The sequence below is a fragment of the Microbacterium trichothecenolyticum genome (assembly GCF_041938625.1).
Taxonomy (GTDB): Bacteria; Actinomycetota; Actinomycetes; order Actinomycetales; family Microbacteriaceae; genus Microbacterium; species Microbacterium trichothecenolyticum_D.
Genome location: NZ_CP169427.1, coordinates 1312956 through 1367702 on the forward strand (window position 1 = coordinate 1312956; position 54747 = coordinate 1367702).

The following is a 54747-nucleotide window of genomic DNA, read 5'->3' on the forward strand; positions in this document are numbered from 1 at the left end:
AGATCAACGCGACCGTGACCCTCACCCACACGGGCACGACCGACCTGTCGCACCACCTGCGCCAGGCGGATGTCATCGTGGCCGCGGCGGGCGTCAAGCACATCGTGCGCGCCGAGGACGTCAAGCCGGGCGCCGCCGTGCTCGACGTCGGCGTCACCCGCGAGGACGACCCCGAGTCGGGCAAGGCCCGCGTCTACGGGGATGTCGCTCCCGATGTCGCCGAGGTCGCCGGCTACCTCTCGCCGAACCCCGGCGGGGTCGGCCCGATGACGGTCGCCCTGCTCATGACGAACGTCGTCGAGGCCGCCGAGCGCTCGCTCGCCTGACCTCAGGCCGCGACGAGCTCGGACCGCTGGCGCGGACGCACGGACGCGGCATCCGTCGCCCCGAACGATGCCATCCCGCGGACCCAGCGCTCGCGGTCGGCTTCGGAGCTGTGCCGCACCTCCGCGAGGCGCGTCACCCCCCGCACCTTGACACCGCAGTACTCGAGCGTCGCGTTGCGAAGCGACCGGATGGGTGCGTTGCGGTAGACCCACGCGTTCCAGAACGCGGGGGAGTCCATCGTCATCACGATGCGGGCGCTCCGCCCGGTGAGCAGCTTGTCCCACAGCCGCCCGGTGGGCCGGTAGCGGTACGCGAATCCGCGTACGAAGACGCGGTCGATCCACGTCTTGAGCGCGCCCGGAAGCGACCCCCACCACTGTGGGAAGAAGAACACGAGGTGGTCGGCCCAGTCGACGTCGGCGACGTAGGCGGCGACCTCGGGAGTGAGCTGCACGTCGGCGTCGGTGCGCGGGAGGCGCACCTCATCGCGGATGGATGGATGCTGCGGCACGGCGTCGTTCGCGAGGTCGACGACGCGCACCTCGGCGCCGCCGGCGCGCGCCGCGTCGGCGTACGACTGGGCAAGGGCGTGGTTGAGACTGCCGGCGAGGGGCGTGCCGACGATCACGAGGATGCGGGGAGCGTTCATGCGAGGGTCTCCTGTGGGGCGGTCGGTTGCTGCTGGATGAAGGCGGTGAGGGCGACGAGCTGGGCGTTGAGGCGGGGGGCGTCGATGGGGTCGCCCGCGAGCGAGGGGTGCGTCAGCATCGCGGCGAACTCGCGCTCGAGCACCTCGCCGGCGTCGCGCACGAGGGCGGTGCCCCGGGGAGTGAGGGCGAGCAGGATGCTGCGTCCCGCGCCGGGCTGGGAGGCCGCGGTGATCCACCCGTCCTCGACGAGCGCCGGCACCCGCTTGCTGACCGCGGCCTTCGTGACGCCGAGGCAGCGGGCGAGCGTCGTCATGTCGACGGGCTCGTGGTCGTAGAGCACGGCCAGGAACTGGAAGTGGTTGAACGTCACGCCATACCCCGTCTGCAGGGCGGCGTCGGCGAACGTGTCGAGCTCGGCGATGAGCTCGTGGAGGGTGAAGGTCAGACGGTCGGACACATCAGTGAGTAAACCAGTTGACTCACCCGAAGTCAACAAGTTGACTCACTGTCGCCGTGTTGACATCACGTGATCTCGCCGAGATCACCCGTTGTGCGCGCACATGACGGGTGGGCTCGGTGAGATCACGCGATATGGACAGCGTGGCCCGGCCCCTCACTCAGGCAGTGAAACGCGCGAGGAACGCCCGGGTGCGGGCTTCCCGGGGCGCGGCGAGCACCTCGGACGGAGGTCCGTGCTCGACGATCGTGCCCGCGTCGAGGAACACCACGCGGTGGGCGACGTCGCGCGCGAACGCCATCTCGTGCGTCGCCATGAGAATCGTGGCACCGTCGGCGGCGAGTTGCCGCACCAGCTCGAGCACCTCGCCGACGAGCTCCGGGTCGAGTGCCGAGGTGATCTCGTCGAGGAACAGCACCTCGGGGTCGGTCGCGATCGCCCGCACGATCGCGGCGCGCTGCTGCTGGCCGCCGGAGAGGCGGTCGGGGTGCTCGCGGGCGAGGTCGGCGAGCCCGATGCGGCCGAGCAGTTCGAGGGCGCGCGTCTCGGCCTGGCGCCGCGGCAGCCGGTGCACGACGCGGGAGGCGAGGGTGACGTTGTCGAGCACGGTCAGGTGCGGGAACAGGTTGTAACTCTGGAACACCGCGCCGAAGCGGGCGCGCACGCGATTGGCGTCGACGCGCGGGTCGGAGATGTCCTCGTCGTCGAGGAAGATCTGCCCGTCGTCGATCGGCTCGAGCAGATTGAGGCAGCGCAGCAGCGTCGACTTGCCCGATCCGCTCGCGCCGATGAGCGCGACGACCTCGTGTGTCGCGAGGTCGAGGTCGACGCCGCGCAGCACCTCGCGTTCGCCGAAGGACTTGTGGATGCCGGTGGCCCGCAGCAGCGTCGTCACAGGATCGCCCCTGCCTGCTCGCGCTCGCGCAGCCGCGCCGTGTACCAGTCGGTGAGCCGGATCGTCGGGATCGCGAGCAGGATGAACAGCACGCCGGCCACGACGTACGGCGTGAAGTTGTAGGTCAGCGACGCCACCGATCGTGCGGCGGCGATCGCATCGACCGCGCCGAGGATCGAGATCAGCCCGACGTCTTTCTGCATCGAGATGAAGTCGTTCATCAGGGGCGGCGTGATCTTGCGGAACGCCTGGGGGAGCACGACACGGCGCAGCGTCTGCACGTAGCCCAGGCCGAGCGCCCGGGCGGCGAGGCGCTGCGACGGATGCACGGCTTCGATCCCCGCGCGGATGACCTCGGCGACGTACGCGGAGTATGTGAGCGTCACCGCGATCACCCCGAGCAGCACCACCGGCATGCGCGTGTTCGTGATCGTCGGCAGGCCGAAGCCGATCAAGTACAGCACGATGATGAACGGCAGTCCGCGGAAGAGATCGGTGTAGCCGGCGGCGAGCACGCGCGCGGGAAAGAACACCGGCCCACGGAGCGTCCGCAGCACGGCGATCAGCAGGGCGACCACCGCGACGGTCACGACCGAGTATGCGAGGACCTGCAGATTGATCAGGAAGCCGTCCCACACCTTCGGCAGCGCCTGGATCGCGACGTCGAGGTTGAAGAACGACTGCTGGACCTTCGACCAGCCCTCGGTGTTGATGACCGTCACCCAGACGATCACCGCAAACGCGAGCGACGACGCGATCGCGATGAGCACCGACTGCCGCGAGCGGCGGCGCCGGTAGGTGCGGCGGTCGAGCTCGAGCGCGCTGGGCTGGTGCAGGGTCACCGAACGACCGTAGCCGACGCGGTCACTTCAGCTGCGTCACGCCCTCGCTGAGCACCGAGAGCCACTCCTCCTCGAGGGCGTCGAGTGTGCCGTTCTCGCGGAGGGTGTCGACGGCCGCGGTGACATCGGCCGTCAGCGGGGAATCCTTCGCCAGCAGCAGGCCCCACTGATCGGGAACCCCCGCAGCCGGGAGCTCGCCCACCGTGAAGGAGTCTTCGATGTAGAAGTTCACGGCGGTGTACGCGGTGGGGGTGTCGAGCACGATGGCGTCGATCTGGCCCGCCTTGAGCGCGGCGACCGCGTCCTCGTTCGAGCTGTAGAGCTGCGGTGAGGTGGTCGGGGCGATGGCCTCCTCGATCGTCGTCGCGCTCGTGGATCCCGACATCGCGCCCAGCACCAGATCCTTGAGTCCGGCGATGTCCGTCACGCCCTCCGCCGCGCCGCCGTTCAACGCGACCACCGACTGGCTCGCCTCGTAGTACGGCGACGAGAAGTCGACGGCCTGTGTGCGCTCGTCGGTGATCGTGTACTGCTGGATGTTGAAGTCGAAGCTCTTCGGTCCTGGCGCGATCGCCGACTCGAAGCTCGTCCGCACCCACTCGACGTCCTCGGCGGCGAAGCCGAGCTCCTCGGCGACGGCGTACGCGACGGCTGCCTCGAACCCTTCGCCCGACTCCGGGTCATCGCCGATCACATACGGCTCGTACGCCGTTTCGCCGGTGGCGATGGTGAGCTTGCCGGGCGTGAGGTAGCCCGCGTCGGCGGCCGGCGACTCGCTGCTCTCCGCGGTGGAGCCCGAGGCGCAGCCGGTCAGGGCGAGGGCCGCGACGGCGACGCCGACGACGGCGATGCGGATGAGAGCGATGCGGCGCGACATGATGCCTCCAGGGGTCGGGTGTCCGCGCGTGCGTGCTGTCGCGGCGCGGATCCCTCCATCTTGGCCACGGGTTCGGCGAAGCGGTCCGTTGCGGGTCGGTTTGTTACACGTCCGATGCCGGGGAGACCGGGATCCGCAGCATCCGTTCCGCAACGTCCTCGCGCTGCGCGAATCGGCATCCGCGGCTGTTCCCGCCAGGCCGGGTGCGCTCGCGCTACCGCAATCGGCATCCGCGGCGGTTCCGAACGGCAGCGGACGCCGATTCCGACAGCGCGATGCGGAGGACGGATGCCGCGGCCCCGGCACCCGTCCACGATCACGACGCGAGCCGCGCCTCCGCCGCCGCAAGTGCCCGTCGCGCACCGTCGGTGGGCGCGATCGCGACGAGCCCGCGGTAGAGCTTCACGAGGGCCTCGACGTCGAGGGTGCCGCTGCGGGCGCGGTCGCAGTGCACCGCCTGGATCGCCGCCTCGAGCTGGAAGCGCCCGAGCGGCGACCCGAGTGCCGACGCGCGGCGCAGCAGCGCTGCGCCCTCGGCGATGAGCGAGCGATCCCACCGCGCCGGGTCCTGCTCGTCGAGCGGGGGCCAGGGCAGGTCTGCGCGCGCCGGCGCACGCGACTGCGCGTAGGTGAGCAGTGCGGCCAGCCCCCACGCCTCGGGCTCGTCGCCGAGGAGCGTGGCCGTGAGCACCGCGAGCCACCGGGCCTCGTCGGCGAGCGACTCGCGCGGTTCGTCGCCCTGGTCGAGCCAGCCGATGGCGTAGGCGCCGTAGATCGCCTCGAGCACCGCCGGCAGCCGGGCCGGCAAGTCGGTGCGCGTGGGCACGCGGAACGGGATGCCGGCATCCCGGATCCGCCGCTTGGCGCGCACCAGCCGCTGGGCCATCGCCGACGGCTCGATGCCGAACGTCCGCGCGATGTCCGCGGCCTCGAACCCCAGCACGGTCTGCAGCATCAGCGGCGTGCGCACGGCCGGGTCGATCGCGGGGTGCGCGCACGCGAAGAGCAGCTCGAGCCGGCGATCGGGGATCGCCTCGGCACGCTCCAGCGCCGTGAGCGCGTCGACCTCCCGCTCGTCGGCGCGCACCGCGGCGATGCCCTCGTCGAGCGGCACGCCCGTCCGGCGGGCCGCCGACGAGAGGGCGTCTCGCAGTCGGTTACGGGCCACGGTGACCAGCCACCCTTCGGGATGGGCGGGGATGCCGGCCGCCGGCCAGGTGCGCAGCGCCCGTTCGAACGCGTCGGCGAGGGCGTCCTCGGCGAGGGCGACATCGTGCGTCGACGCGGCGACCACGGCCAGGATGCGGCCGTACGAGTCCCGCGCGGTGCGCTCGGCGACCGCGCGGGAGTCGGAGGCCGCGGGCATCAGCTCGCGAACGGAGTCCAGGCGCCGTTCTCGAAGCGGGTGGCGCTCGGCCGCACCTCGACGGTGCCCCAGGTGATCGACGGCGCCCTGCCGGCCCAGCCGATGGCGGCGTCGAGGTCGGCGACCTCGATCACGAACGTGCCGCCGAGCTGCTCCTTGGTGTCGGCGAACGGGCCGTCCTGCACGCGCAGCGTGCCGTCGGGTGCGGTCACGGTCGTGGTCACGGCGGAGGGCTGCAGCACCTCGGCCGAGATCAGCACGCCCGCGTCGTCGAGCGCTCTGGCGTACTCGTCGAACTCGCGCATGCCCTCGGCCCAGGCGTCGTCGCCCATGTCTTCCGGAGTCATCTCGGGGTAGTGGAGGAGGAGTGCGTACCGCATGGTGTCGTCCTTTCTGGAGAGCTGTCGACACCCCTATGACGATCGGCCGGCACCCCGATCGACAGGCCGGGCGGAATCAGCCCTTGCCGAGTTCGTCGAGCATGCGTCGCTGCTCGTCGGTGAGTCCGTCGTTCCGTTCGCGTCGGCCGGCGGATGCCTCGGGCGAAGGGATCGGCGGGGTGGCAGCATCCGTCGATCCGGCCTTCGAACCGGTCGCCCTGTCGTAGAGCGTGCCCGCGTGAGACTCGACCCTGTCGTCGATGGCGCCGTAGATCGCCCAGCCGATGAGGAGGATCACGGGCGGGATGACCCAGCCCCAGAACGCGCCGAAGATGCCACCGCCGATCGAGACGCCGGTGAAGACGACGGTGACGATCCAGACGAGGAACGCGACGGCGAAGGCGAGCAGGAACTCGACGAGCTTCTCTCCAGCCTTGGTGCGCTGGTTCGCCGACTTCGCCGCCATCGAGCGGAACCACTTCTCGACGAGCGGCTTGATCCAGATGACGAGGGCCGTGAGCACGATGCCCGCCCACAGCGCCGCCCAGCCGACGCGCGCGGGCGTGAGCCAGCCGACGATCAGCAGCACGACGATGTTGAACACCAGCAGCGACGCGAACCGCACGACCCACTTCTTCATGGATTCACTGTGCCACGTCCGGATGACGAAGGGGAACGGATGCTGCGCCCCCGCGCGCGCCTGTCAGGACGAGGCGCGCTCAGGCGAGGGAGACCAACTGCGTCAGATCGTCGTCGGGCAGCACGTCGGCGGTGGCGGTGACCTGCAGGTCGACGAGGTCGGCCCGGCCGGAGACCACCGTGAGGAACGCCGTGTCGGCGGCATCGCGTCCTGTGGAGATGCGCACCAGACTCGAGCGGGGGGCGAGCGTGGTGGCGTCGACCACCCGCCACGCGCCGTCGATCCACGCCTCGGCGACGGCGTGGAAGTCCATGGGCGTGAGTCCTGGCGCGTACACCGCGACCATGCGCGCGGGGATGCCGAGCCCTCGCAGCAGCGCGATGCACAGGTGGGCGTAGTCGCGGCAGACGCCCTGGCGGGCGAGCAGGGTGCGGGTGGCCCCGTCGGTGGGAAGCGAAGAGCCGGGCACGTACGAGAGCCTCGTGCCTACCCATGACGACACGGCGCTCAGCAGCTCGACGGCCCCGTCGATGCCGCGGAACTCCGCTGCCGCGGTCGGGGCCATCGCATCGGACTCGGCATAGCGGCTCTGCCGGAGATAGACGAGCCGCTCGACGTCATCCCCGGCGGCCGGCTCGCCCGCCGCGAGTGCGGCGCTGTACTCCAGCACGAAGTCTCCGGCGGGGGCGATCACCCGGTGCAGGCGTGTGCCGTGCGCATCGAGGAGCTCTTCGCACTCGACGGCGTTCCCGTCGACGGTCGCCGTGAGGCGTTCGGATTCGGGGGAGTAGTGGCGAGAGGCCGAGACGGCGAAGACCATTTCGGCGGGCTCGGTGACGTTCATGGTGATGCGGCTGGAGACATCGCGCTTCATGGTCCCAGCGTGTCACCCCGGCGGGCGGTCGCGGTGCACCTTGACAGCGTCGCGGCGGCTCAGTACGAGGCGCGCTCGGTGGCGTGGCCCGCGGGGATGAAGCGCGCGGCGAGGTCCTCCGACCCGCGGGCCAGGAGCCCGACGTCGGCGCCGACCAGCACGAACGATGCGCCGGCATCGAGGTACGCCTGTGCCGCGGCGGGGTCGAAGGCATTGACGCCGACGGGCTTGCCGGCCGCGCGGACGGCGTCGAACGTGCGGTGGACGGCGGCGATGACGTCGGGGTGCGTCTGCTGGCCGAGCACGCCCATCGAGGCGGCCAGGTCACTGGGGCCGACGAAGACGCCGTCCACGCCGTCGACGGCTGCGATCTCGCCGGCCGCCTCCACACCGGCCGCCGTCTCGATCTGGACGAACAGCGACACGTGGGCGTCGGCGTCCTGGAGGTAGCCGTCGACGCGATTCCAGCGGGCCGACCGCGCGAGCGCGGAGCCCACGCCACGCGTGCCCCGCGGGGGGTAGCGCACGGCTGCGACGGCGGCCTCAGCATCCGTCCTCGAAGACACCATCGGCACGAGGATGTTCTGGGCTCCGAGATCGAGCACCTGCTTGATCGTCACGACGTCGCCGATCGGCACGCGCACGAGCGGGGTGACCGGGTAGGCGGCGACCGCCTGCAGCTGGGCCAGAACGGACTCGAGGCCGTTGGGGGAGTGCTCCATGTCGATGAGCACCCAGTCCAGGCCCGCGCCGGCGCAGATCTCGGCGACGAGCGGCGAGCCCGTGCATACCCACATCCCCGCGAGCGAGCGGTCGGCGTGCGCGAGGGCGTCGCGAAAGGTCGGGTTCAGACGAAGCGGCATTCGATCACTCCCAGTGGTCCGTAGTCGCACCTGACGGTATCGCCCCGCGACACCCACATGGGGCGCGTGAACGAGCCGGCGAGGATGATCTCGCCCGCCTCGAGCCGCGCGCCGTGCTGGTGGAACTTGTTCGCAAGCCAGGCGACGCCGGTCGCGGGGTGCCCGAGCACGCCGGCGGCGACGCCGGTCTCCTCGATCTCGCCGTTGCGGCTCAGCACACCGGGAATCCAGCGCAGGTCGATCTCGTCGGGACGCTTGTGGATGTCGCCGAGCACCATCGCGCCGTAGGCCGCGTTGTCGCTGATGGTGTCGACGATGGTGCGACCCTCGAGCTCGATGTGCGAGTTCAGCACCTCGAGGGCCGGCACGGCGTAGTCGATCGCCGCGAGGGCGTCGTCGAGCGTGCAGTCGGGGCCCTCGAGCGGTGTCTTCAGCACGAACGCGAGCTCGACCTCGATGCGCACGTTCGAGAACTTCTCGACGGGGATCTCGGCGCCCGATTCGTAGACGGTGTCGTCGAACATCACGCCGTAGTCCGGCTCGGTGATGCCCGTCGCCTGCTGCATCGCCTTCGAGGTGAGCCCGATCTTGCGGCCCACGAGCGTGCGTCCGGCGGCGATGTTCTGGTCGCGCCACACCCCCTGGATCGCGTACGAGTCCTCGACCGTCGCGTCGGGGTAGCGCGCCGTGATGCGCGGGATCACGCTGTGCGTGCGGTCGGCCTCGGCCAGCTCGGCCGCGATCGCGGCGATGTCGTCGGGGTGCAGCATCCGTCTCTCCTTCTGAGGTCGAGGTCTTCCTGCTCGCCTGTCACGAAGCGTCGCCCTCGCCGGCACAACGTGACAGGTGAGCAGTGATGGTGGGGGTCTGCGGCTCGAGACCTCCTGCTCACCTGTCGCGATGTGTCGCATGGCCGGGCATTTCGCGACAGGCGAGCAGAGGAGGGCGGATGCCTCGGCCGCGGCTAGAGCTGGTGGCCGAGCTTGTACTCGCCCTGCTTCCAACTGGGCATCTCTTCGGCCTGGTCGTCGGGGCGCGTGTACGAGAAGCCGTCGGCGCCGATCGTGACCGCCATCTCGGACGAATCCGTGCGGGCGACCACGGGCTGCGGGTTGCCGTCGAGGTCGAGCACGAGAGAGGCCTCGGTGTACCAGGACGGCACGACGGGGTTGCCCCACCAGTCGCGGCGCTGGTTGTCGTGCACGTCCCACGTGACCACGGGGTTGTCGGGGTCGCCGGTGTAGTAGTCCTGCGTGTAGATCTCGACGCGGTGCCCGTCGGGGTCGCGCAGGTAGAGGTAGAAGGCGTTGCTCACGCCGTGGCGTCCCGGCCCGCGCTCGATCGCGTCGGAGCGACGGAGCGCGCCGAGCTTGTCGCAGATCGCCAGGATGTTGTGCTTCTCGTGGGTGGCGAAGGCGACGTGGTGCATGCGCGGTCCGTCACCGCCGGTCATCGCGGTGTCGTGCACCGTGGGCTTCCGGCGCATCCAGGCCGCGTAGACGGTGCCCTCCTCGTCCTGGATGTCCTCGGTGACGCGGAAGCCCAGCGACTGCATGAAGTTGACCGCTCGGGGGACGTCGGGCGTGACCTGGTTGAAGTGGTCCAGGCGCACGAGCTCGCCGGGAGTATGCAGGTCGTACCGCCACGAGAGACGCTCGACGTGCTCGGTCGCGTAGAAGAACTCGTACGGGAAGCCGAGCGGGTCGGTCACGCGCACCGAGTCGCCGATGCCCTTGGTGAACCCGTCGGGCCGGCGCTCGATGCGGCAGCCGAGCTCGTCGTAGAAGGCGACCGCCTTGTCGAGGTCCTCGGGGGTGCGGACGCGGTACGAGAACGCGGCGACCGCGGCCACCGGCCCCTGGCGGAGCACCAGGTTGTGGTGGATGAACTCCTCCGTGGAACGGAGGTAGATCGTGTTCTCGTCCTCCTCAGTGACGTAGAGGCCGAGCACGTCGACGTAGAACTCGCGCGACGCGAGCAGGTCGGTGACGACGAGCTCCATGTACGCGCAGCGCAGGATGTCGGGCGGGCTCGCGTGCGGCGTGGGGATCGGGTTGTCGGAGAGGATCGGCGCCTCCTGGCTCACGTAGAAGCCGGAGGAAGTGCGGGTCATCTGGTCACGGTGGGTCATGTCGCGTCCTTGCGTCGAGTCTGGGGAAACGGATGCTGCGGCCCTCAGTGGCCGGCGGCATCCGCCTTTCCGAAGGTGGGGTTGTGGGCGGGGCCGAGCGTGATGTGCACGGCCTGCTGGTCGGTGTAGAAGTCGATGGAGCGGTAGCCGCCCTCGTGGCCGAGGCCCGAGGCCTTGACGCCGCCGAACGGGGTGCGGAGGTCCCGCACGTTGTTCGAGTTGAGCCACACCATGCCGGCCTCGATCGCCTGCGAGAAGTTGTGGGCGCGCTTGAGGTCGTTGGTCCAGACGTACGCGGCGAGGCCGTAGCGCACGCCGTTGGCGAGCTCGAGGGCCTCCTCGTCGGTGTCGAACGGGGTGATCGCGACGACCGGGCCGAAGATCTCCTCTTGGAAGATCCGCGCGTCCGGGGCGACGTCGGCGAACACCGTGGGACGCACGAAGTTGCCGCTGTCGAACCCGTCGGGGCGGTCGCCGCCGGCGACCAGGCGCGCCTCGGATTTGCCGATCTCGATGTACGAGACGACCTTGTCGTAGTGCTCCGGGTGCACCAGAGCCCCGACCTCGGTCTTCGGGTCGTGCGGGTAGCCGACGACGACGCGGTCGGCCTGCGCGGCGTAGCGCTTGACGAACTCGTCGTAGATCGGGCGCTCCACAAGGATGCGCGAGCCCGCGGTGCAGCGCTCGCCGTTCAGCGAGAACACGCCGAAGATCGTGGCGTCGATGGCGGCCTCGAGGTCGGCGTCGGCGAACACCACGGCCGGGCTCTTGCCGCCGAGCTCCATCGACAGGCCCTTGAGGAAGGGAGCTGCGTTGCCGAAGATGATCTGCCCGGTGCGGGACTCGCCCGTGAACGAGATCAGCGGCACGTCCGGATGCTTCACCAGCGCGTCGCCGGCGTCCTCGCCGAGTCCGTTGACGAGGTTGAACACGCCCTGGGGGAGGCCCGCCTCCTCGAAGATCCCTGCCCACAGCGACGCCGAGAGCGGCGTGAACTCGGCGGGCTTCAGCACGACGGTGTTGCCGGTCGCGAGCGCCGGGCCGAGCTTCCACGACTCGAGCATGAACGGCGTGTTCCACGGCGTGATGAGCCCGGCGACGCCGATCGGCTTGCGGTTCACGTAGTTCATCTGCCGGCCCGGCACCTTGTAGGCGTCGTCGGCCTGCGCGACGATCAGGTCCGCGAAGAACCGGAAGTTCTCCGCGGCGCGTCGCGCCTGGCCGAGGGCCTGCGTGATCGGCAGGCCGGAGTCGAACGACTCCAGTTCGGCGAGCCGGGCATCGCGGGACTCCACGATGTCGGCGATGCGGTGCAGCACCCGCGAGCGCTCGCGCGGCAGCATCCGGGGCCACGGTCCCTCGGTGAACGCGCGCCGCGCTGCGGCGACGGCCCGGTCGATATCGGCCTTCTTGCCGGCCGCGGCCTGCACGTAGGTCTCGTTGGTCACGGGGTCGAGCACGTCGAACGTGTCGCCGTCGGCCGAGTCGACGAACTCGCCGTCGATGTAGTGCTGGATGCGGCTCGGCAGGCCTTCGGGCACATGCCGCGTCGCCCCGGCGCTCTGCGCTTCGCGTGTCGTGCTGGCGGTCGTGGTGTCAGTCATTGCTGCTCCTTCGTCGGAGGTTGTGGGACGGATGCGAGCTACTCGCGGCATCCGTCGGTCAGAACGCGGGAAGGCCCAGGGCCTCGTCGGGGTGCTCGTGGATCATGTAGGCGTCGAGGGTCGCCGAGCGGTGGCGTCGCGCGGCCTTCTCGATCTCGCCGAGAGGGGCGCCCGTCTCGATGAGCACGAGGATGTTCTCGTGCTCGCGCACCGACTCCTGGGCGCGGCCGGGTACGAAGCTGAACGTCGAGTCGCGCAGGTGCCCGAGGCGGGCCCACTCGGCGTGCACGAGGTCGAGCATTCGCGGGTTCGCGCACTTCTCGAACAGCGCCGCGTGGAACTCCTGGTTGAGCGCGGTGAATGCGCGCGGGTCGAAGTGCTCGAGCGTCTCGATCATCAGCTCGTTGATGCGACGCGCGTTGCGGATGTCGTCGGCCGTGAGGCGGCGGGCGGCCAGCGCGGTCGCGGTGCCCTCGAGGATCGACAGCGCCTGCATGCTGTACCGGTACTGCGAGTCGTCGACCATCGAGACACGGGCGCCGACATTGCGTTCGAACGTCACGAGCCCTTCGGCCTCGAGCTGGCGGATGGCCTCGCGCACCGGCACGACGCTCATATCGAGCTCGCCCGCGATGGTGCCGAGCACGAGCCGGTACCCGGGCGTGAACTCCTGGTTGGCGATGCGCTCCTTGATCCAGCGGTACGCCTGCTGCGACTTGCTGAGCGTGTCGGCTTCGGTCGGGCTCATGCGCGGCCCTCCTCTCGGGCGTCGTACTTCGCGCGCCATTCGGCGTTCATCGGGAAGAGCCCGTCGACGGGATGCCCCTCCGCGACGCGGTCGGCGATCCAGGCATCCTCGTCCTCCTGGGCGAGCGCCGCGTCGACGACCTCTTCGACGATCCCGGGCGGGATCACGACGACCCCGTCCGCGTCGCCGACGATGACGTCGCCGGGCTGGACGGTGGTGCCGCCGCACGCGATCGTGACGTCCGCGTCCCACGGGACGTGCTTGCGACCGAGCACCGCGGGGTGGGCGCCGGAGGAGTAGACCGGGATGCCGACCGCCGCGACGGCCGCAGTATCCCTCACCCCGCCGTCGGTGACGATGCCGGCCGCGCCGCGGGCGTGGGCGCGGATCGCGAGGATGTCGCCGAGCGTGCCGGAGCCGGCCTCGCCGCGCGCCTCGATGACGACCACCTCGCCGTCGCCGACGGCGTCGAACACGCGCTTCTGCGCGTTGTAGCCGCCGCCGTGCGACGTGAACAGGTCTTCGCGGTTCGGCACGAACCGCAGCGTACGGGCCGTGCCCACGAGCTTCGCTTCCGGATGCAGCGGCCGCACGCCGTCGATGTGCACGTTGTCGAGCCCGCGCTTGCGCAGCTGCGCCGACAGGCCCGCGACGGGCACCACGTCGAGCTTGGCGCGCAGCGCGTCGCTGAGAACAGGAGATCTGGTGGATACAGGAGAATTCGCGGCCGAACGTCCTGCGTTCGCCAGATCTCCTGATTCGGGAGGCTCGGCCGCGGGCAGGCCGGCCGCCTCGCGCGAGCCCCAGGCCTCGGTGCGCTGCAGGTCGTCGACCGCGGGCAGCGACCCGAGCTCCGCGTCGAACGCCTCCGAGCCCTGCACCACCGTCGTCACGAGTCGGCCCGACGACGGGCCGCCGGGCACATCGACCTCGACCTCGACGACATCGCCGGGTTGCGCCACCGACGAGCCGGCCGGCGTGCCGGTGAGGATCACATCGCCGGTCTCGAGCGTGAAGTGCTGCGAGAGGTCGGCGACGAGCTGGACGAGCGGGAAGATCATGCCCGCTGCGGTGTCGTCCTGCACGATGTCGCCGTTGAGCCACGTGCGAACCCGCAACGCGGACGGGTCGATCGCGCGGGCGTCGATGAGGGCGGGCCCGACGGGCGTGTAGCCGTCGCCGCCCTTGGAGCGCACGTTGGAGCCTTTGTCGTTCGCACGCAGGTCGTAGAGCCCGAAGTCGTTGGCGGCGGTGACCCACGCGACGTGGTCCCACGCATCGGCGATCCCCACGCGCCGGGCCGGGGTGCCGACCACGAGCGCGATCTCGCCCTCGAAGGCGAGCAGCTCGGTGCCGACGGGCCGCTCGATGGTGTCGCCCGAGGCCGCGATCGAACTCGACGGCTTGAAGAAGTACGACGGATGCTGCGGCCGACGCCCGCGCTGATCCGCACGCGACGCATAACTGAGGTGGATCGCGACGATCTTGCCCGGACGGCCGGGGAGGGCCGCGAAACGGCGGTCTGCGGCATCCGTGATCTCGTCCATGAGCTCCCTCACTCGAATCAACCTGTTGCGTCGTATTCGAAATCGTATATGATCGTGCCGGATCCGGCAACCATCCCCAACGGTCCGCCGGCGACGACGCCGTCAGCCCCCGACATAGGAGTCACCATGAGCACAACGCAACCCCAGGGGTTCACACCCACCGGAACCATCGCAGCATCCACCGATCGCCGTCGCGTCGTCTTCGCGACCGTCGTCGGCACGACCGTCGAGTGGTACGACTTCTTCATCTACGCGACCGCGGTCGGCCTGGTCTTCGGCCAGCTGTTCTTCGCGCCGCTCGGCGCCAACAGTGCGATCGTCGCCTTCGCCACGGTCGGCGTGAGCTTCCTGTTCCGCCCGCTCGGCGCCTTCCTCGCCGGCCACTTCGGCGACAAGTACGGACGCAAGGTCGTGCTCATGTGGACGCTGATCCTCATGGGTGCGGCGACCGCTCTCATCGGTGTGCTGCCGACCTACGAGGCGATCGGGGTCGCGGCGCCGATCCTGCTCGTCCTCCTGCGCATCCTGCAGGGTGTCTCGGCCGGTGGAGAATGGGGTGGCGCGGTGCTGATGGCCGTCGAGCACGCCCCGAAGAAGAACCGCGGCGCGTTCGGTGCGTCGCCGCAGATCGGCGTGCCGCTCGGCCTGCTGCTCGCCTCGGGCGTCATGGCGCTCATGGCGATGATCGCCCCCGGCGACGCGTTCCTCGTGTGGGGCTGGCGCGTGCCGTTCCTGCTCAGCGTCGTGCTGATCCTCGTCGGCTACTACGTGCGCCGCCGCGTCGAGGAGAGCCCGGTCTTCGCCGAGCTCGCCGAGCGCAAGGAGAAGGCGCGCATGCCGATCATCACGCTCTTCCGCAAGCACCTGCTGCTCGTGATCATCGCCGCGCTGGTCTTCGCCGGCAACAACGCCGTCGGGTACATGACGACCGGCGGGTACATCCAGGGCTACTCGACGAACCCCGAGGGGCCGCTCGCCCTCGAGCGCGGACCCGTGCTGTGGGCCGTCGCGGGCTCCGCCGTCACGTGGCTGCTGTCGACGCTGTCCGCCGGCTTCATCTCCGACCGCATCGGGCGCCGCACGACCTACATCATCGGCTGGATCCTGCAGCTGGCGGGCGTGTTCCTGCTCTTCCCGCTCGTGAACACCGGGAACATCTGGCTGCTGTTCCTCGGTCTCGCGATCCTCACGATCGGCCTCGGCTTCACCTATGGCCCTCAGGCTGCGCTCTACTCGGAGCTGTTCCCGGCATCCATCCGCTTCTCGGGCGTCTCGATCTCGTACGCCATCGGCGCGATCCTGGGCGGCGCGTTCGCCCCGACCATCGCGACGGCCCTCGTGCAGGCGACCGGATCGACGATGTCGGTCACGTGGTACCTCGCCGGCATGACGGTGGTCGGCCTGATCGCGACGCTGCTGCTGCGCGACCGCTCCGGCATCCCGCTCGGCCCCGACCACGAGGCCGAGCAGTCGGTCAGCCCCATCTACGGCCTCTCCCAGGCCTGACCCTTCGGGAGACGGATGCTGCGCCCCTGAGCCGCTGTGCAGGCTCGGGGGCGCAGCATCCGTGCGTTCAGCGGGTGCGCATGCCGTCGAGTGCGACGGCGACGACGTCGTGGGCGAGGCGCTCGCGGTCGACCGGGCCGCCGGGGCGATACCACTCGACGATCGAGTTGACCATGCCGAACACCAGGCGCGTGGCCACGGCGCCGTCGACATCCGCGCGCACCTGCCCGGCGCGCTGCGCCTCGGCCACGAGGGCTGTCACGCGGTGGTCGAACGCGCGCCGGCGCTCGAGGGCGGCGCGTTCGACGTCGCTGTTGCCGCGCACGCGCAGCAGGAGGGTGACATAGGGGAGCTTGTCGACGAGCACGCGCACCGCCCCGCGGAGGACCGCACCGAGTCGTTCGGCCGGGTCGCCCGCCGAAGCCTCGGGCTCGTCGAGCACGCCCTCCAGGCCGTCGAGCGCCTCATCGAGGGCGAGCATGAGCAGCTGCTCCTTCGAGTCGAAGTGGTGATACAGCGCGGACTTCGTGAGGCCCAGGCGTGAGGCGAGATGGGCGACGGACGTCGCGTCGTATCCCTGCTCGTTGAAGAGGGCGACGGCGACCGCCAGCACCTGTTCGCGGTCGTAGCCCGGCCGTCCGCGTCGCGCGGGGGAGGCGTCGGTGCTCGCGGACATGCGCCCAGTCTGGCACCCGTCGGCACGGACGCCGCACAACACGATGGCATTACTGAACGATCGATCAGATATTATGGGCGCGAGACCGCGACGGAGCGGATCGAGAGGATGCCGATGCCTGAGTCGCTCAAGGTCCAGCGCCGCGAGGACCGCGTCGTCGCGACGCTCTCGCGGCCGGAGGTGCGCAACGCCATCGACCAGGACACGATCGACCGCCTGCACGAGCTGTGCGGCGAGCTCGAGCGCGAGCCGCGCACGCTGATCATCATCGGGTCCGACGGCGTGTTCGCCTCAGGCGCCGACATCGCGCAGCTGCGCCAGCGCCGCGCCGGCGAGGCTCGCCGCGGCATCAACACCCGCGCGTTCACGCGGGTGCGCAATCTGCCGATGCCGGTCATCGCCGCCATCGACGGCTACGCGCTGGGCGGCGGGGCCGAACTCGCGTACGCGGCCGACATCCGCATCGGCACGCCGAGCCTCAAGATCGGCAACCCCGAGACCGGCCTCGGCATCATCGCGGCCGCCGGTGCGACGTGGCGCCTGCCCGAGATCGTGGGCGAGGCGCGGGCGGCCGAGATGCTGCTGACCGGACGAATCCTGGATGCCGACACCGCCGTCGACTGGGGACTCGTGTCGTCGGTGTACGAGGCCGCAGATCTGCTCGCCGCGGCCCACGCGATCGCCGACCGCATCGCGCACAACGATCCGCTGGCGACGCGTCACACGAAGACGGCGTTGCTCGCCCCGCGCTCGGCGCACCCCGAGATCGAGCTGGAGCTGCAGGCGCAGCTCTTCGAGAGCCCCGAGAAGGACCGGCGCATGGCCGCGTTCCTCGACAGGAAGAAGCGATGAGCGCGGCCGAGGGCGGTTCCCGTTCGTTCAGCGAGCGAAGCGAGTCGAAACGCGCTGCGTCGGCGAGCGTGCCCGGGCGGGTCGGGGTGATCGGCGGCGGGCGCATGGGCGCGGGCATCGCGCACGCGTTCGTGCTCGCCGGCGCCGAGGTCGTCGTGGTCGAGCGCGACGACGAGGCGGCGGCCGCAGCATCCGCTCGACTTCTCGAGAGCATGCGGCGCAGTGTCGAACGCGGCACGACAGAGATCGGTTACGGCGCGCTCGCCGCAGCGTTCGGGACGGCGACGGATGCTGCGGCCCTGGCCGGCTGCGGACTCGTGATCGAAGCGGTCCCGGAGGATCGGTCGCTGAAGCTCGAGGCTCTCGGCCGCGCCGAGCGCGTTCTCGCGCCGGAGGCGGCGCTCGCCACGAACACCTCGTCCATCTCGATCGACGACCTCGCATCGGGCCTCGCTCGCCCGGAGCGGTTCCTGGGCCTGCACTTCTTCAACCCCGTGCCGGCGTCGCAGCTCGTCGAGGTGGTCACCGGCGCCGCGACCGACGCCGTGCTCGTCGACGACGCCAAGAGCTGGACCGCCGCGCTCGGCAAGACCCCGATCGTCGTGCGCGACAGCCCGGGCTTCGCATCGTCGAGGCTCGGCGTCGCGCTCGGGCTCGAGGCGATCCGCATGCTCGAGGAGGGCGTGGCGTCCGCCGCCGACATCGACGCGGCGATGGAGCTCGGGTACCGGCACCCGGTCGGTCCGCTCCGTACGACGGACCTCGTCGGGCTCGACGTGCGACTCGGCATCGCCGAAGAGCTGCACCGCGAGCTGGGGGAGCGGTTCGCGCCCCCGGAGCTGCTCAGGCGCCTCGTCGCCGACGGACATCTCGGCCGCAAGACCGGCCGCGGCTTCTACGAATGGAGTGAACAGTGATGATCGAGCGGACAGGGACCGGCATCCTCCCCAGCTACCTCCGCGACGAGTGGTGGACTCCGGTCTCCGACGCGGGGGCGACGGACGTGCGTGATGCGTCGACCGGCGAGGTCGTGACGCTCGTCAGCAGCGACGGCATCGACCTCGCCGGCGCGATCGCCCACGCGCGCACCGTCGGGCAGGCGAGCCTCGGTGCTCTGACCTTCCACCAGCGCGCGCTGCTGCTGAAGGAGTTCGGCATCGCCCTCACGGCGCGCAAGGAGGAGCTCTACGAGCTGTCGAAGCGCGCCGGTGCGACGACGCGCGACTCGCTGAGCGACGTCGACGGCGGCATCGGCGTGCTCTTCACCTACTCGTCGAAGGGGCGGCGCGAACTGCCCAACGCCCAGGTGTACCTCGACGGCCCGGTCGAGCCGCTGTCGAAGGACGGCTCCTTCCTCGGCCGTCACGTGTACACGCGGCTGCCGGGTGTCGCCGTGCAGATCAACGCCTTCAACTTCCCGATGTGGGGCGCGCTCGAGAAGTTCGCCCCGGCCTTCCTCGCGGGCGTGCCCACGATCGTTAAGCCGGCGACCCCGACGGCGTATGTCGCGGAGGCGTGGGTGCGCATCCTCGTCGAGACCGGCCGGCTGCCCGCCGGCTCGCTCCAGCTGGTGAGCGGCGCTGTTCCCGGACTCTTCGACCACCTCGGGCTCGGCGACCTCGTCGGCTTCACCGGCAGCGCGTCGACGGCTTCCCGGCTCCGGGAGCAGGCGGCGCCCGGCGTGCGGTTCACGAGCGAGACCGACTCGATCAACGCGTCCGTGCTCGGCCCCGACGCCGTGCCCGGCACGCCCGAATTCGACGCGTACGTCACGCAGCTCATGGCCGAGCTCACGACGAAGGCGGGGCAGAAGTGCACCGCGATCCGGCGCGCCATCGTGCCGGCCGACGCGGTCGAGCCTCTCGTCCGGGCCCTCGGCGACAAGATCGCCGAGCGCGTCGTCGTGGGTGATCCCCACGCCGAGGGCGTCACGATGGGCCCGCTCGTCTCGCTCGCGCAGCGCGACGAGGTGCTGCGCGCCGTCGGCGAGCTCGAAGCCGCGGGCGGCCGCATCCTGCTCGGGGCCACGGATGCCCCGACCGTGACGCGCGCCGACGGCTCGACGGGTTCCGCGCCCGAAGGGGCCTTCATCACCCCGATCGTGATCGGCTTCGACGGCGCGGCCGACGCGCTGCCCGACGCCGTGCACGACGTCGAGGCCTTCGGGCCGGTCGCGAGCGTGCTGGCCTACCGCACCGTGGATGAAGCCGCCGACCTCGTGGGCCGCGGTGGAGGCTCACTCGTGACCAGTGTCGCGACCGCCGACCCTGCGGTCGCCGCGACTCTGCTCGCCCGCACCGCCGCCTACAACGGGCGCCTGCTGTTCCTCGACCGCGACGACGCGCGCACATCGACGGGCCACGGCGCGCCGGTGCCGCACCTCGTGCACGGCGGGCCCGGCCGCGCAGGTGGCGGTGAGGAGCTCGGCGGCATCCGCGCTGTCCTGCACCACATGCAGCGCACCGCGGTGCAGGGCTCGCCCGCGATGCTCACCGCCTTGACCGGCGTGTGGCACCAGGGCGCAGCATCCCGTTCCGATCGTCACCCGTTCCGCAAGTCGCTCGCCGAACTCGCGATCGGCGACCAGGTGGCGTCGCCGCTGCGCCCGGTGACGCTCGACGACATCGAGACGTTCGCGAACTTCACGGGCGACCTGTTCTACGCCCACATGGATGAGGAGGCCGCTGCGGCCAACCCGTTCTTCCCCGGTCGGGTCGCTCACGGCTACCTGCTCGTGTCGTGGGCCGCGGGACTCTTCGTCGACCCCGAGCCCGGACCCGTGCTCGCCAACTACGGCCTCGAGCACCTGCGATTCATGACGCCGGTGTCACCCGGCGACGAGATCCGCGTCGTGCTCACGGCGAAGCAGATCACCCCGCGCGAGACCGACGAGTACGGCGAGGTGCGGTGGGACGCCGTCATCCTCAACCAGCGCGAGGAGACCGTCGCGACCTACGACGTCCTCACGCTGGTCGCGAAGGAGCCCGTGGGCGAGACGGATGCCTCGGCCGAGGCATCCGTTCCCGCGGCGTCCGCGGAGGTCGGCGCGTGATGCCCGCGTGCGCGTCGCGCGGTCGAAATCGGCGTTCGCGGTCGATGTGTTCGACAGCGGATGCTGGTTTCCGCGGCGTGACCGCGGAGGGCGCCGGCGGGTGGGCAGCAGATGCCGATTTCGGCAGCGCGGAGGTCGGCTCATGAGTGACCCCGCCGCGCACTTCGTCGGGCAGCGCCGCATGCTGCAGCGCGACCGCGCGTCGGCCGCGCTCGGCATGGTCGTCGAGCGCGACGAGCCGGGCGAGGCGGTCGTGTCGATGCGGGTGCGCGACGACATGACGAACGGGTTCGCGATCACCCACGGCGGGATGGTGTTCGCGCTCGCCGACACGGCTTTCGCGATGGCGTGCAACGAGCGTGATCCGCTGGCCGCAGGCGCCGACGACGCCGTCACGGTGGCCGCCGGCGCCGACATCTCTTTCCTCAAGGCCACCCGCGCGGGCCAGACCCTGACCGCGCACGCGCGGCGGCGCATCCTCTCGGGGCGCAACGGCCTCTACGACGTCACCGTCACCGACGAGACCGGCGACGTGGTCGCCGAGTTCCGCGGCCGGTCGCTGACGACCCGGCGCACCCACCCCGGCGACGCGGAATGAGCGTCGGGGCGCAGCATCCGTCCGTCCGAGGTAGACTTACTGAACGAACGGTCTGTAAATAAGGAGTCGATGATGACGACCGAGACGCTGATCGACGAGGCGGCCGAGCGGGCCGCGTTCGACGCGATCATCGAGGCCGACTCGCGCATCGAGCCGCGGGACTGGATGCCGGCGGCCTATCGCAAGACGCTGATCCGGCAGATCTCGCAGCACGCGCATTCCGAGATCATCGGGATGCAGCCCGAGGGCAACTGGATCTCCCGCGCGCCGAGTCTCAAGCGCAAGGCGATCCTGATGGCCAAGGTGCAGGACGAGGCGGGCCACGGCCTGTACCTGTACTCGGCCGCGCAGACCCTCGGCATCACGCGCGACGAGATGACCGAACAGCTCATCGAGGGTCGCGCGCGGTACTCGTCGATCTTCAACTACCCGACGCCGACCTGGGCCGACATGGGGGCGATCGGCTGGCTCGTCGACGGCGCCGCGATCTGCAACCAGGTGCCGCTGTGCCGTGCCTCCTACGGTCCGTACGGACGTGCGATGGTGCGCATCTGCAAGGAGGAGTCGTTCCACCAGCGGCAGGGGTTCGAGATCCTGCTGACGCTCATGCAGGGCTCGCCCGCGCAGCGCGAGATGGCGCAGGATGCGGTGAACCGCTGGTACTGGCCGTCGCTGATGATGTTCGGGCCCCCTGACGACGAGTCGCCCAACTCTGCGCAGTCGATGGCGTGGAAGATCAAGCGGTTCTCGAACGACGACCTGCGGCAGCGGTTCATCGGGATGCTGGTGCCCCAGGCCGAGGTGCTGGGTGTGACGCTTCCCGACCCGGAGCTGCGGTGGGACGAGGCGGCCGAGCGGTGGCACACCAGCGAGATCGACTGGACGGAGTTCCACGAGGTGCTCGCCGGGCGCGGGCCGATGAACGTGGAGCGCATCCGCAACCGCCGCAATGCCCACGACGACGGCGCGTGGGTGCGTGAGGCCGCCGCCGAGTACGCCCGCAAGCAGCAGCTGCGCGAGGCCGAGGCGATGAAGGGAGCCGCGTGATGACCACTCCAGGTGCGTCGCCCCGAGAGTCGTGGCCGCTGTGGGAGGTGTTCGTGCGTGCCAACCGCGGGCTCAGCCACGTGCACGCCGGGTCGCTGCACGCGCCGGACGCCGAGCTGGCGCTGCGCAACGCCCGCGACCTGTACACCCGCCGAGGGGAGGGCACGTCGATCTGGGTCGTGCCCGCCGACGCGATCACGACGAGCGACCCCGACGCGAAGGGCGCGTTCTTCGAGAGCCCCGCGGGCAAGAACTACCGGCACGCGACGTACTACACGGCGTCGGAGGGGGTGCCGCACCTGTGAGCACTGTCGGCCACACGGGTTTGGGGCGCGATTCGTCCGTTGGGGCGCAGAACCTGCGCCCCAACGGAGAAAATGCGCCCCGAACCCGGGAAGAGCTCCCGCACGGCGACGTCACCGTCGAGCAGGTCGAGCTGGCGGCCGAGCTCGCCGGCGGCGAAGGCCGTGCGGCGACGGCGGACGTCGCCGAGTACGCGCTGTGGCTCGGCGACGACGCGCTGGTGCTGTCGCAGCAGCTCGGCGCCTGGATCGCCCGCGCCCCGGAGCTCGAGGAGGACGTCGCGCTCGCCAACATCGCCCTCGACCTGCTCGGGCACGCCCGCTCCTTCCTCCGCTACGCCGGAACCTACGACGACCGCACCGAGGACGACCTCGCCTACTGGCGCGACGAGCCGGAGTTCCGCAGCGCCTGGCTCTTCGAGCAGCCCAACGGAGACTTCGCGCAGACGATCGCACGCCAGTTGGCGGCATCCGTGTATCTGTTCGAGCTGTACTCGGCGCTCGCGGGGTCGTCCGATGAGACGCTCGCGGCGATCGCCGCGAAGGCGGTCAAGGAGGTCGAGTACCACCGCGACCACGCTGTGCAGTGGACCCTGCGCCTCGCAGGCGGCACGGACGAGTCGCGTCGGCGCATGATCCGCGCGATCGGTGATGTGTGGCCGTACGTGGGCGAGCTGTTCCGCGACGAGCCGCTGATCGATCGGCTCGACGGGGTCGCCGTGCGGCCGTCGACGTTGCAGTCCGCGTTCGCCGCCGTGATCGCCGCGGTGTTCGCCGAGGCCGAGCTCGAAGTGCCTGCCACGCCGATGTCGTCGGCCGGCGGACGCCGCGGGTCGCACTTCCCGACCCTGGGCTACCTGCTCGCCGAGATGCAGGTACTCGCCCGGCAGCACCCGGGGGCGACGTGGTGACCGCCACCATGACGCGCGAGCGCGCGTGGGAGGTAGCGGCATCCGTCCTCGATCCCGAGGTTCCCGTCCTCACGATCGAGGATCTCGGTGTGCTGCGCGACGTCGCGCTCGACGCCGGGCGCGTGACGGTCACGATCACGCCGACCTACTCGGGGTGCCCGGCGATGGACGCGATCCGCGACGACGTCGTTCTCGCGCTCACGTCAGCCGGATTCGACGACGTCGACGTGCGGCTCGTGCTCGCCCCCGCGTGGACCACGGACTGGATGACGGATGCCGGCAAGCAGAAGCTCGTCGAGTACGGCATCGCGCCCCCCACCGGGCGCGCGGCGGTGGCGGGGCCGATCCGCCTGCAGCTCTCGGTGCGGTGCCCGCGGTGCGGGTCGCTCGACACGCGCGAGATCGCCCGGTTCGGGTCGACGTCGTGCAAGGCGCTGTTCGAGTGTCGTGCCTGCCTGGAGCCGTTCGACCACTTCAAGGTGCACTGATGCGGCCGGATGAGGCGGCGGCGAGCGAGAACGCGCGCATCGCCGAGACACTGCTCACGACCGCCGTCGGCGGGCCGCGCGGCGCCAAGCATCGTGCACGGTTCCACACGCTGCGGGTCGCCGCGGTGCGGCCGCTGACGGATGCCTCGATAGAGGTGACGTTCGCGATCCCCGAGGAGGCCCGCGACGAGTTCGACTACCTCGCTGGGCAGCACGTCGCGCTGCGCACCGTGCTGGACGGCCATGAGGTGCGCCGTTCGTACTCGCTGTGCCGGGCGGAGGACGCGGGCGGCGGGGGGGACGAGCCGCGCACGATCAGCGTCGCGATCAAGCGGGACCTGGGCGGCCGGTTCTCGACGTGGGCGCAGACCGAGCTGAAGGTCGGCGATGAGATCGACGTGATGAGCCCGCAGGGCACCTTCACGTCGAAGCTCGCCGACCTCGATGACACGCACGTGGCCGGGATCGCCGCGGGGTCGGGCATCACGCCGCTCATGGCGCTCGCCGCGACCGTGCTCGCGCGATCGCGCACGTCGAGGTTCACTCTCGTGTACACGAACCGCTCGAGCCTCGACGTCATGTTCCTCGACGAGCTGTCGGACCTCAAGGACCGCTACCCGACGCGTCTCGCGCTGCATCACGTGCTCTCGCGCGAGCAGCGCACCGCGCCGTTGCTGTCGGGCCGCATCGACGAGCCGCGCCTGCGGCGCATCCTCGGCGACCTCGTGCTGCCCGACACCGTCGACGAGTGGTTCCTGTGCGGGCCGTTCGAGCTCGTGCAGCTGTGCCGCGACACCCTCGCCGACATCGGCGTCGACCCCGCGCACGTGCGCTACGAACTCTTCACGACGGGAGAGGGGGAGAGGGCCGAGCCGTCGGCCGGGCGCCCGGTGGTCGTCGCGCCGGACGAGCCCGTGCGCCGCATCGAGTTCACGCTCGACGGGCAGTCCCAGGCCGTCGACAGTCCGGTTGCCGCGCACGAGTCGATCCTCAACGCGGCGCTGCGCGTGCGCCCCGATGTGCCGTTCGCGTGTGCCGGCGGAGTGTGCGGCACGTGCCGTGCGCGCCTGCTGCAGGGGTCGGTCACGATGACCGAGAACTACGCGCTCGAGCCCGACGAGCTCGAGCGCGGGTACGTGCTCACCTGCCAGTCGCACCCGACGACCGATACCGTCGTCGTCGACTACGACGTCTAGGAGGAACGCCATGATCGACCTCGCCATCGACGGCGCCGTGGCCGAGATCACGCTGAACGCCCCCGAGAAGCTCAATGCGCTCTCGCTCGAGGCGCTCCGGCAGCTGGACGACGCATACGCCGAGGCCGCAGCATCCGGTGTCCGCGCTCTCGTGCTCCGCGGCGAGGGGCGGGCGTTCTGCGCCGGGCGCGACATCGCCGGCGTCGACCCCGAGACCGACGACGTGCCCGGATACCTCGGCGAGGTCGAGCGGCTGATGCGCCGCATGGCGGACTTCCCGGCACCCACCTTCGCTGCGGTGCAGGGGGCGTGCCTCGGCGTGGGGCTCGGGCTCGCGATCGCGACCGACGTCGTCTACGTCGCTGATTCGGCGAAGGTGGGCTCGCCGTTCGCGAGCCTCGGCGCGATGCTCGACTCGGGCGGTCACGCGCTCCTCTACGAGCGGCTCGGCGCACACCGCGCCCTCGACCTCATCTACACGGGCGACTTCCTGTCGGGAGCCGAGGCGGTGACGGCCGGGCTGTTCAGCCGGGCGATGCCGGCCGACGAGGTGCTGCCGTTCACGCGCGAGCGCGCCGCTCGCGCGGCCTCGGGCGCGACCGCCGCCTTCGTCGCCTCGAAGCGCCTCATCGCGCGCCTGCGCGACGCGCGGCTGTGGGATGCCGTCGCCGAAGAGACCCGCGGCCAGGAGGCCCTGCGCTCGACCGCCGACTACCGCGAGGGCTTCGCCGCGTTCCAGCAGAAACGCAGACCAGAGTTCATCGGGGAGTGACAGCGTCCGGCTGCCCCGCCCGTCTCCCGGCGGAATCGGCGAGTCGCCAAAACGCCACGGAATCGCCGCTCATTCTTGGCGAGTCGTCAGAGCCTGGCGCAATTCGGCGACCGTGCCGTTTCTGGCGACTCGCCAGGATCGCGCGAGGCGACCGACGTGACTTGCCGACTCGCCAAGATGTCAGGAGTTCACGCGGATGATCTCGCGCTGGTACGGCGCGATCACCTCGCCCGAGATGCGGCAATCGAGAACGAGGAAACGACGGGATGCTGCGGGCTCGGCCGCCCATTCCGCGAGCCGGTCCAGGTCGGCCAGGGTGCGCACGACGACGCCCTCGGCGCCGACGCCGGCCGCGAGTGCGGCGAAGTCGACCTCGGGGATGAGCATCGGCTCCTTCGCGAGTCCCTTGAGGCCGTAGAGGTTGATCTCGGCGCCGTAGGCCGCGTCGTTCCACACGACGGCGAGACCCCGGCCGCCGGCGACCCGCACGGCGGTCTCGAGGTCGGCGAGGGCCATGAGCCCGCCGCCGTCGCCCGTCGTCAGCACGACGGTCGCCGACGGCTTCGCCAGCGCGGCGCCGGGCACCGACGGCCAGCCGAGGCCGATCGACTGGAACGCCGTGCCGACCATCGTCATCCGGTCGGGCGAGGCGACGGGCCAGTACATGTTCGCCCAGCCGATGAAGTGACCGCCGTCCGAGACGACCACGCGGTCCTCGGGCAGCAGCTCGCCGATGCGCGCGGCGATGGAGCGGGGATCGAGGCGACCGTCGGGTGCGACCCCCTCGCCAGGATCATATGCGCGCAGCGGCATGAGGTCGACGGACTCGCGCCAGCCGCTCGCCGCGCCGCCGCGCGCCCGCAGGCCGTCGGCGACGGCGCGGGCCACGACAGCGGCATCTCCTCGGACGTAGCCGCCGACGTGCGGGTGGGTCGCGGCGGGCGCGACGTCGACCTGGAACACCCGTGTGCCGGGCGCGAACAGGTCGCCGAAGCGCATCGTGAACTGATTGAGGGACGCGCCGAACACGACGGCGACGTCGGCCTCGCGCACGAGCGCCATCGCCCCCTCGGCCCCGAAGCCGCCGGTCACCCCCAGGTCGAACTCGCCGCGAGGGAAGATGCCGCGACCGAGCGCGGTGGAGGCGGTGACGGCGCCGACCGCGTCGGCGACGTTGCCGAGGGCCTCGCCGGCGCCGGAGATCCACGCACCGCGTCCGGCGAGCAGGAACGGTCGCTCTGCCGAGGCGAGCGCCTCGACGAGTCCCTCGACAGCGCCTTCCGCGAAGGGTCCCGCGGGCACGAGAGGGGCCGGCAGCCGTGGCTCCGGGGCCTCGGGGAGCGGGCCGGCGTCGCGCGCGGCGACGTCGTAGGGGATCGCGAGCACCGTCGGCACGCGGTAGGTGAGGGCGTGCTCGATCGCGATGATCGTGGTGGCCGCAGCATCCGCTCGCCCCACCGTATAGGTGCGTGCACCGACGGCCGACGCGAGGGCGATCTGGTCGACGTCCCACGGGCGGGGTCCGGAGGTCGGCTCGTCGCCGACGACGAGCACGAGCGGCACGTGCGCCTGCACCGCCTCGGCGAGGGCGGTGAGGGTGTTGGTGAAGCCGGCGCCGTAGGTCGCGGTCGCCGCGGCGAGCCGGCCGGAGGCCCGGTGGTACGCGTCCGCGGCGACGACGCCGCCGGCCTCGTGACGCACCGCGGTGAAGTGCACGTCGGTGGAGCGCTCGAGCGCGTCGAGGAAGTACGCGTTGCCGTTGCCCATCACGCCGAAGACGTGGTCGATGTGGTGGGCGAGCGTGAGGGCGACGTGCGCCGAGACAGTGCTCATGGCAGGAGACATGGCGGTGCCTTTCGAGACGGAACGGATCAGGAGCCGTATGTGTCTCGCGCGAGCGCGCTGCGTGCCCTTTTTTCGAGCACCGGAGGGCGACGGTGCCACCGGACGTGACGAGTATAGGTCTTCGGGCAGGATGGGAGTCATGAAGACGACCCAGCTGCGCCGGTACACGCTCGTCGATGGGGAGTACGACGCGTTCGTCGCGTGGTGGAGCGAGTGGATGCCGCGGGTGCGACCCGCCGCCGGCTTCGCGATCGAGTTCGCCTATGGCCTTCCCGAGACGAACGAGTTCGTGTGGGCCGTCAGCGCCCCGGGCGACGAGGACGCGTTCGTCGCCCTCGAGAAGGAGTACCTGGCGTCGGACGCGCGCGCCGAGGCGTTCGACGGCGTGCCGCAGCGTGTCGCGGAGTACAACATCCGCCTCGTCACCGAGTACTCGACGACCGCGTAGCCCGCGAGAGCCTCAGCCGCCGAGCGCGTCGCGGATCGCGGCGGCCGACGCCCGAAGGCGGGCGGCGATCTCCTCGTCCGAGTGCGAGGTCGCGACGAACACCACGGCGATCGCCGCAGGCCCGCGCCCGCGCACGACGAGCGGCACGGCGACCGCCCGCAGGCTCGGGATGACCTCGTCGTGGCTGGTCGCGAAGCCGCGGGCGGCAGCATCCGTCACCTCCGTCGCCAGATCCGGAGACACGTCGGCCGGCCACGAGGCCTTCGGCAGCAGCGACAGGATCGCCTTGCCCGGAGCGCCGCGCGTGACGGGATGCCGCGTCCCCGGCCGCTGCGCGACGGGGTTCACGGCGTGGCGTGGCTCGACGCTCGAGAGCGTCACGCACTCCTCGTGGTCGAGCACCGCGAGGAAGCAGGTCACGCCGAGGTCGCCCGCGACCGCCGTGAGCTCGGGCAGGGCCTCGGCCTGCAGGTCGTGCGCGACGCCCGCCGCGAGGGCGGCGAGGCGCGCTCCCAGCTCGATGCGGCCGGCGGCGTCGCGCTCGACGAGCCCGTGGTCCTCGAGCGTGCGCAGGAGCCGGTACGCGACCGATCGGTGCACCCCGAGGCGCAGTGCGATGTCGTCGATCGAGAGGGGACCGCGCGCGTCGGCGAGCACTTCGAGGATCCGGATGCCGCGACTCAGCGTCTGCGACGCGGGCGCGGTCGTGCCCTCGAGGCTTGTCATGGCCCATCCCTTCGTATACGATTTGTTCAATAGTAGAACGACGTGTTCGAATATAGAACACGCTCTCGCTCGCAGCAACAACCCCACGCCACGAGCCCTCGACACCGTCGTCCGAGGAGGACACCGATGCAGTTCCACCACCACGGCTACGTCTCCGCCGACCCGCGGGTGCAGGACGCCGCCGGCACCGGCATCGACCGCCCGACCGAACTGCCCGACGAGACGGACGTGCTCATCGTGGGCTCCGGGCCCGCGGGCATGCTGCTCGCGGCGCAGATGTCGCAGTTCCCCGGCGTCACGACCCGCCTGATCGAGCGTCGCGAGGGGCGTCTCGTGCTCGGACAGGCCGACGGCATCCAGCCGCGCAGCGTCGAGACGTTCCAGGCGTTCGGGTTCGCCGAGCGCATCATCGCCGAGGCCTACAACATCGCGTGGATGAACTTCTGGGGCCCCGACCCCGAGAACCGCGACAACATCGTCCGCACGGCGCGCACCGAGGACTACGCCTTCAAGATCAGCGAGTTCCCGCACCTCATCGTGAACCAGGCGCGCGTGCTCGACTACTTCGCCGAGGCCGCCGCACACGGTCCGGGACGCATCCTGCCCGACTACGGCATCGAGTTCGTCGGGCTGACGGTCCACGACGACGGCGACTTCCCCGTCGAGGTGCGGGTGCGTCACACGGCGGGGGAGCGCGCCGGCGAGGAGCGCACCGTCCGCGCGAAGTATGTCGTCGGGTGCGACGGCGCGCGCAGCGGCGTGCGCGAGGCGATCGGCCGCAAGCACGTCGGCGCGTTCGCGGCCCACGCGTGGGGCGTCATGGATGTGCTCGTCAACACCGACTTCCCGGACTGGCGCACGAAGTGCGCCATCAACGCCGAGGCCGGCAACATCCTCCTGATCCCGCGCGAGGGCGGCTACCTCTGCCGCGTGTACGTCGACCTCGGCGCGGTCGCCGCTGACGACGACCACCGCGTGCGCCAGACGCCCATCGACGAGATCATCCGCAGGGCGAACGCGATCCTCCACCCGTACTCGCTCGACGTGAAGCAGGTCGCGTGGCACAGCGTGTACGAGGTCGGCCACCGCGTCACCGACAAGTTCGACGACGTCGACGTCGATCAGGGCCACGACCCGCGCGTGTTCCTCACCGGCGACGCGTGCCACACGCACAGCGCCAAGGCCGGCCAGGGCATGAACGTGTCGATGCAGGACGGCTTCAACCTCGGCTGGAAGCTGGGGCACGTGCTCACCGGACTGAGCCCCGCCTCCCTCCTCTCGACCTACTCGGCCGAGCGCCAGCCGGTCGCGCAGCAGCTCATCGACTTCGACCGCGAGTGGTCGACCCTCATGGCCCGCAAGCCCGAGGAGATCTCCGACCCGCAGGAGCTCGCCACCTTCTACCTCGGCACCGCCGAGTTCCCGTCGGGCTTCATGACGCAGTACGGCGCGTCGATGATCGTGACGGATGCCGCGCACCAGGCGCTCGCCGAGGGGTTCCCGCTGGGCAAGCGCTTCAAGTCGGTCGAGGTCGTGCGCGTGTGCGACGGCAATCCGGTCCACCTCGGCCACCACGCCAAGGCCGACGGCCGGTGGCGGATCTACGCCTTCGCCGACGCCCCCTCCGCCGGCGAGGCATCCGTCCTCTCCGACTGGGCCGCCTTCATGGCGTCGCCCGAGTCGCCGGTGCAGCGCTTCACGCCGGAGGGGGCCGACGTCGATGCCGTGTTCGACGTCAAGGTGATCTACCAGCAGGCGCACGAAGAGGTCAACCTCAACCTCGTGCCCGGACTGTTCCGGCCGAAGACCGGACCCCTCGAGCTCACCGACTGGGAGAAGGTCTACGCGGCCGCGCCGAGCGCCTGGACGACCGACGACATCTTCGAGGAGCGCGGCGTCTCGCGCGACGGCGTGGTCGTGGTCGTGCGCCCCGACCAGTACGTCGCAGCGGTGCTCCCGCTCGCGGCGACCGACGAGCTGACGGCGTTCCTCGCGCAGTCGTTCCTACCCCAGCACGAGCCGGCGGCGATCGCCGGCTGAGTGGCTCCGCGGCGGCGATTGCGCCCTCGCTTCTGTACATCGCGTATATCGGCCGCTCGAGCGGCGACGGGTCAGAATGGCCCGGTAGACATCGACAGAACGGATGCCGCGTCCCCGCAGCATCCGGAACCGACAAGGGAGTCCCCGTGACCACGACGATCACCGAAACCCGTGAGTCCGAGCTGCTGGCGTCCGTCCCCGACGGGCTGTTCATCGGCGGGCAGTGGCGCGCGGCATCCGGCGGCAAGACGCTGAAGGTCTACGACCCGTCGAACGGCGACGTCGTCAAGGAGATCGCGAACGCTTCACCGGAGGACGGCATCGCGGCACTCGACGCGGCCTCCGAGGCGTTCCCCGCCTGGGCGGCGACGCCCGCTCGCGAGCGCGCCGAGATCCTGCGGCGCGCTTTCGACCTGCTGCAGGAGCGCAAGGAGGACTTCGCGCTGCTGATGACGATCGAGATGGGCAAGCCGCTGGCCGAAGCCCGTGGCGAGGTCGCCTACGGCGGCGAGTTCCTCCGCTGGTTCAGCGAGGAGACCGCGCGCGTGCAGGGCCGTTACGGTGCGAACCCCGAGGGCACCGGCCGCATGATCGTCTCGCAGCACCCGGTCGGCCCCTGCTTCCTCATCACGCCGTGGAACTTCCCGCTCGCGATGGCGACCCGCAAGATCGCGCCCGCGCTCGCCGCCGGCTGCACCGTCGTCATCAAGCCCGCGGAGCTCACCCCGCTCACGACCCTCGCGTTCGCGAAGCTGCTCGAGGACGCGGGCGTGCCGGCCGGTGTGGTCAACGTCTTCACGACGTCGACGTCTGGTGCGGTGTCGGAGCCGATCATCCGCGACCCGCGGCTGCGCAAGCTCTCGTTCACCGGGTCGACGCAGGTCGGCCAGCGCCTCCTCGAGCAGGCCTCGCAGGGCGTGCTGCGCACGTCGATGGAGCTCGGTGGCAACGCGCCGTTCGTGGTGTTCGACGACGCCGACCTCGACAAGGCGGTCGACGGCGCGATCGCGGCGAAGTTCCGCAACATCGGCCAGGCGTGCACGGCCGCGAACCGCTTCATCGTGCACCGCTCGGTCGCCGACGAGTTCGCCCGCCGTGTCACCGACCGCGTCAACGGCTTCAAGATCGGTCGCGGCACGGAGGAGGGCGTGGTCATCGGCCCGCTCATCGACGACCGCGCCGTCGCGAAGGCGTCGCAGCTGGTGCAGGATGCGGTGTCGCGGGGCGCGAAGGTCGCCACCGGCGGCAACGAGGTCGACGGTCCCGGCACGTTCTACGAGCCCACCGTCGTCACCGACGTGCAGGCGGGATCCGACATCCTCCGCGAGGAGATCTTCGGGCCGGTCCTCGCCATCGTCCCGTTCGACGACGAGGACGAGGCCGTCCGCCTCGCCAACGACACTGAGTACGGCCTGGTGTCTTACGTGTTCACCGAGAACCTCGCGCGCGGGCAGCGCATGATCGAGCGACTCGAGACCGGCATGATGGGGCTCAACATGGGCGTCGTCTCCAACGCCGCCGCCCCGTTCGGCGGCTGGAAGATGTCGGGCCTCGGCCGCGAGGGTGGTGCGGAAGGCATCCACGAGTACCTGCAGACCAAGTACACACTGACGCCGAACCCGTTCTGACGCGCAGGGGGACCCCTTCCATCCGCGCGCGAGCGCGATCACTATGGACCTGTCGGCATCGACGATGAAGCGATGAGGGGTTGAAGATGAGCGTTTACCGAGTGATCGACGTCATCGGCACGAGTGCCGCCTCCTGGGAGGAGGCCGCCCGAGAAGCCATCAGCACCGCGTCAGGATCGCTGCACGATCTGCGCATCGCCGAGGTGACGAAGCAGGATGTCGTCGTCGGCGACGACGGGACCCTGCTGTTCCGTTCGCGGATCCAGCTCTCGTTCAAGTACGCGCCGGAGTAATCCGTCACGTACCTCTGGTGGCGTCCCGCACGGCTCCGTATGTTGGGTGTCAGCGTGTACGGGCGTAACCGGAGGAGTGGGTGATGGAGTCACCGATCGAGAGCCTGACCAAGTCAGCGCCGTCCTGGGGCGCCAAGATGGCCTTCGGCGAGACCGTCGACGTCGGCGGGCGTCAGGTGACCCCCGCGGCGCTGGTGATCTTCGGGTTCGGCGGCGGCGGCGGATCGGGCAAGTGGCCCCAGCGCGGGTCGCTGCCCGAGGGTGAGGGCGAAGGAAGCGGCGGTGGTGGCGGCGGCTACGTGCTGCCCATCGGCGCGTACGTGAACGGTCCGAACGGTCCGAAGTTCCAGCCGAACCCCGTGGCCATGATCATCGTGAGTGTGCCGCTCGTGTCCGCCGCCGGGTGGGCGCTGGCGCAGATCATCACCGCGGCCAGGTCGGGTCGGAGATAGGACGTGGCCCTGGCGACGTCGCACGTGGTCAGACCGCTCACTCCCGAGACCTTCCCGGCATGGCTGGCGCTCGCGGAGAAGCACAACGGCGTCTGGGGCGGCTGCTACTGCTCGTACTTCCACGGCGACACGGACCACACCGTCAAGAGCGCGTACGACCGCCCGACGTTCAAGCAGCGACTCGTGGACGAAGGCGTCGCGCACGCAGCGCTCGTCTTCGACGGCGACGACGCGATCGCATGGTGCGAGTTCGGCAGTCCGACCGAACTGCCCGGCATCTACCACCGCAAGGAGTACGACGCGGGAGAGACCAACCCCGCGCCGTGGCGCATCACCTGCTTCTTCGTGGACCGCGATCACCGGCGTTCGGGGGTGGCGCGCGAAGCGCTGGATGGAGCGCTCGAGCTGATCGCGCGGGCCGGCGGCGGCGAAGTCGTCTCGTTCCCCAACGAGCTCCCGCCCGGCAAGAAGACGTCGTCGTCTTTCCTCCACAACGGCACGAGATCCATGTTCGAGAAGGCCGGGTTCACGTTCGAGCGTCACATCGGCAAGAACAAGACCGTCATGCGCATCACGGTCCCGCCGGCCGTCAGCTGAGACCGGGCTCGCGGGTCGACGCGGTCAGGCGAGGGCGCCGAGCAGCGTCGCCTGGATCCGCCGGATGTGCTCTCAGAGGTCGCCTCGTGCCAGCACCCCGATGGGGCGGGCTCTCAGAGCGGATGCTCCAGCCGCGCGCGTGCTTCACGCTCGACGAGCACGGGGACGAAGTCGCGCACCTTCGCGCGCTCGAAGTGCGAGCGGGCCTCGGTGACGGCGCGCTCGATCTCGGAACGATCTTTCGAGGGGAACCGCTCTTCCAGCCGGTCCACGACGTCGGAGAGGGCTTGATCCTCGTCCGCCAGCTCACGGGTCATGTGCTCAGGGTGCTCTTCGTCCTCGGCTCTCGTCAAGAAGACGAGACCGCGGCGCCGCCGTTCAGTCGAAGGTGTCCGTCCAGGCCGCGATATCGACGCCGTGGTTGTCGGGCGAGGCGAGGGACCACCAGGCCGGAGCGTGCGAGTCGTCGGCGAGTCTGCCGCCCGCGGCGAGTGCAGCATCCACCCGCGCCTGAGCCTGGTCGGCCGGCACGAAGACGTCGAAATGCGTGCGGCCCCTCGACGGCGAGTCTCCGGTGATCGGGTTGAACGCCAGTTGCGGTCCGCACCGCAGCGGGTCCGCAGCATCCGTGTCGCCCAGGGGCTCGTAGCCGAGTGCGGCGATGAAGAACGGTCGCACGTCGGCCCGCGAGTGCTCGGCGACGTAGATGCCGATCGATTGCGCGCGCGAGGGATCAGGGGTCAGGCCGCGCTCGGCGGCGGCGCGCGACACGGCCGCCGCGAAGTCCCCGGCGGCCGCCGGGATGCCCTCTGCGTCGCGGTACGGGACACGGACGACGATCCCCTCGGGGCGCAGGTCGATGTCGGGCAGGAGGTCGAGCCGCGCGGCGGCGGCGACGATCGGCGCGACGAGCTCGGCGGCGTGCGCGAGCGAGGTCGCGCTGAACACGGCCTGCGGGCCGGTGCCGGTGACGCGCCAGTCGGAGACGTCCGGCGCCCGGTGGAACGCTGCAGGGGAGATCCAGCCCGACCCGTTCGTCGACTCATCCATGGAGGTCTCCTAAGCCGGTTCGGTCGTACGGATCAGGCCGCAGTTCACGCACGACCAGGCGACGAGGAAGCGCTCGTCGTCGAGGATCTCGAATCTCAGCAGGTCGCCGCACGTGGGACAGCTCCGCGGATCCTCGGCGGGCACCGTCATTCCGTCAGCATAGGGAGATCGCATGCCCGGAGTCCACGACAGCGGAGAGCGGATGCCTCGGGCCGAGGCATCCGCTCATCCCTCTCGCCGCGGGATCAGAGCACCACCAGGAATCCGATCACCGCGCTCACGGCCGACGACGACGCGCACCAGCGCTGACGATCGCGGACGCCGCGCGTCCGTGGCCTGCGCCATGATGAGCGGGTGGATGCCTCGACCCTGCGGAACGAGCGGCTCCGGTCGCATCGCCTGAGCGCCCCCGCGGCGACGGTCGCCGACGCGGCACGGCACATGCTCGCGACGCAGAGCCAGGAGTTCTGGGGTGGGCGCTGGGCGCTCGCGTCACGCGTGCGGGGCCGAACGACGGTGCGCGACGTCGACGCCGCCTACGGCCGTGGCGAGATCGTGCGCACGTGGACGATGCGCGGAACGATCCACACGATCCCCACCGCAGACATGGAGTGGGTGCTGTCGCTCACCGCCGAGCGTCAGCGCCGGCAGGCGGCGGCCGTTCATCGCAGCGAGGGCATCGACAGCGGCGAGGCCGACCGTGCCGAGCGCCTCGCGCGGGCCGCACTCAGCGGCGGCAACCGCCTCACCCGCAAGGAGCTGTTCCAGGTGTGGGAGCAGGGCGGCGTCTCGACGTTCCGCCAACGGGGCTATCACCTGCTGGTCGCGCTGTCGCTGCGCGCCGTGCTGTGCCAGGGGCCTGTCGTGCCGCGCGAGAAGGGACCGACACGCGAACAGTTCTTCGTGCTCGCCGACGAATGGATCACGGATGCTGCGACCCCGGCCGATCCGATGGCCGAGTTCTTCGTCCGCTACATCGCCTCGCACGGGCCCGCCGGCGCGCGCGACTTCGCGTGGTGGACCGGGCTTCCGCTCGGGGTCTCGCGCGATGCGGCGGAGGCGGCATCCGATCGCCTTCGTCTCGTCGCCGACGAACCCGAGCCGCAGTACGTCGTCGCCGGTCCCGCGCCACGGCGCAGCGCCGCGGCGCCCGAGGTGGTGGCCCTGCCGCCGTTCGAGGAGTATTACCTCTCGTACGTCGACCGCACCGTGCCCTGCGCGCCGGAGTTCCTGAGCGCGATCGGCCCGAGCATGAACGGCATCGTGCGCCCCATCCTCGTCGCCCGCGGCGAGGCGGTCGGCGTGTGGACGCACTCGCTGGCCGTCGGCCGCCACGCGGAATCTCCCGTGCCCGAGCTGTTCACCCCCGGCGCCGCGACCGCCGAAGAGATCGTCGCCGCGCTCGAGCGCTACCGCGACTTCATCACTGCGTAGCACGCGACGGGTGCCCGGGCCGCGGCATCCATACTCCTCGTCTGTCAGTCCGCGTGGCGGTCGAGGAAGTCGTACACCTCGTTGTCGTCGACGCCGGGGAACGCGCCGCGGGGGAGCGGCGAGAACATCTGCATGTGCACGCGTGCGCTGGGCCAGGCCTTGCCCGTCCAGCGCTCCGAGACGTCGGACGCGACCCGGCGGCAGCACGACTCGTCGGGGCATGTCGAGGTCGCGCGCTTCTGCGTCTCGCGGCCGCGGAACCACCGCGCGTCGTCGAACGGCACGCCCACCGTGATCGAGAACTCGCCCTCCGCGGTGGTGCCGGTCTGCGTCGAGCACCAGTACGTGCCGGCGGGGGTGTCGGTGTACTGGTAGTGCTCGGTCGTGCGGTTCTGCTCGGAGAAGGCGGCGCGGGCCGAGAATTTGCGGCAGGCGATCTGGCCGTCGACGGCGCCCGTGACGTCCATCGGGAGGGGCAGATCGTCGTTCTCGTAGACGCGCGAGATCGCGCCCGAGCCGTCGACGCGGAGGAAGTGCAGCTTGATCCCGAGGTGGTGCGTCGCGAGGTTCGTGAGCCGCATGCCGGCCGCCTCATGCGTCACGCCGAACGCGTCGCGGAAGTCCTCGACGGCGAGGTTGCGGTCCTTCTTGGCCTGCTGCAGGAACGCGACCGATGCCGTCTCGGGCATGAGGCAGCACGCGGCGTAGTAATTGATCTCGAGCCGCTGCTGCAGGAAGTCGGCGTAATCGGTCGGTCTCTCGTGACCCAGAAGCCGGTGCGCCATCGCCTGAAGCGCCATGGACCGCAGACCGTGGCCGCCCGGGATGGAGGCCGGCGGCAGGTAGATGCGGCCGTGCTCGAGGTCGGTGACCGAGCGCGTGGAGTGCGGGAGGTCGTTCACGTAGATCAGCTCGAAGCCGAGCTTCTCGGCCATGATGCTGACGGTGCGGTGGGTGAGAGCACCCGACACATGCCCCGCCGCCTTGAGCTGCTTCTCGGCGAGCTTCTCGATGTCGGCGAGGTAGTTGTCGCGCTCGCGCATCATGAGCCGGAGCTCGGTGTTGGCGCGGCGTGCCTCTTCGGGGGTCGCGATCGCCTCGCGCTCGCGGCGCTGCAGCTCGCGGTGCAGGCCCAGGATCGATTCGATCGTGTCGTCGGACATCCCCTTCGTCACCTTGATCGGGGGGACGCCGAGCTGGCGGAACACCGACCCCGCCTGCGCGCGCTCGAGCTCGATCTCGAGCGCCGCGCGGCGGTTGGGCGGCTCGGCCGAGAGGAGGTCGCCGACCTCGACGCCGGTCGTCGACGCGATCGCCTGCAGCAGTGAGAGCTTCGGCTCGCGCTTGCCGTTCTCGATGAGGCTGAGCTGGCTGCCGGCGACTCCGACGAGCGCGCCCAGCTCGTCGAGCGTGTACCCGTGGGCGAGACGCTGATGACGGATGCGGTGGCCCAGAGTCGACAGTTCGAGGGACGTGGGGGGCATTCCTTGATGCTAGCGAAAGAATTGCAACTCTTGACGCCAGATTTCCTGGGAAGAGCCGTCTGTTACGCCCGAAAGTAGAGGAAGAGCACGAATCTGCATCAACGAGGAGCGACACCATGGCCCTTGCCGACATCTTCCCCCGAACCGAAGGCTCCACCTCCGCCCGTCCCACCCTGAGCCGGACGTATGGCGAAGCGCCGACCGTTCACGGCGAGGGCATGGCCGCACTGCATGCGTGGGTCGACGAGATCGCCGCGCTCACCCAGCCGGCCCGCATCCACTGGGTCGACGGCTCCCGCGCCGAGAACGAGGCCCTGCTGCGCGAGCAGGTCGAAGAGGGCAAGCTCATCAAGCTCAACCCGGAGTGGCGTCCGGGTTCCTACCTCGCCCGCTCGCACCCGAGCGACGTCGCGCGCACCGAGGCGCGCACGTTCATCGCGTCCGAGCGCGAGGAGGACGCCGGCCCCACGAACAACTGGGCCGCTCCCGACGAGATCCGCGCCACCATCACGCCCCTGTTCGAAGGGTCGATGAAGGGCCGCACGATGTACGTCGTGCCCTTCTCGATGGGCCCGGTCGGCGGCCCGCTGTCGCACATCGGCGTGCAGGTCACCGACAGCGCCTACGCCGTCACCTCCATCGGCATCATGACGCGCGTCGGCACCGACGTGCTGCGCGAGATCGCGGGCGGTGCGCACTGGGTCAAGACCGTGCACTCCGTCGGTGCTCCGCTGCAGCCTGGCCAGGCCGACGTCGCATGGCCCTGCAACGACGAGAAGTACATCGTCCACTTCCCCGACACCCTCGAGGTCTGGTCCTACGGCTCGGGCTACGGCGGCAACGCGATCCTCGCCAAGAAGTGCTTCGCGCTGCGCATCGCCTCGGTCATCGGCCGTGACGAGGGCTGGCTCGCCGAGCACATGCTCCTCATCCGCGTCATCGACCCGGCCGGCCGCGCGTACCACCTCGCGGCGGCGTTCCCGTCGGCGTGCGGCAAGACGAACCTTGCGATGCTCCGCCCGACCATCCCCGGCTGGCGCGTCGAGACCCTCGGCGACGACATCGCGTGGCTGCGTCCCGGCGAGGACGGGCGCCTCTGGGCGATCAACCCCGAGGCCGGATTCTTCGGCGTCGCGCCCGGCACGGGCGAGTCGACCAACGTCACCGCCGTCGAGACGCTGTGGGGCAACACCATCTTCACGAACGTGGCGCTGCGCCCCGACGGCGACGTCTGGTGGGAGGGCCTCACCGACGAGCCGCCGGCACAGCTCACCGACTGGGAGGGCAACCCGTGGACGCCGGCCTCCGGTCGTCCCGCCGCCCACCCGAACTCGCGCTTCACCGTCGCTGCGGCCCAGTGCCCGCAGATCGCCGACGACTGGGACGCCCCGCAGGGCGTGCCGCTGGACGCCATCCTGTTCGGCGGACGCCGCGCTACCAACGTCCCGCTCGTGGTCGAGGCCACCGACTGGACGCACGGCGTCTTCATGGGCTCGAACATCTCGTCCGAGAAGACGGCGGCCCAGGAGGGCACGGTCGGCGAGCTGCGCCGCGACCCGTTCGCGATGCTCCCGTTCTGCGGCTACAACATGGCCGACTACTTCGGTCACTGGCTCAGCATCGGCCAGAAGCTGCGCTTCGACCGCGCACCGCGCGTGTTCCAGGTCAACTGGTTCCGCAAGGGCGCGGACGGCCGCTTCCTGTGGCCGGGCTTCGGCGACAACTCTCGCGTGATCGACTGGATCATCCGTCGCATCGAGGGCGAGGTCGGAGCGGTGGAGAGCCCGATCGGCCGCCTGCCGCAGAGCGCGGACCTCGACCTCGACGGCATCGAGGTGTCGCAGGCCGACCTCGACGAGCTGTTCGCGGTCGACCCGCAGCTCTGGCTGCGCGAGGCCGACCTCACGGAGGAGTTCTACCGCACCTTCGACGGCCGCGTCCCCGCCCCGCTGTGGGCCGAGCTCGCCGCGCTCCGGTACCGCCTGCAGCGCGCCTGAACCCCCTGACCGGCGCCCGGCCCTCTTCTTGGCAGAGGGGCCGGGCGCCTGAGCGACCTGCCGTCCTCGGACCGTGCCGGTCGACGCGGATGCCCCGGCCCCATCTGTGCGGGAGACCGGGGCATCCTTCTGCCTGTCGGCGTCTCTCAGATCAGGAGATATGACGGACGCAGGACGATTTCGTGGCGATCGGCCTGTCTGCGTCAGATCTCCTGATCTCGTCGAAGAAGTCCGGGCCTCAGACGAGCAGCTGGTGCTTGGCGAGGTCGCGGTAGAGCGGCGTGGTCTGCACCAGCTCGGAGTGCGTGCCCTGGCCGACGACACGTCCGTGTTCCATGACCACGATGTGGTCGCTGTCGACGACGGTCGACAGGCGGTGCGCGATCACGACGAGGGTGCGGCCGGCTGCGACGGCGTCGATCGCCTCGCGCATGCGCTGCTCGTTGAGGCCGTCGAGCGATGAGGTCGACTCGTCCAGCAGAAGGATCGGGGGAGCGGCCAGCAGCGCCCGCGCGATCGCGAGGCGCTGGCGTTCGCCGCCCGAGAGCATGACGCCCGACTCGCCCACCGGCGCGTCGACGCCGAGCGGGTTGCGGTCGAGCACCTCGCCAAGGTTCACGGCGCGCAGCACGGCCTCGCACTCCGCATCGGTCGCCTCGGGCGACGCCAGCCGCAGGTTGTCTCCGATCGTCCCGGCCAGGGTCGGCGCGTCCTGTTCGACATAGCCGAGCTGCGCGCGCAGATCGTCGCGATCGAGCGTGCGCACGTCCGTGCCGTCCAGCAGGATCGCCCCGTCGGTCGGGTCGTAGAAGCGCTCGATGAGCGCGAGGGTCGTGCTCTTGCCGGCGCCCGACGGGCCGACGAGCGCGACGCGCGACCCGCGCGGGACCGAGAACGACACGCCCCGCAGCACGCCGGAGTCTGCGGAGACGGATGCTGCGGCATCCGTCGATCCCTCGAGGCCGCCGTCGCCCGCCCCGTCGCCGAGCACGATCGTCGAGGTGTCGACGTGCGCGCTCTCGAGTACGGCGAGCGCCTCGGACTCGGCCTTGCGGCGCGCCGCGACGACGTTCTCGGGGTAGCGGAACCGCACGTCGCGGAACTCGATCGCGGCGGGCTCGTGCGGGGCCGTCGCCGATGGGGCTGCCGCGTGGGCTCGTGCGGCGATCGCGGCGTCGTCCTGCGCCTCGGTCGGAAGGTCGAGCACCTCCTGGATGCGTCCCAAGGCGCCGAGCGCCTGGTTCACCGAGGTGATCGCGCCGAAGAACGAGCCGAGTGGAGCGATCAGCATGAAGAGGAACATGATGAAGGTCACGAGGCTGGCGATCGACAGCGCGCCGGTCGCGACACGGAAGCCGCCGAGCCCGATGACCACCAACAGCGACACCTGCAGCGCGATGCCGGCGATCGGCACCACGAGTGCCGAGACCTTCGCGATGCGCACGCCGACCGTGTAGGCCTCCGTCGCCTGCGCGGTCACCGCGTCGACTTCGCGGGCGGTCGCGCCCGACGCGCGGACGGTGCGGATCGAGCCGACGGCGCGCTCGACGCCCGACGCGAGGGCGCCGACCTTCTCCTGCTGCTCGGTCGACGCCGTCCGGATGCGACCGCTCAGCGCGACCACGCCGAGCACCGAGATCCCGATCACGAGCACGATGATCGCGAGCAGCAGCGGGTCGATGATCGCCATGGCGACGAGTGCGCCCACGAACAGCAGCGCGTTGCCGACCGAGTCCGCGAGGCCCTGTGTGAGGGCGGCATAGAGCAGGGTGGTGTCGCTGCCGACGCGCGAGACGAGGTCGCCGGTGCGTCGCGCGTCGAATTCGCTGATCGGCAGATGCAGGATGCGCGCGATCAGCCTGCGGCGGCTCGAGTACACGACGGCGGTGCCGGTGCGCTGCAGCAGGTAGTGCTGCCAGCCCGAGATGAGCGAGGCGAGCACGACGAACCCGACGAGCGCCCACACGAGCATGCCCAGGTCGAGGCCTTCCTGCACGCGCGTGATCACCTGGCCGACCAGGAGCGGCTGGACGAGCGACGCGCCTGCGCTGAGGATGCTCAGCACCACCACGACGGCGAGCGTGCGCTTGTGCTCGAAGAGATAGGGCAGCAGCTGCGCGAAGGTCGCGCGGGGCCCCTCTTCGGCCTTGCCGCGCCGGCCCCGTCCGCGGCGGGGGCGCGGGGCTGTCTCTGTGGTGGCGGCGGGGGCTTCGTCGAGATCGGCGGAGGGCATGGGTGTACCTCGTTCGTGAAGGGGCTTACCTTCGACCGTACTTCTTGTGGACGGCCTGTCGGCTCACACCGAGGGCGCCCGCGATCGCCTGCCACGAGAAACCGAGGTTGCGCGCCTTGCGCACCTGCACCTCTTCGGCGCGGGCGAGCTCGCGGCGCACCTCGGCGAGGCGGTGCAGTTCCGCGATCGGCTCGCGACCGCCCGCCGCCCCGATCAGGGTGGTCAGTTCGTCGCCGCTCATCGGGCAGCCTCTCGTTTTCGGTGACGGATGCTGCGGGCCGCGGCATCCGTGTCAACCGTAGTTGACGCCGTGACGAGTGTCAACTACGGTTGACGCGCGGGGTGATCGGGTCGCCACTGGGCGGTGTCGGAGCGGGGCGTTAGGGTAGTCCGGTGCCTGCCCCCGTGATCACCGCTGAGAACCTCGTCAAGGCCTACAAGGTCAAAGGCAAGCCGGACTTCGTGGCGGTCGACGGTCTGTCGTTCGAGGTGGCGCCGGGCGAGTCGTTCGGCCTGCTGGGCCCGAACGGCGCGGGCAAGTCCACGACGATGAAGATGGTGGGCGCGGTCTCGACGCGCACCAGCGGAGACCTGTCGATCCTCGGGCTCGACCCCGATCGATACGGCCCCGAGATCCGCTCGCGCCTCGGGGTCGTGCCCCAGCAGGACAACCTCGACGGCGAGCTCAACGCCCGCGAGAACCTCTACATCTACGGCCGCTACTTCGGTCTGCCCGGCAAGGTGTGCCACCAGAAGGCCGACGAGCTGCTCGCGTTCGCCCAGCTCGAAGACAAGGCGAAGAGCAAGGTCGAGCAGCTCTCGGGCGGCATGAAGCGGCGGCTCACGATCGCGCGCGGCCTGATCAACGATCCGCGTATCCTGCTGCTCGACGAGCCGACCACAGGTCTCGACCCGCAGGCGCGCCACGTGCTGTGGGACCGCCTGTTCCGCCTCAAGGAGCGCGGCACGACACTCGTGCTGACCACGCACTACATGGACGAGGCCGAGCAGCTCTGCGACCGGCTCATCGTCGTCGACAAGGGCCGCATCATGGCCGAGGGCACGCCGGCCTCGCTCATCCGCGAGCACTCCAGCCGCGAGGTGCTCGAGGTGCGCTTCGGCTCCGACCGCAACGAGCAGGTCGCGCCGCAGCTCGAGGGCATCGGCGACCGCGTCGAGGTGCTGCCCGACCGCATCCTCGTCTACGCGGGCAACGGCGAGGCCGCGCTCGAGACCGTGACGCATCGCGGGCTGACCCCGATCACATCCCTGGTGCGCCGCTCGAGCCTCGAGGACGTGTTCCTCCGGCTCACCGGAAGGTCGTTGATCGAATGACCGGTCCTTCCGACGACGCCTCGACCCGCGTGCAGCCCACCCTCGACGAGCTGCGCGAGGAGGCGATGCAGTGGGGTCGCAAGCCGCGCACGCTGGGCACCTGGTACGTCACCGAGCACATGGTGCGCGCGATGCGCGCGTACGGCTGGACGATCATCGTCGGCGCGCTCGGCCAGCCGATCCTCTACCTGCTGGGGCTCGCCGTCGGCCTCGCCGCCCTCATCGACGCCCCGATCACGCAGAACGGCGTCGAGGTCTCGTACCTCGTGTTCGTCGCGCCGGCGCTCCTCATGACCGCCGCGATCTCCGTCGCGTCGGAGGAGTTCTCGTATCCCGTCATGGCGGGATTCAAGTGGCGGCGCTACTTCTTCGGATTCAGCGCCACGGGGTTGTCGCCGGGGCAGATCGCCGGTGGCGTGATCGCCGGCGGCTCGGCGCGCATCATCGTCGTCACGGTGGCCTACTACCTGTTCCTGTGGCTGTTCCAGGCCGTTCCCGACCCGCAGACGGGCTGGCTGACGATCCCGATCGGCCTGCTCGCGGGCCTCTCGTTCGGCATCCCGTACATGGCCTACGCCGCGTCGATCACCGACGACAAAGGCCAGGTCGCCCTGGTGCAGCGCTTCATCTTCATGCCGATGTTCCTGTTCTCCGGCACGTTCTACCCGCTCGACACGCTGCCGCTGTGGCTGCAGTGGATCGGGTGGGTGTCGCCGCTCTGGCACGCGACCGAGCTCGGCCGCGTCGTCACCTACGGCCTGCCGATGGACCCGTTCGCCATCGTCGTGCACGTCGGCTACCTGCTCCTGCTCTCCATCGGCGGGTACGTGATCGGGCGCCGCATCTTCCGGAGGAGGCTCGGCGCATGACCGTCGCGACCGGAACCGAGGCCGCCGCGATCCGCGCCGGCGGCGTGCGCGCGCTGTGGGCGGGCAACCCGCAGTCCGTCGTGCAGCGCGGCCTCATCGCCGCGCGCTCGTCGAGCTGGGCCGTCGTGCTGTCGGGCTTCTTCGAGCCGGTCTTCTACCTCGCTTCGATGGGCATCGGCCTCGGCGCCCTCATCGGCGACGTGCAGACCTCCAGCGGCGTCGAGGTGCCCTACGCGGCGTTCATCGCCCCGGCGCTCCTCGCCGTCTCCGCGATGAACGGCGCGATCTACGACTCGACGTGGAACGTCTTCTTCAAGCTCAACTACGGCAAGCTCTACGAGGGCATGCTCGCGACCTCGCTCGGCCCGCTCGACGTCGCGCTGGGCGAGATCCTCTACGCGCTGCTGCGCGGACTGCTGTACGCGACCGGCTTCATGATCATCATGCAGATCCTCGGCCTCAACCTCGCATGGACCGCGATCCTGGCGCTGCCCGCGGTGCTGCTCATCGCCTTCGGGTTCGCGAGCCTCGGCATGGCGGTCACGAGCTACATGAAGACGTTCCAGCAGATGGACTGGATCAACTTCGTGCTGCTGCCGATGTTCCTCTTCTCGGCGACGCTGTACCCGATCACGATCTACCCCGAGTGGATCCAGCACATCATCATGGCGTTCCCGCTCTGGCACGGCGTCGAGCTCGTCCGCGGACTCACCACCGGCATCCTCACCCCCGAGATGTGGTGGCACGTCCTCTACTACGTGGTCATGACCGCGATCGGCCTGGTGTTCACGACGAAGCGCCTCCGCGCACTCTTCCTCGACTGATCACGCGCTGGTCGTCGAACTCGTCCTCTGGACCGCGGGGTCGCGGCGCCGGTCGTCGTGCGCGCAGGGGCGTGTGTCGTAACTCCGCCGGGATGAGCCGGCGCCCCGGCCAGTCCGAGGCGGGACGGGGCGGGCCGGCGAGCAGAAGGAGTTGTGGCACGCCGCAGAGCCTGCGCGCGCTGTTCCTGGATCGACCACGCAGACACGACGGATGCTGCAGCCCACGCGGGGCTGCAGCATCCGTCGTCCTGCGAAGCCGCGCTAGAGCGAGCCGGTGGCTCCGACGCCCAGGTCGGCGTCGTAGTCGACGTCCTTCGTCTCGGGGGAGAGGAGGAGGGCGATGAAGGTCAGCACGCCCATCGCCGAGAGGTACACACCCACGAGCCACGGGCTGCCGTCGGCCCAGGCCCACAGTGCGACCGCGACGATCGGAGCCAGCGCGGCGCCGAGGATCGACGACACGTTGTACGAGATGGCCGAGCCCGAGTAGCGCACGTTCGTCGGGAAGAGCTCCGGCAGCACGGCGCCCATCGGGCCGAACGTCGAGCCCATCAGCATGAACCCGAAGATGAGGAACGCCTGCGTCAGCGCACCGGTGAACTTCGGGTCGAGCTGCGGCGACAGGAACAGGTTGAACGTGAGACCGAACACGATGATCAGGCCCGTCACCCACAGCAGCAGGCGGCGGCGTCCGATCGTGTCGGCGATCGGACCCGACAGGAGCGTGAAGATGCCGAAGAACACGACGCCGATGATCTGCATCAGCACGAAGTCGGTGTAGCCGAAGCCGAGGCCCGGGTAGAACTGCGCGGCGAACGCGGCCGGGTCGAACGCGGTGCCTGCGGCTTCGGCCGCCTTCTGCGCGGCGGCGGACGCGATCTCGAGGTCGGCCGCCTTCGTGCCGTACGACAGCGTGAAGTTCGTCATCAGGTAGAACAGCACGTAGGTCGCCAGCATGATGAACGTGCCGAGGATCAGGTGCCACCAGTGGTGACGGATGACCGTGCCGAGCGGGAACTTGCGGATCGCGCCCTTCTCCTCGGCCTTCACGAACGTCTGGGACTCGACGAGGCGCAGGCGCACCCACAGGCCGATGATCACCATGACCGCCGAGAAGAGGAACGGCACGCGCCAGCCCCACGCGAGGAATTCGGCCGAGCGCTGACCGGCGCCGTCCGGGTGGGGGAGCAGGAAGTTGATCGCGAGGAACACCGAGTTCGCGATGATGAAGCCGAGCGGCGCCCCGAGCTGCGGGAACGTGCCGTACCAGGCGCGCTTGCCCTTGGGCGCGTTCTCGGTCGCCACGAGCGCGGCGCCCGACCACTCGCCGCCCAGCGCGAAGCCCTGGAACAGACGCAGGATCAGCAGAAGCACTGCGGCCCACACGCCGATCTCGTTGAACGTCGGCAGGCACCCGATGAGGAACGTCGCGATACCCATCGTGAGCAGCGACGCGACGAGCGTCGCCTTGCGGCCGAAGCGGTCGCCGAAGTGGCCGAAGACGACGGCGCCGAGGGGGCGCGCGATCATCGCGGCGCCGAAGACGCTGAACGACAGCAGCAGCGACGTGGTGTCGTTGCCCGTCGGGAAGAAGAGGATCGGGAAGACGAGGACGGCGGCGGTCGCGTAGACGTAGAAGTCGTAGAACTCGATCGTGGTGCCGACGAGGCTCGCGAGGATGACGCGGGAGCGGGGATTCGCGGGCGTCGCGGGGGTCGCGACGGTCGTGCTGGGGGAGGACATATTCACCTGGGGCGTGCGCGGAGCGGGGCATCCGGATGGGATGCGGCGGTGGGCGGCCGCCGGGCGCAGGGGTGGCGCGTCAGGCGGCACTGCACTGGGTCACCGTGGGTGCGGGCGTTGTCGCCCAGCACAAAAGACCAGCCTAGTCGCGTGATTCCGCGGCGGCTCCCGAATACGGAGAACGGATGCTGCGGCCCAGGGCCGCAGCATCCGTTTCGTGTATCAGTCGGTCAGCGCCAGAGCACCGCGATCGCGGCATTGGCGAAGGTGAGCACACCGATCGACCAGAAGATGGCGCCGGGCACGGAGCCGGTCTTGCGCTGGCGGCCGGCACCGATGCCGAGGAGGGCGCCGATGATGACGAGGATGACCAGCTTCACGCCGATCTTGACGTAGTTCAGGTCGTATTCGATGCCCCACGGGGCGGCGAGGATGAGGCCGGCGAGACCGGCGATCGCGAGGCCCCAGTTCATGAGGCGCGTGATCTGGTGCTTTCCGTTGACCGCTTCGACGACCCAGGCGCCGAAGAGGATGGCGAAGCCCACGAGGTGGACGAGCACGACGACGTGGCGGAGGATTTCCATGCCATCAGCCTAGCTGAAGGTTGCCGTCGCGACCCGCCCGATTCGTCCGGCGCCCGCGCGGTTCAGGAGCGCAGGTCGCGCAGCACGACGGCGGTGCGAATGGCGGCGTCGGCCGCCTCGAACCCCTTGTCTTCGACCGAGCCCTCCAGGCCCGCGCGGGCGATGCCCTGAGCCTCGTCGTCGAGTGTCAGCACTCCGAAGCCGACCGGCTTGCCGGTGTCGAGCGCCACGCGGGTGAGACCGTCGGTCGCCGCGTTCGAGACGAACTCGAAGTGCGGGGTGCCGCCGCGGATGATGACGCCCAGCGCCACGACGGCGTCCGCTCCGGCTTCGAGCGCGGCCTTCGCCACCACGGGAAGCTCGAACGAGCCGGGCACGCGGACGAGACGGTGCGAGGCGCCGGCGGCGTCGGCGGCGCGCGCGGCGCCGGCGATGAGGCCATCGGTGATCGTCTCGTGCCACGTGCCCGCGACGACGACCACGTCGAGTCCGCTGCCGTCGACGGGTGCCGTGGCCTCGGGTGCGCCCTTGCCGCTCATCGTTCTGCTCCTTCGTGCATGCGGGCGATGGCGTCCGCCAGATCCGCCTCGTCGATCAGGTGTCCCATGCGATCGCGCTTCGTCGCCAGGTACTGGTGGTTGTTCGGGCCGACGCCGACCAGCAGCGGCACCTGCTCGACGATGTCGAGTCCGAGCTCGCGCAGCTGCTTCACCTTGTCGGCGTTGTTGGTCAGCAGGCGCACCTTCTCGATGCCGAGGTCCGTCAGGATGCCGGCGGCCGCCGCGTAGTCGCGGGCGTCGGCGGGCAGGCCCAGCGCGAGGTTGGCGTCGACCGTGTCGAGACCGCGCTCCTGCAGCGAGTAGGCGCGCAGCTTGTTGATGAGGCCGATGCCGCGCCCCTCGTGGCCGCGCATGTAGATGACGACACCGCCGTCCTGCTCGATGGCGTCGAGCGCGGCCTCGAGCTGCGGGCCGCACTCGCACTTGAGCGAGCCGAACGCCTCGCCGGTCAGGCACTCCGAGTGCACCCGCACGAGCGGGGCGTCCGAAAGCTCGCCCGACACGACCGCGATGTGGTCGGTGCCGGTGACACGGTCCTTGTACGCGAGGAAGCGGAACTCGCCGTGCGCGGTGGGCACGTGCGCCTCGGCACGCAGGCTCACGCGGCGCTTGTGGGCGCTGCGGGTCGCGGGGTCGCACGGGACGTTCTCGTCGAGGTAGGCGACGAGCTGCTCGATCGTGATGACGGGGATGCCGTACTCGGCGCCCAGCTCCTGCAGTCCCGGAAGGCGCATCATGCTGCCGTCCTCGGCGACGACCTCGCCGATGACGCCCACGGGTGCGAGGTCGGCGAGCTTCATGAGCTCGACGGCGGCCTCGGTGTGGCCCGCGCGGTCGCGGACTCCGCCATCGACGGCGCGCAGCGGCAGGATGTGGCCGGGACGGATCACGCTGGTGGGCGTCGACTCCGGGTTCGCGAGCACGTTCAGCGTGTGAGCGCGGTCGGCGGCACTGATGCCCGTCGACACGCGGTCGGCGGCATCCACGCTCACCGTGTACGCGGTGCCGCGGGCGTCCTCGTTGTTCTCGACCATGGGAGGCAGGTCGAGGCGGTCGGCCCAGTCGGCGGGCATCGGCGCGCACAGGAATCCGCTCGTCCAGCGGACCGTCCACGCGACCCATTCGGGGGTGGCGAGCTGGGCAGACAGGATGACGTCGCCCTCGTTCTCGCGGTTCTCATCGTCGGCGACGATGACCGGCCGGCCGGCGCGGAGCGCCTCCAGCGCCTCGGGGATGGTGGCAAGGCTCACTTCGAGCCTCCTTCCGTGGATGCGGACGCGTCCGCGGGGAGTTCGGGGTTCACGGCGGTGGCGGGCGCGAAGGCAGCCTCGCGGAGCGCGGGTGCGGCCGGTGTCGCGAATGCAGCCTCGCGGAGCGCGGGTGCGGCCGGTGTCGCGAAAGAAAGCAGCCGTCGCACGTGGCGCGCCAGGATGTCGGTCTCGAGGTTGACGCGGTCGCCCGGCGCGCGGGTGCCGAGGGTGGTCGCGGCGAGGGTCTCGGGGATGAGCGAGACCTCGAACCAGCCGTCGCCGGGGGCGGCGGGACTTGCGTCGCTCACCGTGAGCGAGACGCCGTCGACGGCGATCGAGCCCTTGTCGACGACGAGCGGGGCGAGCTCGGCGGGGACCGAGATGCGCAGCACCTGCCACTGTTCGCCGGGCCGTACGTCGAGCACCTCGCCGGTGCCGTCGATGTGGCCCTGGACGATGTGCCCGCCGAGGCGGCCGTGTGCGGCGGTCGCACGCTCGAGGTTGACGACGCGGCCCGCGGCGACTCCCTCGAGCGTCGACATGTCGAGCGTCTGCTTCATGACGTCGGCGGTGAACCAGTCGGGGCCCTGCTCGACGACGGTGAGGCATACGCCGCTGACCGCGATGGAGTCGCCGTGCGCGGCATCCGACACGGCCTTCGGCCCGCGCACCGTCAGGCGCACGCCGTCTCCCGACGGCTCGACAGCGGTGACCTCGCCGATCTCCTCGATGATTCCGGTGAACATCAGGCGTCTCCTTCCGAAGCGGGGTGGGCGACGAAGAGCAGATCGTCGCCGAGAGGGATGACGGATGCCACGGCCAGGCGTCGCGCCTCGCCGATGGTCGTCACCCCGATGTCTTGCACCGCGAGCCGGTCGCCGCCGAGCAGCACCGGTGCGACGTACACGAGGAGTTCGTCGGCGAGCCGCTCGCGCAGGAACGACGCCGCGACCGCGGGACCTCCTTCGACGAACACGCGCTGCACGCCGCGGTGGCGCAGGTCTTCCAGCATGGCGGGCAGCCCCCCCGACGCGTCATCGCCCGGGTACTGGAGGAATTCGTGCGGATGCTGCCGCACGGCCGCCGTGTCAGGCACGGCGCGCGAGCCCACGACGACCGGAATGGGCTGGTGGGGCAGCAGCGAACCGTCCTCGGCGCGGGCGGTCAGCGCCGGGTCGTCGGCGAGCACCGTGCCCGAACCGGCCACGATCGCGTCGGCCTCGGCGCGGCGGCGGTGGACGTCGGCGCGAGCCTCGGCCCCGGTGATCCACTTGCTGCTGCCGTCGGATGCTGCGGCCCGGCCGTCGAGGCTCTGCGCCCACTTGACGGTGACATGCGGGCGGCGAAGGCGTTGGACCGTCAGCCACGAGTCGAGCAGGGCGGTCGCCTCGTCAGCGAGAAGGCCGGCCTCGACCTCGACGCCGGCCGCGCGCAGCCGCGTGCCGCCGCCCGAGGAGTGATCGCCGGGATCGGCTATCGCGTAGACCACACGTGTGACGCCGGCGGCGATGAGCGCCTCGGAGCAGGGTCCGGTGCGTCCCGTGTGGTTGCACGGCTCGAGGGTCACGATCGCGGTCGCGCCGCGCGCCGCGCCCGGTGCGAGTCGCGACAGCGCGTCGACCTCGGCGTGCGGGGTCCCCGCACCGCGGTGCCAGCCTTCGGCGAGCACTTCGCCGTCGGGCGCGAGCAGAACGGCGCCGACCTGGGGGTTCACGCCGCGAGGACCGCGCTGCGCGATCGCCAGCGCCCGACGCATCGCGTCGCGTTCCGCTGTGCTCGCCATCCGGCCCCTCGTCTCGTCGTTCTCGACGCCCCGGGGCATGGGAAGCGAAGGCGCGCATAGCGACGCCCGTGTGCTGCCTCCCATCCGGACTAGCGACCGGCCTCCCTGAGGAAACCTGTCGCATCACCGTCGGTTCCGGAATTCCACCGGATCGGCCGCGGCGGCACCCGAATCGGATGCTGATGCATTGGCTCGCGGACTGTCACCGCCGGTTCGGATTCACACCGACCCCGGAGCACGTTGATGCTCTCGAGTGTAGTCAACGCCGCATCCATCTATTCATTCCATGTCTTCGCATGAAGTCCGCTCGCGCGATCGGTGCGCCGGAACCTCACTCCAGGAGCGCCCGCGCGGTGGCCTCGTCGACGATCAGGTCCGTCGCGATGCGTGCGGCGAGGGCGCCCCTCAGACTCGCGAGCTTCGACACCCCCGACACGATGCAGACACGTCGGGGGATGTCGCGCAGAAGGTCGAGGCTGGGTCCGGTCGCACGGTCGTTCAGGGCGATCCCGTCGCTCGAGCCGTCGGCGCGGTAGAAGACCGTGGCGACGTCGCCGACGACGCCCTCGTCCGCAAGCTGGTCGAGTTCCGCCGGCTCGAGGTAGCCGCCGCTGTAGACGTGGCTCGGCACGCGCGACCCGGCGGAGCCGGTGCTGAACAGGACCAGGTCCATCGTCGGCAGCATGTCGAGGATGCGCCGCGTGCTGCGCTCGCGCCACATCGCGTCCTTCGTGGCCGGGTCGTCGAAGAACGCCGGCACAGGGAACTGCTGCGCGCTCCCGTCGTACGCGGCGGCGAACCGGCTGAGGATCTCGCTGGCGTAGAGGAGGCCCGTCGAATGGGTGTTGCCCGAGCCGTTCAACTGCACGAATGTCGCCCCGTGCACCGGCTTGGGAACGAGGTGACGGCTCACCGCAGCGGTCGTCGACCCCCACGCGACCCCCACGGTCATGTCGTCCTGCACGAGGTCGAGGAGCGCATGCGCGGCCGCGACGGCGACGCGCTGAAGCCGGTCGACCTCGGTGGCGTCGTCGGGAACGGGGACCACCTGGGCCTGGACGCCGAAGCGTTCGGCCAGCCGCTCCTCGAGCCGTTGCGGAGCTGCGAAGGGGGATCGGATGCGGATGTCGACGATCCCCGTCGCACGGGCGTGCGTGAGAAGGCGTGACACCGTAGAACGCGACGTGCCGAGCTCCCGCGCGATCGCGTCCATGGTGCGATCCTGCACGTAATAGAGGTGCGCGGCCGTGAGTGCGCGCTGCATCGTGCGGGCATCGCCGATCTGGTCCATCAACCCATCGTGCACGTATGTGCATATCGCCTGCAAGGACGTCCAGCGGTGCCATGATGGGACTGCGGACAGCACGACGATGGGGGATGCGATGGCGGCGCGGGCTGCGGAACGAGGATGGGCGACGCTCGCGGGGCGGCCCTACGCCGACGTACTGATCATCGGCGGCGGCATCAACGGCCTCGCGACCTTCCGCGACCTCGCGGTGCAGGGCGTGGATGTGGCGCTCGTCGAGCGCAACGACTTCATCAGCGGGGCGTCGGCTGCCTCGTCGCACATGATCCACGGCGGCATCCGCTACCTCGAGAACGGTGAGTTCCGCCTCGTGCATGAGGCCGTGACCGAGCGCAACGCGCTGCTGCGCACCGCCCCGCACTACGTCAGGCCGCTGCAGACCACCATCCCGATCTTCTCGACGTTCTCAGGAGTGCTCTCGGCGCCGCTGAAATTCCTGCGCCACGGCGGCGGCGCGCACCACGAACGCGGCGCCGCGCTCATCAAGATCGGGCTCGTCATCTACGACTCGTTCTCTCGCGGCGGCGGCGTCTTCGGCAAGGGCTCGGTGCCGCGGCACACCTTCCACGGGCGCAAGCGCTCGCTCGCACAGCTGCCGCGGCTGAACCCCGACGTCAAGTACACCGCGACCTACTGGGATGCGTCCCTCCACGACCCCGAGCGCCTCGCGATCGATGTGCTGCGTGACGGCCGGGCGGCCGGTGGCGACCGAGCCCGTGCCGCGAACTACACCGCGGCCGTCGGTGTCGACGATGGACGGGTCGTCCTGCGCGACACCCTGACCGGCGAGGAGACGCGCTTCTCAGCATCCGTCGTCGTGAACGCCAGCGGCCCGTGGACCGACCTCACCAACCTCGCCCTCGGCGACCCGACCCGGTACATGGGCGGCACCAAGGGCTCGCATGTCGTGCTCGACCACCCCGAACTGCTCGCGGCGACGGGCGGACGGGAACTGTTCTTCGAGAACGAGGACGGCCGCATCGTCCTCATCTACCCGCTGAAGGGACGCGTGCTCGTCGGCACCACCGACCTTGAGCACGACATGGCCGATCCGATCGTGTGCACCGAGGCGGAGGTCGACTACTTCATCGAGCTCATCGGCCAGGTGCTGCCGACGATTCCGGTCGAGCGCGGGCAGATCGTCTACCGGTTCGCCGGCGTGCGGCCGCTCCCCGGCCACGACGACGTCTCGCCCGGGTTCGTCTCGCGCGACTACCGCGTCGAGTCCGCGCCGCTGGTCGGCGGGGATGCCACGGTCCTGAGCCTCATCGGCGGCAAGTGGACCACCTTCCGCGCGTCGGCTGAGCACCTCGCCGACCGCGCCCTCGCGCTGCTGGCGCGGCCGCGTCGCAGCTCGACCCGGGGAGTGCCCATCGGCGGCGGCCGCGGCTACCCGATGACCGAGCGCACGCGGCAGCAGTGGATCTCGGCCCATGCCGCCGCGGTGCCGGCCGCCCGTGTCGCGATGCTGCTCGACCGCTACGGCACGGTGGCCGCCGCGGTCGTCGACGCGATCGCGACGGATGCCGACGACGCGCTGCTCGAGCATCTGCCCGGGTACAGCTCGGGCGAGCTGCGGCACCTCGCGGCGACGGAGGACGTCGCGCACCTCGACGACCTCCTGCTGCGGCGCACGTCGATCGCCTTCGTGGGCGCCGCGACGGCGGACGCGGTCGCCGAGGCGGCGTCGGCGGTGGCGCCGCTGCTCGGGTGGGATGCCGCGCGCACGGCCCTGGAGGTGGGGCGCGCGCTGGAGCGGATCCACGCCGCGGACCCGTCCTGGATCCCCGCCGCCGCGCGATAGCCTGACCGCACGCGCGCTCGGCGCGCGGCCGACCCGCGCGGGCGATGTCGCCCGGCGAGCAAGGAGACTTTCGTTGCCCGAACACGTGCTGTCCATCGATCAGGGCACGACCTCGACGCGCGCCATCGTGTTCGACGCTGCCGGCGCCGTCGTTGCGGTGTCTCAGCGGGAACACGAGCAGATCTTCCCCCGGGCCGGACGCGTGGAGCACGACCCGGTGGAGATCTGGACCAACGCCGAGTGGGTCATCGCCTCGTGTCTCTCTCGCGCCGGGCTCGCAGCATCCGAAGTCGCCGCGATCGGTGTCACGAACCAGCGCGAGACGGCGATCGTCTGGGAGAAGAGCACCGGGCGCCCCGTGCACAACGCGCTCGTGTGGCAGGACACCCGCACGCAGCCGCGCATCGACGAACTGGCGAGCGAGGGCGGCGCGGACCGGTTCGCCGAGGCGACCGGTCTGCCGCTGGCGACGTACTTCTCGGCCTCGAAGGTCGCGTGGATCCTTGACAACGTCGACGGCGCGCGAGCAGCCGCCGAAGCGGGGGAGCTGCTGTTCGGCACGCCCGACACGTGGGTGGTGTGGAATCTCACGGGCGGTGCGCGCGGCGGTATCCACGTCACGGACGTCACCAATGCGTCGCGCACGCTCCTGATGGACCTGCGGACCCTCGATTGGTCTGACGAGCTGCTCGCCGTGTGGGGCATTCCGCGGGCGATGATGCCCGAGATCCGCTCCTCGTCCGAGGTCGTCGGGCACTCCTCGCTCCCGTCGGTGCTCGATGGGGTGCCGATCGCCGGGATCCTCGGCGATCAGCAGGCGGCGACCTTCGGCCAGGCCGCGTTCGACGCCGGCGAGTCGAA

The 54747-nt window shown here is 70.6% G+C and carries 56 protein-coding genes (2 of these 56 running past the window's edge); 25 read left to right on the top strand and 31 right to left on the bottom strand.

All coding sequences use genetic code 11. The annotated features are described in order from the left end of the window. Positions 1-326, top strand: partial view of a bifunctional methylenetetrahydrofolate dehydrogenase/methenyltetrahydrofolate cyclohydrolase gene (locus tag ACEYYH_RS05885; protein ID WP_374977324.1) — the 3' end only. Its footprint begins 556 nt before the window's first position; 326 of the gene's 882 nt are visible here — the last part of the coding sequence; its start codon lies beyond the left edge, outside the window; it ends in the stop codon at positions 324-326. A gap of 2 nt (positions 327-328) precedes the next feature. On the opposite strand, the gene ACEYYH_RS05890 is transcribed toward ACEYYH_RS05885, so the two are convergent. The 15 genes from ACEYYH_RS05890 to ACEYYH_RS05960 all read right to left on the bottom strand — a co-directional run bounded on the left by ACEYYH_RS05890 (position 329) and on the right by ACEYYH_RS05960 (position 14201). Further along, the gene (locus ACEYYH_RS05890) at positions 329-976 is read right to left on the bottom strand and encodes an NAD(P)H-dependent oxidoreductase (protein ID WP_374977325.1); all 648 of its coding nucleotides are present in this window, start codon (positions 974-976) and stop codon (positions 329-331) included. Then, complete coding sequence (locus ACEYYH_RS05895; protein ID WP_374977326.1) at positions 973-1434, bottom strand: MarR family winged helix-turn-helix transcriptional regulator; 462 nt, start codon at positions 1432-1434, stop codon at positions 973-975. Before ACEYYH_RS05895 ends, ACEYYH_RS05890 begins: the two co-directional genes overlap by 4 nt. Before the next feature lie 160 nt (positions 1435-1594). Then, the gene (locus ACEYYH_RS05900) at positions 1595-2329 is read right to left on the bottom strand and encodes an amino acid ABC transporter ATP-binding protein (protein ID WP_374977327.1); all 735 of its coding nucleotides are present in this window, start codon (positions 2327-2329) and stop codon (positions 1595-1597) included. Then, positions 2326-3171, bottom strand: coding sequence for an amino acid ABC transporter permease (locus ACEYYH_RS05905; RefSeq protein WP_374977328.1), 846 nt, complete (start codon positions 3169-3171; stop codon positions 2326-2328). The genes ACEYYH_RS05900 and ACEYYH_RS05905 overlap by 4 nt, the downstream gene beginning before the upstream one ends. Before the next feature lie 22 nt (positions 3172-3193). After that, positions 3194-4048, bottom strand: a complete 855-nt coding sequence (locus ACEYYH_RS05910; RefSeq protein ID WP_374977329.1) for a transporter substrate-binding domain-containing protein — start codon at positions 4046-4048, stop codon at positions 3194-3196. A gap of 316 nt (positions 4049-4364) precedes the next feature. After that, positions 4365-5414 carry an RNA polymerase sigma factor gene (locus ACEYYH_RS05915; protein ID WP_374977330.1) on the bottom strand — a complete coding sequence of 350 codons (1050 nt, stop codon included), beginning with the start codon at positions 5412-5414 and terminating at the stop codon, positions 4365-4367. Continuing rightward, on the bottom strand, positions 5414-5794 hold the full coding sequence (locus ACEYYH_RS05920) for a YciI family protein (protein ID WP_374977331.1): 381 nt from the start codon (positions 5792-5794) through the stop codon (positions 5414-5416). The genes ACEYYH_RS05915 and ACEYYH_RS05920 overlap by 1 nt, the downstream gene beginning before the upstream one ends. A 76-nt stretch (positions 5795-5870) precedes the next feature. After that, a complete protein-coding gene (locus ACEYYH_RS05925) occupies positions 5871-6434 on the bottom strand; it encodes a hypothetical protein (protein ID WP_374977332.1) in 564 nt (187 codons plus the stop codon). A gap of 79 nt (positions 6435-6513) precedes the next feature. Further along, positions 6514-7308 carry a transglutaminase family protein gene (locus ACEYYH_RS05930; protein ID WP_374977333.1) on the bottom strand — a complete coding sequence of 265 codons (795 nt, stop codon included), beginning with the start codon at positions 7306-7308 and terminating at the stop codon, positions 6514-6516. A gap of 59 nt (positions 7309-7367) precedes the next feature. Continuing rightward, positions 7368-8171 carry an HpcH/HpaI aldolase/citrate lyase family protein gene (locus ACEYYH_RS05935; protein ID WP_374977334.1) on the bottom strand — a complete coding sequence of 268 codons (804 nt, stop codon included), beginning with the start codon at positions 8169-8171 and terminating at the stop codon, positions 7368-7370. Further along, positions 8156-8941 (bottom strand): 2-keto-4-pentenoate hydratase, encoded by a 786-nt coding sequence (locus ACEYYH_RS05940; protein ID WP_374977335.1) that lies wholly within the window; start codon positions 8939-8941, stop codon positions 8156-8158. The genes ACEYYH_RS05935 and ACEYYH_RS05940 overlap by 16 nt, the downstream gene beginning before the upstream one ends. Before the next feature lie 194 nt (positions 8942-9135). Then, a complete protein-coding gene (hpaD, locus tag ACEYYH_RS05945) occupies positions 9136-10302 on the bottom strand; it encodes a 3,4-dihydroxyphenylacetate 2,3-dioxygenase (protein WP_374977336.1) in 1167 nt (388 codons plus the stop codon). A gap of 44 nt (positions 10303-10346) precedes the next feature. After that, positions 10347-11906: a 5-carboxymethyl-2-hydroxymuconate semialdehyde dehydrogenase gene (gene hpaE, locus ACEYYH_RS05950; RefSeq protein ID WP_374977337.1), complete on the bottom strand. Its 1560-nt coding sequence runs from the start codon at positions 11904-11906 to the stop codon at positions 10347-10349. A gap of 58 nt (positions 11907-11964) precedes the next feature. After that, positions 11965-12654: a GntR family transcriptional regulator gene (locus ACEYYH_RS05955; protein ID WP_374977338.1), complete on the bottom strand. Its 690-nt coding sequence runs from the start codon at positions 12652-12654 to the stop codon at positions 11965-11967. Next, entirely contained in the window at positions 12651-14201 is a 1551-nt protein-coding gene (locus ACEYYH_RS05960) for a fumarylacetoacetate hydrolase family protein (protein ID WP_374978168.1), read from the bottom strand. The genes ACEYYH_RS05955 and ACEYYH_RS05960 overlap by 4 nt, the downstream gene beginning before the upstream one ends. A gap of 126 nt (positions 14202-14327) precedes the next feature. Between ACEYYH_RS05960 and ACEYYH_RS05965 the strand changes: the two genes are divergently transcribed. Further along, positions 14328-15707, top strand: coding sequence for an MFS transporter (locus tag ACEYYH_RS05965; protein WP_374977339.1), 1380 nt, complete (start codon positions 14328-14330; stop codon positions 15705-15707). 67 nt (positions 15708-15774) lie between these two features. Here the strand turns inward: ACEYYH_RS05965 and ACEYYH_RS05970 are convergent, their stop codons facing one another. Continuing rightward, a complete protein-coding gene (locus tag ACEYYH_RS05970; RefSeq protein ID WP_374977340.1) occupies positions 15775-16383 on the bottom strand; it encodes a TetR/AcrR family transcriptional regulator in 609 nt (202 codons plus the stop codon). Between the two features lie 114 nt (positions 16384-16497). Here ACEYYH_RS05970 and ACEYYH_RS05975 point away from each other — a divergent pair, with 114 nt between their 5' ends. From ACEYYH_RS05975 to ACEYYH_RS06020, 10 genes are all read left to right on the top strand, one after another. Next, entirely contained in the window at positions 16498-17235 is a 738-nt protein-coding gene (locus tag ACEYYH_RS05975) for an enoyl-CoA hydratase/isomerase family protein (protein ID WP_374977341.1), read from the top strand. After that, positions 17232-18152 carry a 3-hydroxyacyl-CoA dehydrogenase family protein gene (locus ACEYYH_RS05980; RefSeq protein WP_374977342.1) on the top strand — a complete coding sequence of 307 codons (921 nt, stop codon included), beginning with the start codon at positions 17232-17234 and terminating at the stop codon, positions 18150-18152. Before ACEYYH_RS05975 ends, ACEYYH_RS05980 begins: the two co-directional genes overlap by 4 nt. Further along, complete coding sequence (gene paaZ, locus ACEYYH_RS05985) at positions 18152-20287, top strand: phenylacetic acid degradation bifunctional protein PaaZ (protein ID WP_374977343.1); 2136 nt, start codon at positions 18152-18154, stop codon at positions 20285-20287. Before ACEYYH_RS05980 ends, paaZ begins: the two co-directional genes overlap by 1 nt. Before the next feature lie 142 nt (positions 20288-20429). Then, a complete protein-coding gene (gene paaI, locus ACEYYH_RS05990; protein ID WP_374977344.1) occupies positions 20430-20885 on the top strand; it encodes a hydroxyphenylacetyl-CoA thioesterase PaaI in 456 nt (151 codons plus the stop codon). 72 nt (positions 20886-20957) lie between these two features. Further along, on the top strand, positions 20958-21932 hold the full coding sequence (gene paaA / locus ACEYYH_RS05995) for a 1,2-phenylacetyl-CoA epoxidase subunit PaaA (protein WP_374977345.1): 975 nt from the start codon (positions 20958-20960) through the stop codon (positions 21930-21932). Further along, complete coding sequence (gene paaB, locus ACEYYH_RS06000) at positions 21932-22237, top strand: 1,2-phenylacetyl-CoA epoxidase subunit PaaB (RefSeq protein ID WP_159845965.1); 306 nt, start codon at positions 21932-21934, stop codon at positions 22235-22237. The genes paaA and paaB overlap by 1 nt, the downstream gene beginning before the upstream one ends. Next, positions 22234-23145 (top strand): 1,2-phenylacetyl-CoA epoxidase subunit PaaC, encoded by a 912-nt coding sequence (gene paaC / locus ACEYYH_RS06005; protein ID WP_374977346.1) that lies wholly within the window; start codon positions 22234-22236, stop codon positions 23143-23145. The genes paaB and paaC overlap by 4 nt, the downstream gene beginning before the upstream one ends. An 8-nt stretch (positions 23146-23153) precedes the next feature. After that, complete coding sequence (gene paaD / locus ACEYYH_RS06010) at positions 23154-23633, top strand: 1,2-phenylacetyl-CoA epoxidase subunit PaaD (RefSeq protein WP_374978169.1); 480 nt, start codon at positions 23154-23156, stop codon at positions 23631-23633. Then, positions 23633-24829: a 1,2-phenylacetyl-CoA epoxidase subunit PaaE gene (gene paaE / locus ACEYYH_RS06015; RefSeq protein WP_374977347.1), complete on the top strand. Its 1197-nt coding sequence runs from the start codon at positions 23633-23635 to the stop codon at positions 24827-24829. Before paaD ends, paaE begins: the two co-directional genes overlap by 1 nt. Before the next feature lie 10 nt (positions 24830-24839). Continuing rightward, positions 24840-25601: an enoyl-CoA hydratase/isomerase family protein gene (locus ACEYYH_RS06020; protein ID WP_374977348.1), complete on the top strand. Its 762-nt coding sequence runs from the start codon at positions 24840-24842 to the stop codon at positions 25599-25601. 180 nt (positions 25602-25781) lie between these two features. Here the strand turns inward: ACEYYH_RS06020 and ACEYYH_RS06025 are convergent, their stop codons facing one another. Then, the gene (locus ACEYYH_RS06025) at positions 25782-27434 is read right to left on the bottom strand and encodes a thiamine pyrophosphate-binding protein (RefSeq protein ID WP_374977349.1); all 1653 of its coding nucleotides are present in this window, start codon (positions 27432-27434) and stop codon (positions 25782-25784) included. Positions 27435-27585: 151 nt separating this feature from the next. On the opposite strand from ACEYYH_RS06025, the gene ACEYYH_RS06030 reads away from it, so the two are divergent. Further along, entirely contained in the window at positions 27586-27894 is a 309-nt protein-coding gene (locus tag ACEYYH_RS06030; RefSeq protein ID WP_374977350.1) for a hypothetical protein, read from the top strand. Between the two features lie 12 nt (positions 27895-27906). On the opposite strand, the gene ACEYYH_RS06035 is transcribed toward ACEYYH_RS06030, so the two are convergent. After that, positions 27907-28620 carry an IclR family transcriptional regulator gene (locus ACEYYH_RS06035; RefSeq protein ID WP_374977351.1) on the bottom strand — a complete coding sequence of 238 codons (714 nt, stop codon included), beginning with the start codon at positions 28618-28620 and terminating at the stop codon, positions 27907-27909. Between the two features lie 126 nt (positions 28621-28746). Here ACEYYH_RS06035 and ACEYYH_RS06040 point away from each other — a divergent pair, with 126 nt between their 5' ends. The 5 genes from ACEYYH_RS06040 to ACEYYH_RS06060 all read left to right on the top strand — a co-directional run bounded on the left by ACEYYH_RS06040 (position 28747) and on the right by ACEYYH_RS06060 (position 33630). Beyond that, complete coding sequence (locus ACEYYH_RS06040; protein ID WP_374977352.1) at positions 28747-30660, top strand: FAD-dependent monooxygenase; 1914 nt, start codon at positions 28747-28749, stop codon at positions 30658-30660. Positions 30661-30818: 158 nt separating this feature from the next. Beyond that, a complete protein-coding gene (locus ACEYYH_RS06045; RefSeq protein ID WP_374978170.1) occupies positions 30819-32288 on the top strand; it encodes an NAD-dependent succinate-semialdehyde dehydrogenase in 1470 nt (489 codons plus the stop codon). A gap of 86 nt (positions 32289-32374) precedes the next feature. Then, the gene (locus tag ACEYYH_RS06050) at positions 32375-32581 is read left to right on the top strand and encodes a dodecin family protein (RefSeq protein ID WP_116194131.1); all 207 of its coding nucleotides are present in this window, start codon (positions 32375-32377) and stop codon (positions 32579-32581) included. A gap of 83 nt (positions 32582-32664) precedes the next feature. Continuing rightward, positions 32665-33033 (top strand): hypothetical protein, encoded by a 369-nt coding sequence (locus tag ACEYYH_RS06055; RefSeq protein WP_374977353.1) that lies wholly within the window; start codon positions 32665-32667, stop codon positions 33031-33033. 3 nt (positions 33034-33036) lie between these two features. Further along, positions 33037-33630 carry a GNAT family N-acetyltransferase gene (locus ACEYYH_RS06060; RefSeq protein ID WP_374977354.1) on the top strand — a complete coding sequence of 198 codons (594 nt, stop codon included), beginning with the start codon at positions 33037-33039 and terminating at the stop codon, positions 33628-33630. 113 nt (positions 33631-33743) lie between these two features. Here the strand turns inward: ACEYYH_RS06060 and ACEYYH_RS06065 are convergent, their stop codons facing one another. The 3 genes from ACEYYH_RS06065 to ACEYYH_RS06075 all read right to left on the bottom strand — a co-directional run bounded on the left by ACEYYH_RS06065 (position 33744) and on the right by ACEYYH_RS06075 (position 34830). Then, positions 33744-33947 (bottom strand): three-helix bundle dimerization domain-containing protein, encoded by a 204-nt coding sequence (locus tag ACEYYH_RS06065; protein ID WP_116194128.1) that lies wholly within the window; start codon positions 33945-33947, stop codon positions 33744-33746. Between the two features lie 61 nt (positions 33948-34008). Continuing rightward, entirely contained in the window at positions 34009-34680 is a 672-nt protein-coding gene (locus tag ACEYYH_RS06070) for a VOC family protein (RefSeq protein WP_374977355.1), read from the bottom strand. Between the two features lie 9 nt (positions 34681-34689). Next, positions 34690-34830: a hypothetical protein gene (locus tag ACEYYH_RS06075; RefSeq protein ID WP_181911681.1), complete on the bottom strand. Its 141-nt coding sequence runs from the start codon at positions 34828-34830 to the stop codon at positions 34690-34692. A 204-nt stretch (positions 34831-35034) separates the two neighbouring features. Between ACEYYH_RS06075 and ACEYYH_RS06080 the strand changes: the two genes are divergently transcribed. Next, complete coding sequence (locus tag ACEYYH_RS06080; protein ID WP_374977356.1) at positions 35035-36114, top strand: winged helix DNA-binding domain-containing protein; 1080 nt, start codon at positions 35035-35037, stop codon at positions 36112-36114. A gap of 44 nt (positions 36115-36158) precedes the next feature. Here ACEYYH_RS06080 and ACEYYH_RS06085 read toward each other — a convergent pair whose 3' ends face one another. Next, positions 36159-37598: a helix-turn-helix domain-containing protein gene (locus tag ACEYYH_RS06085; RefSeq protein ID WP_374977357.1), complete on the bottom strand. Its 1440-nt coding sequence runs from the start codon at positions 37596-37598 to the stop codon at positions 36159-36161. A gap of 116 nt (positions 37599-37714) precedes the next feature. Here ACEYYH_RS06085 and ACEYYH_RS06090 point away from each other — a divergent pair, with 116 nt between their 5' ends. Next, positions 37715-39595 (top strand): phosphoenolpyruvate carboxykinase (GTP), encoded by a 1881-nt coding sequence (locus tag ACEYYH_RS06090; protein ID WP_374977358.1) that lies wholly within the window; start codon positions 37715-37717, stop codon positions 39593-39595. Positions 39596-39833: 238 nt separating this feature from the next. Here ACEYYH_RS06090 and ACEYYH_RS06095 read toward each other — a convergent pair whose 3' ends face one another. Both ACEYYH_RS06095 and ACEYYH_RS06100 read right to left on the bottom strand, forming a co-directional pair. Continuing rightward, on the bottom strand, positions 39834-41828 hold the full coding sequence (locus ACEYYH_RS06095) for an ABC transporter ATP-binding protein (RefSeq protein WP_374977359.1): 1995 nt from the start codon (positions 41826-41828) through the stop codon (positions 39834-39836). Positions 41829-41853: 25 nt separating this feature from the next. Next, entirely contained in the window at positions 41854-42069 is a 216-nt protein-coding gene (locus ACEYYH_RS06100) for a transcriptional regulator (RefSeq protein ID WP_045300911.1), read from the bottom strand. A 152-nt stretch (positions 42070-42221) separates the two neighbouring features. Between ACEYYH_RS06100 and ACEYYH_RS06105 the strand changes: the two genes are divergently transcribed. From ACEYYH_RS06105 to ACEYYH_RS06115, 3 genes are read left to right on the top strand one after another with little or no spacing between them, the layout of a single operon-like run. Beyond that, positions 42222-43163, top strand: coding sequence for an ABC transporter ATP-binding protein (locus tag ACEYYH_RS06105; protein ID WP_374977360.1), 942 nt, complete (start codon positions 42222-42224; stop codon positions 43161-43163). Continuing rightward, a complete protein-coding gene (locus ACEYYH_RS06110) occupies positions 43160-44032 on the top strand; it encodes an ABC transporter permease (RefSeq protein WP_374977361.1) in 873 nt (290 codons plus the stop codon). The genes ACEYYH_RS06105 and ACEYYH_RS06110 overlap by 4 nt, the downstream gene beginning before the upstream one ends. After that, positions 44029-44856 (top strand): ABC transporter permease, encoded by an 828-nt coding sequence (locus tag ACEYYH_RS06115; RefSeq protein WP_374977362.1) that lies wholly within the window; start codon positions 44029-44031, stop codon positions 44854-44856. Before ACEYYH_RS06110 ends, ACEYYH_RS06115 begins: the two co-directional genes overlap by 4 nt. 261 nt (positions 44857-45117) lie before the next feature. Here ACEYYH_RS06115 and ACEYYH_RS06120 read toward each other — a convergent pair whose 3' ends face one another. From ACEYYH_RS06120 to ACEYYH_RS06150, 7 genes are all read right to left on the bottom strand, one after another. Continuing rightward, complete coding sequence (locus tag ACEYYH_RS06120; protein WP_374977363.1) at positions 45118-46599, bottom strand: MFS transporter; 1482 nt, start codon at positions 46597-46599, stop codon at positions 45118-45120. 230 nt (positions 46600-46829) lie between these two features. Next, positions 46830-47183 carry a Fe-S protein gene (locus ACEYYH_RS06125; protein WP_116194116.1) on the bottom strand — a complete coding sequence of 118 codons (354 nt, stop codon included), beginning with the start codon at positions 47181-47183 and terminating at the stop codon, positions 46830-46832. A 62-nt stretch (positions 47184-47245) separates the two neighbouring features. After that, on the bottom strand, positions 47246-47722 hold the full coding sequence (ribH, locus tag ACEYYH_RS06130; protein WP_116194115.1) for a 6,7-dimethyl-8-ribityllumazine synthase: 477 nt from the start codon (positions 47720-47722) through the stop codon (positions 47246-47248). Beyond that, on the bottom strand, positions 47719-48993 hold the full coding sequence (gene ribA / locus ACEYYH_RS06135; RefSeq protein WP_374977364.1) for a GTP cyclohydrolase II: 1275 nt from the start codon (positions 48991-48993) through the stop codon (positions 47719-47721). The genes ribH and ribA overlap by 4 nt, the downstream gene beginning before the upstream one ends. Then, positions 48990-49739 carry a riboflavin synthase gene (locus tag ACEYYH_RS06140; protein WP_374977365.1) on the bottom strand — a complete coding sequence of 250 codons (750 nt, stop codon included), beginning with the start codon at positions 49737-49739 and terminating at the stop codon, positions 48990-48992. The genes ribA and ACEYYH_RS06140 overlap by 4 nt, the downstream gene beginning before the upstream one ends. Continuing rightward, entirely contained in the window at positions 49739-50776 is a 1038-nt protein-coding gene (gene ribD / locus ACEYYH_RS06145) for a bifunctional diaminohydroxyphosphoribosylaminopyrimidine deaminase/5-amino-6-(5-phosphoribosylamino)uracil reductase RibD (RefSeq protein ID WP_374977366.1), read from the bottom strand. The genes ACEYYH_RS06140 and ribD overlap by 1 nt, the downstream gene beginning before the upstream one ends. A 331-nt stretch (positions 50777-51107) precedes the next feature. Then, complete coding sequence (locus tag ACEYYH_RS06150; protein ID WP_374977367.1) at positions 51108-52067, bottom strand: sugar-binding transcriptional regulator; 960 nt, start codon at positions 52065-52067, stop codon at positions 51108-51110. Between the two features lie 79 nt (positions 52068-52146). Between ACEYYH_RS06150 and ACEYYH_RS06155 the strand changes: the two genes are divergently transcribed. Both ACEYYH_RS06155 and glpK read left to right on the top strand, forming a co-directional pair. Then, the gene (locus ACEYYH_RS06155) at positions 52147-53886 is read left to right on the top strand and encodes an FAD-dependent oxidoreductase (RefSeq protein WP_374977368.1); all 1740 of its coding nucleotides are present in this window, start codon (positions 52147-52149) and stop codon (positions 53884-53886) included. 73 nt (positions 53887-53959) lie between these two features. Next, on the top strand, positions 53960-54747 hold the 5' portion of the coding sequence (gene glpK / locus ACEYYH_RS06160; protein ID WP_374977369.1) for a glycerol kinase GlpK. 751 nt of this gene lie beyond the right edge of the window; only the first 788 of its 1539 coding nucleotides appear in the window; its start codon is at positions 53960-53962; the stop codon falls past the right edge of the window.

Coding starts and splice junctions, on each gene's coding strand:
- ACEYYH_RS06070 (WP_374977355.1), bottom strand. CDS start 34,680: ATGGATGAGTCGACGAACGGGTCGGGCTGGATCTCCCCTGCAGCGTTC.
- paaA (WP_374977345.1), top strand. CDS start 20,958: ATGACGACCGAGACGCTGATCGACGAGGCGGCCGAGCGGGCCGCGTTC.
- ACEYYH_RS06100 (WP_045300911.1), bottom strand. CDS start 42,069: ATGAGCGGCGACGAACTGACCACCCTGATCGGGGCGGCGGGCGGTCGC.
- paaD (WP_374978169.1), top strand. CDS start 23,154: ATGACGCGCGAGCGCGCGTGGGAGGTAGCGGCATCCGTCCTCGATCCC.
- ACEYYH_RS05965 (WP_374977339.1), top strand. CDS start 14,328: ATGAGCACAACGCAACCCCAGGGGTTCACACCCACCGGAACCATCGCA.
- ACEYYH_RS05980 (WP_374977342.1), top strand. CDS start 17,232: ATGAGCGCGGCCGAGGGCGGTTCCCGTTCGTTCAGCGAGCGAAGCGAG.
- ACEYYH_RS06155 (WP_374977368.1), top strand. CDS start 52,147: ATGGGGGATGCGATGGCGGCGCGGGCTGCGGAACGAGGATGGGCGACG.
- ACEYYH_RS06140 (WP_374977365.1), bottom strand. CDS start 49,739: ATGTTCACCGGAATCATCGAGGAGATCGGCGAGGTCACCGCTGTCGAG.
- ACEYYH_RS05925 (WP_374977332.1), bottom strand. CDS start 6,434: ATGAAGAAGTGGGTCGTGCGGTTCGCGTCGCTGCTGGTGTTCAACATC.
- hpaE (WP_374977337.1), bottom strand. CDS start 11,906: ATGACTGACACCACGACCGCCAGCACGACACGCGAAGCGCAGAGCGCC.
- hpaD (WP_374977336.1), bottom strand. CDS start 10,302: ATGACCCACCGTGACCAGATGACCCGCACTTCCTCCGGCTTCTACGTG.
- paaB (WP_159845965.1), top strand. CDS start 21,932: ATGACCACTCCAGGTGCGTCGCCCCGAGAGTCGTGGCCGCTGTGGGAG.
- ACEYYH_RS06075 (WP_181911681.1), bottom strand. CDS start 34,830: ATGACGGTGCCCGCCGAGGATCCGCGGAGCTGTCCCACGTGCGGCGAC.
- ACEYYH_RS05915 (WP_374977330.1), bottom strand. CDS start 5,414: ATGCCCGCGGCCTCCGACTCCCGCGCGGTCGCCGAGCGCACCGCGCGG.
- ACEYYH_RS06055 (WP_374977353.1), top strand. CDS start 32,665: ATGGAGTCACCGATCGAGAGCCTGACCAAGTCAGCGCCGTCCTGGGGC.
- ACEYYH_RS06020 (WP_374977348.1), top strand. CDS start 24,840: ATGATCGACCTCGCCATCGACGGCGCCGTGGCCGAGATCACGCTGAAC.
- ACEYYH_RS06110 (WP_374977361.1), top strand. CDS start 43,160: ATGACCGGTCCTTCCGACGACGCCTCGACCCGCGTGCAGCCCACCCTC.
- ACEYYH_RS06120 (WP_374977363.1), bottom strand. CDS start 46,599: ATGTCCTCCCCCAGCACGACCGTCGCGACCCCCGCGACGCCCGCGAAT.
- ACEYYH_RS06050 (WP_116194131.1), top strand. CDS start 32,375: ATGAGCGTTTACCGAGTGATCGACGTCATCGGCACGAGTGCCGCCTCC.
- ACEYYH_RS06150 (WP_374977367.1), bottom strand. CDS start 52,067: ATGGACCAGATCGGCGATGCCCGCACGATGCAGCGCGCACTCACGGCC.
- ACEYYH_RS05935 (WP_374977334.1), bottom strand. CDS start 8,171: ATGCCGCTTCGTCTGAACCCGACCTTTCGCGACGCCCTCGCGCACGCC.
- ACEYYH_RS06030 (WP_374977350.1), top strand. CDS start 27,586: ATGAAGACGACCCAGCTGCGCCGGTACACGCTCGTCGATGGGGAGTAC.
- paaI (WP_374977344.1), top strand. CDS start 20,430: ATGAGTGACCCCGCCGCGCACTTCGTCGGGCAGCGCCGCATGCTGCAG.
- ACEYYH_RS06025 (WP_374977349.1), bottom strand. CDS start 27,434: ATGAGCACTGTCTCGGCGCACGTCGCCCTCACGCTCGCCCACCACATC.
- ACEYYH_RS06085 (WP_374977357.1), bottom strand. CDS start 37,598: ATGCCCCCCACGTCCCTCGAACTGTCGACTCTGGGCCACCGCATCCGT.
- ACEYYH_RS05940 (WP_374977335.1), bottom strand. CDS start 8,941: ATGCTGCACCCCGACGACATCGCCGCGATCGCGGCCGAGCTGGCCGAG.
- ACEYYH_RS06090 (WP_374977358.1), top strand. CDS start 37,715: ATGGCCCTTGCCGACATCTTCCCCCGAACCGAAGGCTCCACCTCCGCC.
- ACEYYH_RS05920 (WP_374977331.1), bottom strand. CDS start 5,794: ATGCGGTACGCACTCCTCCTCCACTACCCCGAGATGACTCCGGAAGAC.
- paaZ (WP_374977343.1), top strand. CDS start 18,152: ATGATCGAGCGGACAGGGACCGGCATCCTCCCCAGCTACCTCCGCGAC.
- ACEYYH_RS06040 (WP_374977352.1), top strand. CDS start 28,747: ATGCAGTTCCACCACCACGGCTACGTCTCCGCCGACCCGCGGGTGCAG.
- ACEYYH_RS06115 (WP_374977362.1), top strand. CDS start 44,029: ATGACCGTCGCGACCGGAACCGAGGCCGCCGCGATCCGCGCCGGCGGC.
- ACEYYH_RS05970 (WP_374977340.1), bottom strand. CDS start 16,383: ATGTCCGCGAGCACCGACGCCTCCCCCGCGCGACGCGGACGGCCGGGC.
- ACEYYH_RS06035 (WP_374977351.1), bottom strand. CDS start 28,620: ATGACAAGCCTCGAGGGCACGACCGCGCCCGCGTCGCAGACGCTGAGT.
- ACEYYH_RS05890 (WP_374977325.1), bottom strand. CDS start 976: ATGAACGCTCCCCGCATCCTCGTGATCGTCGGCACGCCCCTCGCCGGC.
- ribH (WP_116194115.1), bottom strand. CDS start 47,722: ATGAGCGGCAAGGGCGCACCCGAGGCCACGGCACCCGTCGACGGCAGC.
- ACEYYH_RS05975 (WP_374977341.1), top strand. CDS start 16,498: ATGCCTGAGTCGCTCAAGGTCCAGCGCCGCGAGGACCGCGTCGTCGCG.
- ribD (WP_374977366.1), bottom strand. CDS start 50,776: ATGGCGAGCACAGCGGAACGCGACGCGATGCGTCGGGCGCTGGCGATC.
- ACEYYH_RS06065 (WP_116194128.1), bottom strand. CDS start 33,947: ATGACCCGTGAGCTGGCGGACGAGGATCAAGCCCTCTCCGACGTCGTG.
- ACEYYH_RS05955 (WP_374977338.1), bottom strand. CDS start 12,654: ATGAGCCCGACCGAAGCCGACACGCTCAGCAAGTCGCAGCAGGCGTAC.
- ACEYYH_RS05910 (WP_374977329.1), bottom strand. CDS start 4,048: ATGTCGCGCCGCATCGCTCTCATCCGCATCGCCGTCGTCGGCGTCGCC.
- ACEYYH_RS06125 (WP_116194116.1), bottom strand. CDS start 47,183: ATGGAAATCCTCCGCCACGTCGTCGTGCTCGTCCACCTCGTGGGCTTC.
- ACEYYH_RS05930 (WP_374977333.1), bottom strand. CDS start 7,308: ATGAAGCGCGATGTCTCCAGCCGCATCACCATGAACGTCACCGAGCCC.
- paaE (WP_374977347.1), top strand. CDS start 23,633: ATGCGGCCGGATGAGGCGGCGGCGAGCGAGAACGCGCGCATCGCCGAG.
- ACEYYH_RS05960 (WP_374978168.1), bottom strand. CDS start 14,201: ATGGACGAGATCACGGATGCCGCAGACCGCCGTTTCGCGGCCCTCCCC.
- ACEYYH_RS06095 (WP_374977359.1), bottom strand. CDS start 41,828: ATGCCCTCCGCCGATCTCGACGAAGCCCCCGCCGCCACCACAGAGACA.